Origin of the sequence: Methanoplanus endosymbiosus (assembly GCF_024662215.1) — an archaeon.
Taxonomy (GTDB): domain Archaea; phylum Halobacteriota; class Methanomicrobia; order Methanomicrobiales; family Methanomicrobiaceae; genus Methanoplanus; species Methanoplanus endosymbiosus.
The window spans coordinates 575997-633667 of sequence record NZ_CP096115.1; the positions used below are offsets into that span (position 1 = coordinate 575997).

A 57671-nucleotide genomic window follows, 5' to 3' on the forward strand; every position below is an offset into this window, starting at 1 on the left:
ATTCCACGGCACGCAGCAGAGGTTTTGACACAATATAATATTGAGAAGTACTTAACTATTTGAGTTTAGGCAGAAAACTCCGGGGTCTTATGTGATGAAATTTGCGGAATCTTTAAAGTACTGGAATAGTATAATATCTAATACGTGAATAATATGGCAGAAGGAGAGACACCAAAAACATGGATCTTCATCCGTGACGGTGACATAGTAAAAAACCATTCAATTGAAGGTTTAGCATTTGCCAGAATCATTACAGATGTACAGCGGGTAATAGATAATATCGGTGCTTCAAAATACGGAAAAGAATACAAAAAAGAAGACTTACGCCTGTACTTCAAAGATCTCCATGAAGGTAGTGTAGTCGCACCTATGTACCCAATATCATATCCCACATCACCTGACAACAAAAACCTTTTTACTGAAATAACGGGCATAATGGAACGCCTGATTACAACTCTGAATACAAAGCCGGATTTATTCCGGGAACAGTTAGAATCTGAGATAACATCTCCTCCTGAAAGAATAGGTCTTTTAAAGAGTCTTGCATCACTCTCTTCATCAAATACTCCCGTTGAGATCAAAACCTCAGTTGAAAAACCGCAGAAGGGTCACTTTATTCCGAAACATTACACCAGTTATCTCAATGATCTCCTTATAGACTATGGAGGATATGGTGAAGTATCCGTAAGCGGAGTTATTGTCAGAATAAACGGCGATAAAACATATTATTTTACAATTGAAGCGAAAAACGGTCATAAATATGTATGTTATTTTGACCCGTCTGAGGAGGACACAGTTAAATCACTTTATAAAAAATGGGTTGGGTTCAAAGGAGATATGACAAAAACCCAAAAACAGACGAAGATACATTCTGTTAAAGAACTTACTGAAGTTAAAACAGAAACTCTTCACAATGCTGAAAATTATGTATTCAAAGAACCCATAACATTCGATGTTCACTATGATAATGATGATAAGTTATGGTGTATTGAAAATGAAAGTCTTTCATTATCCGGATATGGAACAAGTTACAATAAAGCCTTAAACTCTTTGACCGATGAAATTGAAGGGCATATATTAAGCTTCACAAATTTTCCGGATGAAAAACACAGTTCTGAATCACTCAGGCTTAAAGAAAGATTGTCTGATTACATTGATTTCAAAGCCGCAAAGAGGATTATTGACGGAAAATATGGTGGTGTCTAAGGTTGTCACTGAAGAAACGTGATTTCTCAAAAGCCGCCACATCAAAAGGATATATCGAAGTTCGGGCCGGAAATCATGTCTTTTACAGGTTCACAGATTCTGAAGGAAAAATCTGTGATCAGGTTCATACCAAGATGAGTCATGGCAGTGCAAAAGACATATCAGACGATCTTCTTGCAAAAATGTACAAACAGATGAAGTTTGATAAAAAAACTGATCTTGAAGAGTACATAAAGTGCACGTTTACTGAAGAAAAATACCGGAATCATCTGAGAAATAAAGGTTATGAGGTGTAAAACCTTATGTGCAGAACTCTCAAAAACCTCTTCTCCCTGTAACGATTTAGCCGGAAATAAATCAGAGCATTTACAACAGGGCATCCCTTCATACAGGGAAATAAAAGACTGGCCTTTCTTCTGTCGGCCCTTGTTCTATACCGGGCACCGGAGTGTTATGTGATCATAAGTCCGGACGAAGAGAAAGACCGTTTTGTCCGTGAAATTGCCAAAGGGAATAAATCACTGGAAGATGTTACTGTGTGGCTCAAAGCCAGCGTGGAAAAAGAATAATTATTCTGCCAGGAGATCAAGTGTCCCCTTATGCCTCTTCATAAGCATTTTAAAGTCGTCCTGGCGTTGTGTTTTCCGGGATTTTTCTTCAGCTTTTAGAACATTTATTTCAGATTCAGGAATAGCTATTATTGTTTTTTTGTTATCCGGATTTACAGATGCTTTTACGGGGGATATAATATTCACTGATGAATGCTGGCGATATGCCCGTGATGCTTTCACAAATCTTCTGTTATATCTTAATTTGATTCCGTAATTCTGCATTAATTATACCTCCCCTTTATTATCACTATTATCTGCTGCATCCTGACCATCTCATATTTGTGCTGCACTGGAATTAATATTTAGATTAGGCATAGAAAGAATATCTGCCGGAAGATTTTTTACCGGGACAGTGACATGAACCATTTGGTCCGGCAAAAATAAAAAAGTCCTTCATTGGTTATCTTTGGCCAGGGCCTTATATGTCCGCCGTGCGGCTTTCATCAGGACCTTGTCTGTATCCTCAAATGAAGGAGTATATCCCTTTTCACTCCATTTAACCCCTTCAGAGATGATTATGCTTTCGGGGGACATCCCGGCAAGAATCCTTTTTCTCTAAGATTTCAGTGATGGGTTTGCAGGTTAATTTTTTTCGGGTCATTATTTCTCCAGAATCTGTATTATTTCCACATCTCTTCTAATTTCTCTTCCAATAAATCGCTGCATCTTAATTTCAGGTTTGCTGAAATTGATCTTCTGCCGCGTTTTTATTGTTAGCCTGTACTTTTATAGTGGCTAATCATCGGCTGAGATTTCACCCGCCCACAGGCACCTTCATAAGAATAGCAACAACCCCGCCGGCCCCGGCAACTCCGTAAAGGTTATATTTTTGTATGTGCCATACACACATATTAGTGCAATTACTCTGTAGATTACAGGTGTATTTTAGGTTATGGGAATACTTTTTTTTAAACTAAAAAAACCTGAACATCTTAATAATGCAGGAAATAAAACGGAGATTACCAAATGGAAAAAATGAGAAAAATTCAGGCAATACTCTTTGCAATCGGCGAAAATCCGCACATTGGCAAGACTGTTCTGATGAAATACATTTTTTTCACAGACCTCATTTACTACAACCAGCGTGGCAGTTTCCTCTTTAACAGCAGTCAGTATATAAGGCTCCCAAACGGTCCCGTTGACAGTGAAGCACTTGCCATATCAACCGAATCAAACCAGTATTTTGCCGTGGAAATAAAGAATACAAGATACAGGGCCCGCTCTAAAACTTATCTTACATGGAACTTCCGGGCAAAACAGCCCTGTGACCTCTCATATTTCACACCATATGAGAGAAAACTGATGAAGATGGTTCTCATAGCCCTAAAGAACCATCAGGCACGTCAGGTAAGTGACCTTACCCACAGACTCAGACTCTGGAAAGAGTTCTCAGACGGAGATGCAATTCCGGTGGAATACTTCTCCCTGACAGAATCTGAAATAGCACTCCTGGAAAGTCATGGTCTGTATATTGATGGTTTCCAGCGAAAATTCTGCGGGAAAGTAATTCCGGTATCAAAGGAAAATGCGGATGCGATTCATCCTTTAAACCCTGAAAGAATTGCTTCGGTAGAAGAAATCCTTGACAATCTGATTAAAGAGTATCCCCTGCCGGTTCTTGATGCCTTTTATGATGCATATCTGGCATGGGATGATGCCTTTAGAAGAGCACTCCGGATAAATCCGGATATTGCGTCGGAACTTACAGAAAAAGGCTGTGATGCAGTATGCTATGTTTCGGCCTCTGTTTCAACGGGCGATGAGAACAACGAAGAACTTAACAGGTACTGTGAGATGATGGAGGATGACTTTAACCGGACTTCTGATGAACTTCTAAGCAGTCATTCTTACAGGGAAAAAGAATTAAAAAACTCTCTTTTGGAGCAGACTATGGGTATCTCCCGCTCAATGGCTACCAGTCTGCCACCATCAGGGAGGAGGTAATCTGCCTTATTTTCATGACAGCAATGTCATAATCGGCTATTATTTTCACTTAGCAGATGTCTGGGGGAAGGCTGCAGCTATTGTTCTTGAGGATTCAGAACAGAATTATACAGGTACTTTTGTATGGGGGGAATGTTTTGGTATCGAAAACGGCGGGAAATGTGCAACTATAAAGAAGAAGATTGTACGTGAATTTCGCCGGGCAATTGCTGCACTTAAGAGAAATCCGTCAGTCAGTTCTCTAAATACACAAGCCATAACTGAAAAATGGAGAATTGCCGATATTATCTCTGGAATCTGCAGTGAGTCAGACTATGATCCGGTTGCTGTGTCTAAAATAATTTCTGAACTCAAAGATGATTATGAGAATGAATGTCTAAACAGATTTTCCCGCTTAAGTGATCGTAATTTCCTTAATCTCCACAGAAGGCGGACAGATTATTCAGAGTTATATGATGGCTTAACCGGTTTTATTGATGATCCGGATGACATCGAGGTTGTCCTCGATGCACATGATCTTGGTTTATCTGTGCCGGAAATTGTATTATGGACAGGTGATAAGGCTCACATCGCAATAAATCGTGAAAAAATTGTAAAACTTACAGATATTTCAGATGTCAGGTATCTTAGGGAGACAGCGGATTTATAAGTGATATTGAGCTACTAACTATGACCGAAAGTGCTTTTATGGCTGTTTTGGTTGATGGGTTAAATGATTGTTTCAGAGAGTATTCTGCCTACCGCCAGGCACTTTCATCAGGATAGCAACAACCCCGCCGGCCCCGGCCCCGATTCCGGCAGACAACTGCTGCCCTTTCTTACCGTTGCCAACCGCTTCAGATTTCCACCCTTCAAGACTCCTTGTCCGGTTCTAAAATATCACAACTCTTACTTTTCAATCCTCCTCTTCTGGCGTCTCGCACATCCATTTAACGTCCCGGTTTATTTTTGATAATCATATCGCGGGTGGTCTTCTCCGGCATTTTGATATTTTCACTTATGCGCTAAGAATCCCCAAAATTTTCCGGATTAAAAACCCATAAAGCTTAACATATGCCTGTGCAATATTAAGAAAAGTATAATTCCGGGTGTATCCTATGAACTCCAATTGCCACTCTGAACGGGCAGATGATAATAAGCAGATAAACAGGGATAAAACTAAACTTCAGAGGATAGTTGCAGCACTGAATAAAAATTACCCGTTTTTTGAGCAGAAATACAATATAAAAGAGATCAGCATAATCGGGTTATATGCCAGAGGTGAACAGACTAAGGAAAGCGATCTTGACATAATGGTTGATTTTAAAGAACCAATCGGATGGGAAGTTGTGGACCTCAGGGATGATCTTGAAAAACTGCTTGGGATTAAAGTTGATCTTGTCTTAAAATCCGGAGTTATGCAGAGAAAACGGCTCTATTCCGGAATTTTAGAGGATGCGGTATATGTCAAAGCGTGATATAAGACTCATCTTTGAAGACATCATTGAAGCATCCGATAGAATAGCAGATTATATCGGTGATTGTTCCAGGGAAGAATTTGAAACTGATCAAAAAACAATTGATGCGGTTGTCAGAAACATTGAGATTATCGGAGAAGCCATAGCCAATATTCCACCGGAAACGGCAGTGGTGTAAGCGACAGTAACGGGGTCTATGGTGACAATACCAAAGGAGATTATAGTGATGATAAATGTGGTGGAAGCACCAGATTTATATCAGACACATTTTTAATATTGTATATGTAATACCTGTATATCATGACAACAAAAGCTGTAAACCTCTCTGAAGAAGCATATAACAGACTGAACAAACTAAAATTAAATGAGAAGGAAAGTTTATCAAACGTAATATTAAGGGTTACTCCGCGTTTTAAGTCCTCTGATGAAGCTATTGAAGCATATGAAAAGAAACGTAAAGGGGATTACATTTCTGATGAGGAGGCAGAAAGAATCCTCAGTCTTGGGAAAAACGAATGATAATCTTTGATACCACCATATTGCTGGATTTAATGAAAAGCAGCAATAATCCCAATTATCAAAAAGCTGTTAAATTCCTGAAGTCTGTTATAGACAGCGGAGAAGGTTACTGCACAACCTTTTTAAATGTCTGTGAAATAAGACGGGGAGCATATTCATCTGATGAAAAGGAAAAAGAGCTGAAATTAATTGAATCTTTACTATACATCATTCCGGTTATTGAATATTATAATGATCTGTTCTATGATACTTACAGTTTGATATACTCAGGTCTTGTGAAAAATCAGAGTCGCATTGGCGATTTTGATGAACTTATTGCATCAATTGCAGTTTCACAGAATGCAAGACTTGTAACAAGAAATAAAGAGCATTTTGAAAGAATCAAAGAGATTGATGAATTCAGGGACTTTGAAGTGATTTCATACTAAATTACATCCCAGTGCAGAAAAATCTGACAGCTCACATCAAAAACAACTATTTTTCATGACATCCGGAGAATGGCTTTACAGCACGATACATAAAACCCCATGCAGGATAACTGTGGAAGAAAATCCTCCTTTGAGCTGATCCTTCTGAAGGATAAGCTGCTGAATGATGACCAGACACTTCTGCTCAAAGAGACCGGCATTAACCTGTCAGAGAATGAAGCACGGGTTTTTGCTTATGCCTGCCGGAATTTCCGGATAACACTTACTGATGTCCGTGCGGTTACGGGGAAGATGTGGCATGAGTGCAGAGGCATTACTGATAATCTGATTAAGCTTGGTCTGATAGATAAAGTTGCAGACTCTATCTTTGAACCTTCAAAGAATCTTGTTGACTCCGGGACTGTTGGAAGGATTAAAGCTGCACTGTGTGAGGCAGAAAGAGCTGCCGGTGAAGGAACAGGAAATCTTTCTGAAGAAGATAAAGCAGGAACAAAAACTAAGACCGGAACAGAAACTGGAAAAACTACAAATACTGATGATTCAGAAGCAAAAATCCCTGAGAAATTAACAGACACAGAATATAAAGTTCTTATTGCATGTAAAACACCACGTACAACTAAGGAATTAAATGAAATTACAGATATTAAAAGCCGGAGTTACTTAAGAGAGAAAATCATTGTTCCCTTAATAGAATCAGGACTCCTTAAAAAGACCATTCCGGATAAATCAAAATCACCAGATCAAAAATATGTAACAACAAAGGAAGGTCTGAATTATCTTATGACAGATAATTGAAAAATATAAATATTCTCTTCTTCATATTTCCACTTATTGATTTCAATAAGTTGGAAATTATCACTACTTACATGGTAACTTGACCACTACTTGACCACTACTTGACCACTACTTGACCACTACTTGTATGGTAACTTGTATGGTAACTTGTATGGTAACTTGTATGGTAACTTGCATGGTAACTTGCATGGTAACTTGCATGAACCATCATATCATCCAATTTACTTCCCACGATAATTCGGATTAAAGCAGAATTACCAAATACCACATCATCCTTATGGAATTCCGGCAAAAAATTAAAAAGCTTATTATGCCCCTGTACCAAATCTGAAAACAGGAGAACAGTCATATGTCCGGCTCAGATATTCGTTTTGTCCAGCGGTTTAATAATTATAAAAAAGCATTCTCAAATCTGAAAGGTGCTGTGGAACTCTCAAAAACACGGGAACTTTCAGATCTTGAAAAGCAGGGCCTGATCCAGGCTTTTGAATTCACCCATGAGCTTGCATGGAAGACTATGAAGGATTTTTTGGAGTATTATGGTACTGTTGCTTCAGTATATGGATCACGGGATGCAACCAGGGAATCATTTAAGATCGGCCTGATTAATAACGGGGATGTCTGGATGGATATGATTGTAAGCCGGAATAAAACAGTGCATACATATGACGAGGACGAGATGAATGCAATCTACAGGAAAATTGTAGATGATTACACTCCGGAATTTACATACCTGAAGGAAAGAATTCTTAAGGAGATTGAGAAAACTGAAGAGACTGAATCGGTTGGAGAAGCCAGATAAACCGGAGATGCTAAAGGGTTGGAGATACTGAGAAATTATGAGTTATTACCAGAACAGGATTGATTGTTTATGATTTTCGGGCTTAATGAAGAGACGATCTCACGCATTAATTCTGTTTTTTCAGAATTTTCCGGGATTGAGAAGGTCATTATATATGGTTCAAGAGCAAAGGGGAATTTCAGGGAAGGTTCGGATATTGATCTCACTATCTGCGGAAAAGATCTCAGCAGAGACTTAATCTATGAACTGAACAGAAGGATTGATTCACTGAATCTGCCCTACTCTTTTGACATTTCAATATTTAATGACCTGAAAAATGAGGAGCTTATAGAGCACATCAACAGGGCCGGCAAAATATTCTATTCTCATTCATCTGACCCGGAAAGTTCAGCACCAAATAATAAAAAACCAGATAATCCGGATAATTTAATATCTACTAAATAATGGATTAAAATTTCAGACAATTGAAAGAATACACTAAGGCAGGGTGTTATCAGAAAGGAGATCAAAGAGAGATTCTCAGTGATGATTTCATCTCATGGATTATGGAAGCACAACTGCACTCAGTTCCGGAAGGAAAAGCCACACTATCAACATTAAGTAATGATCCTGCTTTATTTGCGTTCAAAAGAAAGGATCTCAATGGGGCTGTCATTGACCGGAATAATGACCGGCTTGAGGTGCTCCGGAATGGAGTTTCGGGGGAGATTGTGATGATAAAAAGAAGTTATTCAGATTGATTCCAGATCAATAACCTTCAGTCCCGGAGATTTTTCCTGCATAATCTGAACAATGTCCGGGTGGCATGTGAAGAACAATATCTGATTTGTCTTTGAAAGTTTGAGTATTGCATCACAGCAGTTCCTCTTCCTCTCCGGATCAAAGTTCACTAAAATATCGTCAAAAATCACAGGCAGGGGTTCATTATTTTTACCATACACCGATATGTGCCCGAATCGTATGGCAAGATAAAGCTGCTCTGCAGTGCCTCTGCTAAGTGAATATGTATCAATCCTGTTTCCGTCATCAGCTTCAATCAAAATATCATCAGAGGATACCGGCTTTATAATCTTTTGATACTTTCCGTCTGTGATACTCCTGAAATAGTCCTGAGCAAGCCTGTAAACTTCAGGCTGTCTCTCATTTTCATATTTCTGTACAGCTTCATTTAAGATCTGCTGTGCAATTACATATTTTGCCCATCTTCTTGAGTCATCAAAGATCTCCTCGCGGAGTGCTTCATTATCCATTAAAAGCAGGGAGTAATCATCCTCTTTTTCAAGACCGGAAAGAATACTGTTTATTTCTCCGGATTTGACCTTCAGTGATTCAATCTCTTCCTGAATGTCCGACATTTCTGAATTCAGTTCACTAATTTCATTATTAACTTCTGAAATATCAGATGATTCAAGTGTGGATAAAAATTCATCGTATTTGCTGATATTTCCGGATGCTTTTTTTAACCGGAGTTCATAATCTGCAGCTTCTTTTTTAAGTTCTTCAGATCTCACCCATATATTATGGTTTTCTCTGAATTGAACTTCATTCTCAGAAGAACCACTTTTAAGCAGCTCTGTTTTATCATTTTCAGCCTTCTGCAGTCTGGCAGAATATTCAGCTGTTATTTTCCTGTGTCTTTCTTCAAGTTCTCTTAGATTTTTCAGGTATTTTGAGATATTTTCGTTCTCTTCAAGGGCATTTCCGAGAACATAAACTCCCTTTTCAACCGAATGCTGTGACTGTATGCCACATGCGTTAAGGACTACAGCCAGTTTACTCTCAAACTCTGACAAAGACTCTTTCAGCTTAGAGATCCTGCCTTCATTCTTACTGATTGAATTATGGATATTGCGTGCTTCTTTCACTAAAGAGAAGAGATCAAGAGCAGATTCCGGAGTTATATTCAGGTCAAGCCTAACAGATTTTAACCACTCCTGCCATTTGCCTTTTACTTCACTAAGATTTGATTCAGCCTGAGATTTCCTCCTCACGGTCTCCTCCAAAACCTCATTCTGCCTCTTTAAAGAACCATTTAACTGATCAATCTCTCTGCATATCCTTTCATATTCTGCAATACGGGTCTCCATTGAGTGATATTCCTGTTTTCGGCCGGCTATAGCGGAAGAATCCGGGATCATGGAAAAACCGCAAATCCGGGATTTATCTGTGAGTTCTTTCTCAGATTTCTCCAGTAAATTCTCTTTCTCCACCCTTAGTCTGGAAAGTTCAGAGTTCTTCTCATCCGGATTTTCAGAGTCATTAAAGAGATTTCTTTCATTCTGGTCATTTGTCCTCTTAATACCAAAGTAAAGAACAACTGCTGAAACTCCGAGGATTAAAAATATTACAACTCCTGTTTGTGTCAGATTCCCGGCTATCCCTGCAATAAGACCTATAATTCCGGCAACAACCAACAGAGCAGCGGGCCATAGCGGAATTTTATTGTTAATAAGTCTCTTTTTGTTCTCATAATCGGTTTTTGCCTGTGCCTCTTTTTCTCTTAGGTCATCCAGTACATATTTCTCCTGTTTCAGTTCAGAAATATGAGCTGAAAGACTCTCAAGAACAGAGAGTTTACTTACAAGTTCATCCTTTGGTATCAGACTCTTAATGTCAGAAAGACCTGCTTTAAGGCTGCTTACCTTATCTTCAGTCCCGCTTATAGCCTCCCCACAACTGAGTATTTCCCTCTCAATATCACGGATTTCACTATTCTTTTCAGAAAATTCATCCCTGAATTTTTCAATATTGGATTTTGCAGACTGTGAAGTATCAAAAGTAAGGAGGTCATCTGTTGTCCATGTATTGCTGATAACTTTAATACGGGACTTAAGTTCATCCGATAAACCGGTATTCTCTGAATTAAGGTCACTTACAGAATTTTTATCTGACTTATATTTCTCAAGTCCCTTCTCAAGGATCCGGATTTCATCCTTATTTAAGATAACATCTTCATCAATACTGATTTTTGAAATATTTTCTTCTGTACTGTTTAATTCCCTGTTTTCATCATCGAGGTCTGACTGTAAATCAGAAATTTTCTCATTCAGGCGTTCAAGTTTATCTACACCTTTCTCCGGAAATGAAGCTAATTCGGGCAGAGCAGATAATTCATCTTTGGCATTTTTAAGTCCTACCCAGTCCTCCCAGGCAGCTTTAATTCTTTCTTTTCCGCTCAATCTGGATTTTAGGCTCCTGATATTCGTCTTTTTGTCCAGAATATCCCTTTCAGTTTCTTCTTTTGTAATTTTGAGTTCTTCATATCTGCTCTGTGTATCTGAATATCTCTTCAGTTCAGACTGATTCTCTGTTATTTTCTTAATCTTCTTTGAAATCTCAGGGCCGCCCCTCGCTCCGGAATAATAAAGTTCCCGCTTCTTTTTATTCAGTTCATCTACCACATCCGAAATCGGGACTTTTGTCATCCCGGCTCCGGCACTCATCAGCTGACTCTGAATTTTTTCACCGGACAGTGTTTCGAGTTTCTGAAGTTCATCAAGTCCAAAAGCAAACACATTTTCAAAGAGGTTCTGATCAGCAGACCCGATTATCCGGTTTAAACCGGCATCTGTTTTGGAACCATCAGGCAGAGTCACACTGAAATTTCTGTTGCCGGACAATCTGGTTAAGTCATACTCCTTTCCCTCACTGGTGCTGACAGAGAGCCTCCCGCCAAGGGTACCCCCATTTAAGGGCTGATATTGATTGGTTGTGCCTGATTTTTTCGGAAATCCAAAGATTATCCTCCGGATAAATGCAAGAATTGTAGATTTTCCTGCCTCATTTGGTCCTTTAACCAGTGTAAGTCCGGGAGATATGTCATTTATCTGCTTTTTGTGAAAGAGTCCGAATCCGTCGATAAACATTCTGTTTATTTTCATTTTGAATCGCCTCCAACAAACCTGTCAAGCAGATATGTACGGGCCTCTTTTACAAGTGCCTCCATTTCATCATCTGAAAGGTTTTCAATAAACTTTTTACCTTTATTGCTTTTAAACAGGTCATCAAGTTTCAGACGGACTGATTGCAGTTTATCCTCATCCTTTAGTAATGAATCTGAGATCTGAACAATATCACCAACAATATCTTCCCTTTCAGCGACCTTTCCCAAATCAATTTCAGGCTCAGTATTGTCAATGATCTTCTCCAGATATACAAAATTGCTGTTCTCCTCTTCTTCATCCCTGAAGTGCCGGATAATATCGTCAGTTACACCATCTCCGGACAGCAGTGAATGAACGGGACTTCTTCCTGTCAGTGTCAGCCTTAAAAATGTTGGTTTATCTCCGGAATTTCGCCTGATCTTCTGAATTACATTCTCTATTTCTTTGATGAGGTCATTTTCATCAGGTATTCTGCTTACGTTTACAGAGATCTTTTCCCATTTTATCTCCGCTGTTTCAATGAACTCAGTCTGAGTTATTCCACCGTTACTAACCGTTACAATATAACATCCACGTGCTCCGGATTCTCCCATGTCCCTGCCCTGAGGATTTCCGGGATACACAATCGCAGGTCCGGATTTCTGAATAATCTGTGGTTTGTGGATATGACCAAGTGCCCAGTAGTCATAATTTTTATCTGTGAGGTCCTTTACAGAACATGGAGAATAAGGCTCATGACCTGTATCTGTTCCCAGATTACAGTGAAGCATACCGATTGTAAAAGGCCATGAATTATCCTTTTCCGGATAATATTTTGTCAGATTTACAATCGTTTTAGACTGTTTATAGCTTATACCAACAATTGCAGCTTTTTTCTTCCCGCCGGATTCATAAAAGTGGCACTCGGGGTTATTTCCGGACATTATGTTAACATTGGAGGGCCAGTCAATCTTTGCTGACCATCCGCTTAACGGGTCATGATTACCAAAGGCGAGATATACAGAAATATCATGTTCTGATAATTTTGCAAGTCTTCTCCGGAATTCCAGCTGTTCATAGATTCTTCTGTCAGCACTATCGTATATATCTCCGGAGATTAACAGGAAATCCACTTTATTATCTATGCAGTGACTGACGATATTATCAAATGCAGTAAAGGTTGCTTTTGACAGTTTTTTTGCCAGGTCCTGATTCATACCGGAAATACCACAGAATTTACTTCCAAGGTGCAGGTCTGCCGTATGAATAAATTTCAGAACGTCCGGACTATTGGATACTGAAGTATTAGTTTTAGATGTCATAAAAATCCCCAATTATCAATAATAATGAGTATATTCTAAATAAAATAAGTTTGTAACTATTCGCCCTATCAATTCTTGAACTCTGTATGGATTTCCCTGAAATAACCTTTTAAGAGCCCCAAATACAGATTTGCCGCATTTTCTGACTGTTGAAATATAACTTCTAATTCTGCAGAACCTTTCTGCACCGGCAATAGATCTAAAGGTACCCGATATTTTCTGTTGTACTTTCATCATGCGTACATCTCTCTCTGCAAGGTTGTTTGTAAATGGGACTAAGGAATTGTACATGAACCGCAGTATATCTTCTTCATAATCTCTGAGCCTAACAAGTAAGTTGAAAGGTTTTGAATTTTTTACTCGCCCTCTTTGCCCGGCTTTTTTTTCAGCAGGAGGTGGATTTTCTTTGAATCCAGATTCAATTATTTTCATATATTTAATTCGGAATTTTTCAAGCTCTAAAGGATCCTTTTTATCCTCAATGAAAATATAATGGTAAATTTGCTTATAAAGATCAATCATATCCTTTGCCCAATTTTGTTTGTATCCTTCCCAAACTCCGTTTAATTCTCTCATTATATGGGCATTGCAATAAGAATGTGTACAATTATATTTTGAATAACCAACCCAAAAATCATGTACTAATACACCATCATACTGTGGAAGTACTCCCATTTCATCAGTTGCAACAGATCCTCTTTTAGGATGTACTGCGTACAATGTCAGGTGTTCATTTCCAATTGAATGAAGCCACCATCTTTCTCCTATAACTCTAAGCCCAGTTTCATCAGCATTTAATACAGAGGATTTAATCAATTCCTCTCTTAAATCATATTCAAACTTATTAAGAGTTGTATGAGCGTTTTTTTCAAATGCAATTATTGTGGCTGGGCTTATGCTGATACAGTGTTGATCAATGAAATATGTCTTTTCTTTCTCATACGATGTGAATATCTGATTTTTAATGTATAGCGCATTCGTTTTTAAATTATCTCCATACTGGACAGTTTGATTAACATTTTCCGGGAAAGGACCCACTATTCTACGCCCGCATTTTGGACAATACTTAACTTCTGCCCTAAATTCGGTTATGCGGGGATCCACAGGTGGAGTGTCAAAAACTTGCCGACGAATATATTTTTCAGATTCCACATCGCTGAGATCATTCCCACAAGGACATGTGTTAACCTCATAATAGTTTCAAAAAAATTAATGTGTCGACCAGCGAATGATTCTAAAGTAAAAGAAAATTTATTCCAAATTATAACTTAAAAAACGTTAATTTGAGGGGAAATAATTTGCAGATCTACGTGAATTCTATTGTTTATAACAAGTCTATCTCAGATGGACCAGGTATCAGATCAGTTGTATATTTACAAGGATGTACCAGACATTGTCAAGGATGTCATAATAAAAGTACATGGGCCACAAATTGTGGTCTTAAATATGATGTAGCTAAACTTGCACAAGAGCTTAAGGAAAATACTTTAAATCAAAAAATTACAATTTCTGGGGGAGAACCCTTATTTCAAAAGAAAGCTGTTATATCTTTAATTAAAGAACTCAAAGAATGTAATCTTTGTCTTTATACAAGTCACAATTACGACGAAGTTCCGATTGAGATATTGCCTTATTTAAATTATCTTAAAGTTGGTAAATATGAACAGAAATTCCGATGTACCACTATTCCCTACATTGGATCAACCAACCAAAAATTCATAGAACTTAATAAGGAGGACTAATTTTGGGAGAAAATAATGAGAATGCATCAGATAGGAAAAGTTATGTGGGTTCTCTTTTCAATCTTGGAACAAATTTTGCAAAAAAAGAAACTTTGGATAATCTCCCAAAAGATTGGAGTGAACTCCATGTTAATGGACAAATTTACATCCATGATTTAAATGCTTATGGAAGAACATATAATTGTCTTAATTTCGACCTTCTGAAGAAATTTCCTTTTGAGCAATTAAATATATATAATGATACTCAGAAAATTTTGGAAACATTCAGGTATTTTAGAGATATTATTACAAAAATAGGTAATGAACAGTCTGGAGGTATGGGATTTCCAAATTTTGATGAAGAAATTTCAATTATTTTTAATAGGCTTCATATTGAAGCCAATGACAAAAATCTGGAACTTCTTGCAGCATCAATATTTTCTTTTATATTATGGATAAATGGGGTGCATGAAAGATGTGGCCAGACAAGTTATTATGTAACATTAAACCTTGGTTTAGCTACTGATTTTATTGGACAAAAAGTTACAGGATATGCGCTAGATGCCTTTCGAAGATCTGGTGCAAAAGTATTCAAACCAAATATTGTATTTAAAGTAAAAGAAGGTATCAATCTAAAAAAATCAGACCCTAATTACTTTCTTTTTGAACTGGCTTTGTCGACAACATGTGAAAAAATGATACCCACTTATATCTTATGTGATTCTGAATCAAATAAAAATATAAACCCTAAAAATCTTTCAGTGATGGGCTGTCGAACACGTGTTGTTCACAACATTTTTGGTGAATCTACCGGGATTGGCAGAGGTAATATTGCAAACATTACTATTAATCTTCCAAAAATCGCATTAGAGGTAAATACTGCTTATCCTTCAGTCGAAACAGAACAAAAAGTATCATTATTTATTGAAAAGTGGAAAAAAGTTGCTTCTTTAGTAGTAGATATTCTGATGGACAGATATAAAAAACTCATTCAAATGGATAAAAGCTACTTTCCAACAAATACGGCTTATGACTTATGGATAAATGATTTTTCTACTGCTCCAACACTTGAAGAAATTTTTCGTAATGGAACCCAAGCACTTGGATTTATTGGATTGTCCGAAACCATTGAGATACTTTCTGGTTCACGTTATTATGAAACAGATTATGGAACAGAGATTGCAATGAAAATTGTAAGTGAAATGCGTGCATATACTGACAATTTGATAGAAGTTCATAATCTTAATTTCTCATTACTAGCAACTGCAGGGGAACAAATTTCGGGAGTCCTTCCTGAAAAGGATAGTATGAATTATTGTCATCCTGTCCTTGAGAAAGAGTTCTATACAAACTCTTTCCATGTAAATGTTGATTCTGGTCTTACACCTTTTGAAAAAATTGAAAAAGAAGGTCCATTTCATACCTTATGTAATGGAGGATGTATTTCTTACGTAGAATTTCAGTCAGCTCCTATCTCCAATACTGAGGCTCTCTACGAGTTAGTCTGCCATGGCATTACCTGTGGTGTTCATTACCTAGGATTTAATTTCCCTATTGATTTGTGTAATAAATGCGGAGAAAAAGGAGTTTTTGACATTTGTGATTCTTGTGGAAGTGATGATATAACTCGCATCCGTAGAGTATCTGGATATCTGGAAGTATTAGATTATTTCACCACAGGAAAGAAAAATGAAGTAAAAAAACGTCGACCAAATACATAGTTCATGTTTAAATAATCACTGGAGATAAATCAATGGAAAATAGACCAAAATTGCATATATCGATTGAAGGTATGGATGGCGTAGGTAAAAGTACTACATCAAAAATGCTAGCAGAAAAACTAGATCTAATCCTTGTTGAAAAACCTCTCCATTATCTTCTAGAGAATGAGGGCAGTATAGAAAATTACCTTAAAATTCGTGATTATGTAAATAAGCAGGAAGATCGTGTTTTTACTTCATGGTTTTACGGACTTGGAAATGTATATCTTTATCATAAATTTAAAGGACAAAAAATTATTACTGACAGACATTTGCTCTCTAATTATTGCTGGAGCGGCACTACTGAAAGTGAGATAGTGTTTGATGCACTGGTAAATGCTCTTGGCCAACCGGATTTTACATTTGTTCTAAAAGCAGACGAAAAAGTTGTTAGGAAAAGACTTATTGAAAGAAATATAGAGGATCCAGATCTTCCAAAAATAAATTTTATTCCTGAAGCTTATAAGAAGATGGAAGCGTTCTTAAAGAAATATCATATGAAATCTGCAATAATCAATACTACCTCACTTAACCAGGATGAAGTGTGTGAAATCATTATTAAAAAACTTAAATCTGAAGGTCTGGTATAAATGGCTAATGAAAAAATTGTCTGTGATACACTTTTTATTGATATGAAATATGTTATTTTGTATCATAAACTTGGGTTTGAAGAGACATCTCCAGATATATTTGAAAAAAGTTTCAATGACGGCAATATCGTCATTTTTTCAGAAAATCAAAATTTTTATTATAAAAATAAATATTATCCCCTTCTTGATCACAAAGATTTTGTAATTCTGGAATGCCTCAACCGATTATTAGAAATAGGTTATTCCTCAGATGAGATTTATCTTAATAGTAATTACTATGATATTGAATTAATTCAAAATGAAATACCTCTGCTAAACATCATTTGTGAACAATGGGGAGATGATTTTAAAGGAAAAATTGATTCATTTCAAAATTTAAAAGAGATTCCTTGTGTAATTTATACATCTAAATTATCAGGTGGTCTAATTGATGTGATCAGTTCCATCTTTTATAGAAATAATATCTATAATCATGGAATTTTTGAAGATGGATGTGTCCCATTCAATTTTAAAGAATCAGATTTATGGAATTCAATTCAGATAAATGAATACCCTCCTGATTTTGAAGTAGAAAATGATGTCCTTCTCAAATATTCTGGAAACGATGAAAATGTTATAATTCCTGCTGGAATTATAAAAATAGAATCAGGGGCATTCTGGAATTGTACCTTTATTTCTACTGTATATATACCTGAGACTGTTCATTCAATTGGCGGAGATGCATTTGTATATTGTACAAACTTATTGAAAATAAACTTGCCTTCAAGTCTAAATGAAATCGGGGATGACCCATTTGCAGGGTGCCTTTCAATAAGAATTGAAAATGATAGTGATGCCTTTATACTTGAAAATGGCGTTCTATTTGATCGTGAAAAAAAGAGACTGATCCATTATAATTCAAACAATATAAGTAAAGATTACACCATTCCAAACACTGTTGAATGGATTGGTAAACATAGCTTTTATAAATGCAACTATCTTGAAAAAGTGGTGATCTCAGAGAATGTTAATTTTATGGGGAACAATCCTTTCTCAGATTGCGAAAATCTGATTCTAGAGAATCACAGCCCACACTTTGTTTATGAAAATGGCGCTCTCCTTAATCATGACAAAACTTTGCTTATGCATTATTCTAAGGGACTAAAAAAAGAGAAATATATAATTCCTGATACTGTTCGTACTATCGGCCGAAATTCTTTTTGGAATTGTATTAATTTGAGGAAAGTGGTCATTCCAGAAAGTGTTCGACAATTGGGATATAATCCATTTTCTCATTGTACAAACCTAGAACTGGAAAATCATAGCCAATTTTATGCAGAAAATAATGGAATTCTTTACGATAGAGATTACAAAGAACTTGTGTGTTGCACAAATATTACTGCACAGAAAGGTGTAATTATTCCAGATGGTCTTCTTAGTATCGGGAGAAATTCATTCAGTGGTTGCGAAAGTCTTGAAAAAATTATTATTCCTGATTCGGTAAAAACCATAGCAAGAGGTGCATTTAGTGATTGTACTAAATTAAAGGATGTTACACTGCCAAAAAATCTTGAGAGTATAGGAGAATGGGCATTTAGCTACTGTGAAAATTTAAAGTCTATTGAAATAACTTCTTCGACAAAAACTGCAATTAACTCTTTTCGTGGAACTGATGTGGAGATTATCATAAAATGAATTTTTCACATATATCTGACTATGGCAAGCCTAATGCCAACAATATTTTAATTGAAGGAGAAAACCTCATTGTTTTAAATCAATTATTAGAAGAGTATGAAAAGAATATTGATGTAATCATTATTGATCCACCATATAATACTGATATTCATTATATCGGTTATAAGGACACTGCCTTTATCGGAGGGTGGGGAAAATTTATGAAAAACAGACTTTCAATTGCAAAGGAATTTTTATCAGAAACTGGCGTTATGTTTATAAATATTGATGAAAATGAACTTGTAACTCTTTTAAATATATGTTATGGATTATTTGGTTTAAATAATGTGAACTTATTAGTCTGGCCTAAGGTGGACGTTCGTTTCGATAAAAACCGAATTGAAAAATCAATAAAAAACATACGCTCAGCTCATGAGTATATTATACTTTGTTATAATAATAAAGAAAAGACTCATTTTAAAAATACATCTGAAGATAAGCCTCTTGAATCTGTTATATTTGGACTTGGAACAACATCCTCAGCAAAGGATGAAATTGCAGAACTTCTTGGAGATCGAACAAAGTTCTCTACACCAAAACCTGTTGCTCTTATAAAAGAATTGATTCATGTGTCTTCAAATAAATCATCAATAATTCTTGATTTTTTTGCAGGAAGCGGCACAACGGGTCACGCTGTAATGGATCTTAATAATGAAGACGGAGGATTTAGAAAATTCATCCTTATAACCAATAATGAAAGTAATATTTGTAAATCTGTAACATGTCCACGCCTAAAGAATTGCATTAAGATTAACAAATATTCAGATGGATTTTCATTTTTTAAGGCCGAATACTGATATTTTTATGACCCATAATTTTTAATGAGATAATTTAAAGTTTCAATTGCTCCTTCAAAAGTTTTAACTTCAATTACAGGAGCATGAATTCCCATTTTATTTACTTTTTCCATAACATAATCAAAATCAATACAACCATGTCCTACGGGATCATGGGTGTCTGTTAATCCATCATTATCATGAAGATGTATTTCACTTTCCGCACCCTTGGGGAAATCAGCAGGAAAATTATTGAGTAATATCCGAAGAAGTCAGGATTTTAATTAAATTATCAAAGTTATATGTGGTTGGTATCATATCCATAATGTGAGGTAATGTGATAATGGATAATAATTTGTACTTATAAATTCAAAATATAGAATACATTATGTCAAATGGTATCTTCAAAGAATTAGAATCCGTAATAACTCCTGATCGGATAGATAATTCTCCGGATAAAGACATAATATATTTGCTCATCTCAGCCTTTGAGGAACTATCTGCAAAATACGATAAATTATATGAAGAGCATCTTCAACTCAGAGATGATTACAATCATCTAATTGGTGAACAGGGTAGGCCGGAAGCCGCAAAAAAAGGAAAAAGAAAAGGGGGTTCTGGCAATAAAAATCATTCTACTGAGGAGGAACGCTCAAAAAAAGAGAAATCAGATCAAAATAATCCAAATAAAGGCAGAGGAAAACGTAATCATAAAATCGAAATCCATGAAGAAAAGATCTGGTACTCTGACAAAAATAAACTTCCGAAAGATGCAGTTTTTAAAGGCTTTTCTGAATTAATCATACAGGACATTGAAATTCGTCCGAGAAATACAAAGTTTTTACTTGAAAAATATTATTCCCCTTCAGAAGGAAGATATCTCTTAACTGATCGACCTCAAGGATATGGTGGAGAATTTGGTCCTGGAATAAAGGCACTTATTATTGAATGCAAAGCAATTTGTGGAATGAGTGAAAATGGAATTAGAGCCTTTTTAAATAACCATGGTATCTTTATAGCCCAATCTACAATCTCAAGGAAATTAACTGAAAAGAATGAGGTTTTAGATAAAGAATCGGAAGATATACTAAAAGAAGGAATAAAGTCCTCCGATTACCTCCAGACAGATACAACTGGAGCTAATGTAAATGGCACTCAATATAATACACATATCTTTTCAAACCATAATTTCACAGCATTTAGAACTTCTCCAAAAAAGGATAGAATTAGCATAGTTAAGCACATTATGGAAGTTTTAGAACCCAAGTACCTATTCAATGAGTTTGCCTTTGAACATTTATCCAATCTTAGAACCGCAAAAAAATGGATCAAAAAACTTAGAGAAAATATTTACAACTCTTGCTTTAGTGAATTTGAATTAGAAAATAGTTTGGTTGAGTTATTTGGTCAAGAAGGGTTTAAAACGCTTAAAAAGCGAGTTACTGAGGCTGGATTGATTGCTTATTACAGATCACAGAAAGATTACCCAGTTCCAAAAATTCTTCTTACAGATGATGCACCCCAATACGACAATATCACTGAAGAACACCAGTTATGTTGGGTTCATGAAGCCAGACACTATAAAAAATTAAAACCTAAAACTGCTGTAATGAGAAAAGTCCATGAAGATTTCATGGATCGGTTTTGGGCATTTTACAGAGAGATGAGAGCATATAAAGACAATCCATCTCCAGAGTGGGCATTAAAAATTAGAAAGGACTTTGATGAGTTATTTAACAGCGAGACTGAATATAAAGAGTTGAACCTAAGAATTGAGAAGACACACCGGAATAAAGACTTCTTACTCACATTCTTAGATCACCCTCACGTCCCTCTTCATAATAATGATGCTGAGCTTGGAGCACGAGCACAGGTCAGACATCGTGATATAAGCTTATTTACAAGAAATGAGAAAGGAACAAATGTTGTAGACAGAAATTTAACAATTGTTAAAACTGCTAAGAAGTTGGACATAAATCCCTTTGATCATATAGCCGGTTTGATCATAAATGGTCATAGACAAAAATCACTTGCTGAGATAATAGCATGCAAAAACCAGAAAGCAACCTTGGATGATCTTAAAATAGAGGGTAAAAATTCAGTTGCTGCAAAAGAGGACCTTTCAAATGTACCGGTAGGTCAACACAGATACATTTCATCCAACTTATAAAAATTCATTTTTAACCTATTTCTCCGATTTTGGATATGATACTGTGGTTGGAATAATTGTTTTTCATTTTTCCTAAGCTTTTTGTATATTCCGGATAGATCTGAACAGTAAGTCCGCCAAAAATGAACACCTTGTCCGGCGAAACTGGACAGTGAGTCCGTCCAAAATGAACACCCATTCCACAGAACCTGAACAGTTTACATCCATGATACAGAGTAGCCTGAATATTATGTTAGGCAGTGTAATCCATACCAGTTGACGAGGTATCCCTGATCGTAAAAGTATCTCCTTACAGGAAAAATAAGAACATTAGAATTACTTCCAGACATAACAATTTCAGCAGAATTAGCCTCTGAATGTTCTCCTTGCAAGACGGGATGAGGTAAAATGGCTTGCAGGATGAGATGCGGCCGATGTGATAGGATGGTTACTGGGGTTGGCCACTGAGAATTATACTTGATGGGTGAAATGTGGCATGACAAAAAGTGTTCAGTCCCGCCGGAAGAACTGTTCAAAAATTTCGGAACTACTGTTCAACGCCAGCGGACTTACTGTACAAGGGAGAACGGAACTGGTGTGTGCGACAAGAAAAGCTGTAACATAGATTGCGTAAGCTATCCTCTTCGTTTGGGATATCTCTACCGCAGCATGCATTTTTGGTAACAGATTTGTGTGAAGCCTGTGGAACAACGTGGAGAAAATCAGGAGTCTAACCTGATCAATCTGCCAGAGAAAGGATGCCATGGAGAAGCAAACGCTGAATCATCGTATGGGTCGTTATCCGTGACAAGCGAAATTTAGGCTGCTGCGCTTGAACCAAAATGGTATGGAATCAGGTTATGTTGAAAACACCAACGATATAACAAACGAACAGACGGTTCCCGGCTTAGAGATGGCTCCTAAAGCATCTATATTATCTATGTTACGGAACTTGGAAACCCGTATATACTCCCAATTAGGGTATGAAAGTCGTGAGACTAACAAAAGGTATAGACGGAATAGGATGTCCCAAGAAGCGAATGCCTGCCTGTGATGGGTTGGATAGAGGTTGTTACCTCGACTTGAAAGGGTGCAGACGTGGGACAGGTATTCCTAAGCAATGAAGGAAGGTAAACTTATGAAAGTATGTCATTCAACGACGCATAATTGCGAGAAGCATACTGACAGGGATCTTGCCCGGCAATGGAACTCCATTGACTGGGACAAAACAAGAGACACTGTTAACCGGCTACAGATCCGGATTGCAAAGGCAACAAAAGAAGAAAATTGGAATTTGGTAAAACGTCTTTCTTACCTGTTAACTCATTCAAGGTCAGCAAAACTAGTGGCCGTACGAATTGTTACACAGAATAGAGGTAAGCGTACACCCGGCATAGACGGAGAAATCTGGAACTCAGCATCTGCAAAGATGCAGGCAGTTCTGAGCCTCACAGACAAAAACTACTGTGCAAAACCATTACGACGTATTTATATCCCTAAACCTGGTAAGAATACAAAGCGACCTATCTCAATTCCATCCATGTATGATCGGGCAATGCAGGCCCTCTATGGGCTGGCCTTACAGCCAATCGCAGAAACAACAGCAGACCCACGTTCATTTGGATTTAGACTTTTTAGATCAGCACAGGATGCATCAGAATATGCATTTACGTGCTTAGGAAGAAAGACATCATCCACATGGATTCTGGAAGGAGACATCCGGGGATGCTTTGATAATATCAACCATGAATGGCTTAAGGAACATATACCTATGGATCAATCAATCCTTAAACAGTTCCTAAAATCGGGATTTGTCTTTGATAATTCTCTTTTTCCGACAGACAAAGGTACTCCGCAGGGAGGTATTGTGTCTCCAATTCTTGCGAATATGACACTCGATGGAATTGAACATATTCTTGATGAACAATTCCAAAATATGAAAGTTCACTTTATTCGCTATGCAGATGACTTTCTGGTCACTGCACCTACAGAGGAAATCGCAAAAGAAGCAAAGGAGATAATAAAAGAATTCCTCGCAATAAGAGGCCTGGAATTATCGGAAGAGAAAACGTTGATTACTCATATCAACAATGGCTTTGACTTTTTGGGGTACAATTTCCGGAAATATAAAGGAAAACTCCTCATTAAACCATCGGAGAAATCAATCAAGTCAATTACTGATAAAATTAGGACTAAAGTTAAAAAAGCCCGAGCATGGTCTCAGGAGGAATTGATAAAGGTATTAAATCCAACCATACGAGGTTGGGTAAATTATCATCGTCATAATGCAGCCAAGGAAACTTTCCAGAAATTAGATCACTATCTCTGGACAGTAACCTGGAAATGGGGTAAACGTCGACACACTAACAAAGGTCGCAAATGGGTAGCAAGTAAATATTGGCATGTGGAAGGCAAAAGAAAATGGGTTTTCAAAACAGAAGAGAATACGTTAATACAATTCTCTGAAGCTCCCATCCGTAGACACTCTTACCCAAAACTTAATGCTAATCCTTATCTTGACAGGAAATATTTTCTCAAAAGAAAGGACAGGATGAGAAGACAAACACCATGGTTCCAAACAAAATTATCTTATTTTGCTCTGTCGCCCGTTAATGGGTAGTGGAATGCGTGAGCGTACTGCGGTGAAAGTCGCACGGTGCGTTCTTGGAAAACGGGGTGGGGGTAATCCCGCCCTGTTATTCGACAAGTACTGTTCATTTTGGCCGGACTGGGTGTTCAGTGTCAAAGGAATCAATGTTCAAATGAGGCGGAATATACATGTGTGCATTCATCAATTTTTTAATCTGAATAACCGCTCATCTGCAATGAATAATTATGATGCAAATAGTTATTCAGAACGCATTAATGTATCAGTGAAAAAAACAGAGCGATTTATTTTATATTGCCGGACAATATAGCAGTACCACTTGAACTAAATGAAATAGATAAGCTGAAATTTTTTGGTGATACAGTTTCAGTACTCCATCATTATAGAATTATTTTCTGTGAGGTACTGAAACATTTTCTTTCATTTTGCTGTAAGACCAGTAATAATTCTGAAAAATCCTCTGATTTTGACATCCGCCAACCCCAGATTGTTTATACCCAGGTGTTTGATTTTTGGGGCACATACGCAATATTGCCGATTAGGAAATGCCTGAATAAATGCCCCCAGCACATAGACATACCAAAGGTTCTTGAAATCATTGTGGAAGAACTCGAAATTGACATAGAGCAGAGAACTGCCAGGGCAAAGGAGATATTCAGGCAGACATAACTGATGAAATCATCTGCCTTACAAAAAGACAGCAGGGAACACTGCTTCAGGTCCTTTAGCAACAGCGAATGCCCGTAAATGACTACCTCATAACCTTCTTTGCAGAGTAAAAACCGGTAGCCATGTTCATCCCCGTACTTTTGGTGCATTGCTAAATTCCGCTTCGGAAATACGACCAATATCCCTTAAAGGGGTTTTGGACCCAGCCTTATTTATTCCCCCGTCCCCATTGTATCATCAAGCCAGTCGAACTTGGTGCCAAAAGACTGGGCAAAGGCTCCTAACTGGCAGTGCGAACCGGCCCCGTAATCATCAGAAAATATCACAAATTCCTTTTCACAGGTTAGGTGGTCATAGAGTTCTCTTGCCTGTGCTCCATCCGGGTCAAAGTGATCGGACGAACCGGCACAGACCAGAGTTGGGCAGCGTATCTTTTCAGCAGTTCCAACGAGTGAAAAATCCATCCATTCCGCCCAGAACAATGCCGGCGAACTGACATTAAAGACAAACATCCCGTTTTCATTCATCCACCGGGTTCCGGTATTTTCTGCCATGGCACTTCTGATAGCATCATTGAACTCAGCCGGATCAGTCTGCAGCCATTCCCTAAGGTCCTCCTTTGTCATGTTCAGATCCGCTCCTCCGTCTTTCTGCAGGTTTTGCATGAGGTTCTCTCCGACATCGTAAGTTCCTGCATCTGCGATTAAAGCCGAAATCCGGTGCTCATAGGCGGCACCACGGGGAGCAAGATAGCCACCAAGGGAAATTCCCCAGAGTGCAATCCGGTCCTCATCGACATCAGGCCGGCTCACAGCATAGTCAACAACTGGTGTAATTACATTCTCCCAGTCGGCACGAAACGGAATATTTTGGACCCTTATTACTTCCCCCTGACCCGGACCCTCGAATGTCAGGACATTGTATCCACGCTTTATCCCCTCCATTGCATATGGATGAAGCTCTTCCTGGTAACCATCAAATCCGGTCTGTATGATAAGAAGCGGTCTAATTGTACCGGAATTATCCGCCATATAGAAATAACCCGGCAGAGTTGTATTTCCGTATGGGATGTCAATAATTTCATGCGGGACAGCATCAAGAGCAAGTGCATCGCGGAATGTTTCCCGGCTCTTTTCCCATGTCTCTATGATGCGGGGGTCGGTTGAGTTGCCATGCAGGAAGAACTCGGCTGTGCGGTAATATGTTGCAGCACGGAAATACGCCTCCATAGCTGTATGCTTATGTCCGGCTGCAAGGCTCTCATCACCCGCAGCTTTAAAGGTCTCTGCGGTCTTTTTCCATTCACTGTACCAGCTCTCAAAGTCTCCTTCTTTGATCCGGGACGCAGTGGCAAGGCACTCACCTACATCAGCCTCTCCTGAATATGAAGATCCGACTGTCCTCATGAGCTGGAAAGCAAACTCCTGATCGGCAAAAACAAGGATAGAGCTTTCAGTTGTATTATCAGCAGGCGAAACCGGCGATTGCTTAACATTATCGGTGCAGCCTGCAGAGACAGTGATGATAATTGTAATCAGAAGAATGATCGTAATGATATGGGTTTTTCCGGTTTTCATAGCTGACTATGGAAAGATAGCATAACAATGATAATAACAGTTACGATAATTCCGGAACTAAATAAACTGACTCTGTAATAGAATAACACTATTAAATGGCCTTCTGATTTAAATTCCTTTAATCCGGAGTTTTTTTAATATTTGTCTGGATCATATGGGACTTTGCGCTTTATTTAGGCATTATGCTGCCTGTAGAGGCTTCATATGACTCATTGTGGCTTTTTATGCCAATATGTGATTTGTGTAATCCCCGTTATTACCGGGTTTTTTTGTCCAATTGCCGTTTAAGTCCTGTTTTCCTGATTATACCGGGTTTGGCTGACAGATAAAGTGCAAAAAGAACCTTGATACCCGGAGTAACCCGTTTTCCCTGAAGTGTTGGAATTTTAGAAAGGTGAGATTTTTAAAGGTCATTTTGAGCTTATTTTCTCCAGATGAGGGCTTTGTGTGACGTTGGATGCGGGAGCTTAAAAAAGCTGAAATCCAGTCTTTATTTTGAATAATTCCTGATTATTGGGGTTTATTGTGGGTGCTGTAATTGTGTATTTTATCCTGAGGATGTTTTGTATGGGCCAGTCCTGAAAAAGGCAATACAGGCTTTCTGTGTGGATTGGTTTTTCCTGAGTTCAGGCTCCCCATATTGGGAACTTATTAATAAGATAAATACAAAGGAGAAAATATGGCCGATTAGGGTCCTGATAATAAAACAGCAATTTGGATTGGAGGAATGAGATATGAAAAAAACAGAAGATAGAAGGAAATATTATGGCAGATTCTGGTTGCCGGGATTTATAGCTATTATCTTTTTACTTGTATTGTGCTGCACAATGTCTGTTTCAGGGGCATCATGGACAGCAGATTCCGGTTATATCACTGAGGAATCCGGGTGGCCGGATAAAGTATTCGCACCTTATGTTGATACTACACTGTGGTGTCAGAAGGAAGGCGGGTACTATAACCTGAAGACCGCATATCTTTCAACCGGACAGAAACACTATACCCTTGCATTTATTGTAAGTGATGGAAATGCCAATCCGACATGGGGCGGATATAGCAGTCTTGGAATGGATTCAGACCATTTTGTAGATAAAATAAATTACATCCGTTCGGTAGGCGGCGATGTTGCAATATCTTTTGGTGGATCAACCGGAGTAGAGATTGCAGTGAACAACACTGACATTGATACGCTTACATCAAAATACCAGCAGGTAATTGACAAATATAACCCAACATGGATTGATTTTGATATTGAAGGATTTGCACTTGAAGACAGACCTTCAGTAGGAAGAAGAAGCTTAGCAATAAAAAGACTACAGGACAATAATCCCGGACTTAAAATCGGGTTCTGTCTTCCTGTTATACCTACAGGACTGAATGCCTTTGGCCTCAATGTAATCGACAATGCTACCGAAAATGGCGTAGAAATTGATATAGTGAATCTTATGGTTATGGATTACTATGTTTCATCTGTTGAGGGAAAAATGGGAGATGCTGCAATTTCAGCAACACAGGGAACTTATAACCAGCTAACAGAGCGAAACATCTCTGCAACGCTGGGCATGACACCAATGATAGGACAGAATGATGCTGACCGGGAAATATTTACTATTGCTAATGCAAACCAGGTCAAAGACTGGGCAGAAACAAAAGACTGGGTCACAATGCTTGGTATGTGGTCTCTTAACAGGGACAATGACGGAAGCGATGGACAGGAAAGATATCAGTGGTCACAACTGGACCAGGAAAATTTTGAGTTTACTGATATATTCAAAGGTTTCACGACCGGATTTACATCTGCACAACTACTGATCCCGGACATCAGCATTCCTGCAAATTCCACATATGTGATTCCTGTTAAGGTATCCGGGATTACCAATGCAGAGAAAGTAGCATGTTCATTAAAATGGAATTCCTCAGTCATCACGGTTAGCGGAGTTAAGGCAAATAATTCAGTATTTCTTGGCTCTTTAGTCACACTGAACCTTAAAGAGGACCAGGCCGACCTTGTTCTTACCAATACCGGTTCAATGACAGATACAGAACCGGAAGCATTGTTTGACATCTCAATAATACCAAGAGGAAACAACAAAGATTCGTCCAGCATATCTGTATTTAATTCGACATGGACTGATAAGGATCTGATAGAACACAATCTCGAATGCACCGGAGGTAATATCAGTATTTTCGGGGTTAAAGGTGATTTCAATGGCAACGGAGCTGTCGATATTGGCGATGTTTCAAGAGTATCATATATGGTTGCCGAACTAACGCCCGTGAATCTGGCCGCAGACTTTAATGGTAATGGATATGTTGATGTAGGAGATGCTGCTATAATTGCATGGTATTATATTGGAAAGGAGAGCAGCCTTTAATCCATTCTTTTTTTTATTCAGAACAGTTCCATTTATAGACAACACTATGAACTACGTCATGCTATCGCAATCATGCTTCCTGTGAGATTAATGAAAATATCCGCACCTGTTTTTCGCAAATTACCATCAAATTGCTGATATCCGGTTCACATGGCATTCTGTGATAGGAAAAGGACCATTATATTGACAGCACTATTTCTTTCTATATTGTTTCCACAATCACATTCCGTATTACGCTTAAAAAAAGGCATATCGTGTAATTTACCACACACAACATGCTTTGGAAAATGGTATTTTCAGGATAATTCTATCCTGTCCTGATTGTTTCGTGTTTTTCTACAGATATTTGTCAAACCAGTCGAGGCTTTCCTGCCAGTAATCCATGCGATGTTTCGGTTCGGAGATAACATGCCCTTCTCTCGGATACGTGACCATCCGGGTCGGGACACCCTGCAGAGCGAGTGCTGTATACATCTCCTGTGCCTGTGAGGGAGGAATTCTGGTATCCGCTTCCCCATGGATAAACAGAACCGGTGTTGTGACATTCTTTACTGAACCGATTGCTGAATGGGATTTTATGCACTCATAATCTCCCCAGACATTTGTATTCAGATAGTCAGGAATGAGTTGTTCCGCATCGGTTGTAAGTGTAAAACTGATGAGATCGGACAATCCGGCGTATGATACAGCTGCTTTGAACCGGTCCGTCTGTGTTACCGTCCAGTCGGTCATATAGCCTCCATAACTATGCCCCATAATTCCCAGTCTGTTGGGATCAGCAATTCCTTCTTCAACAAGGTAGTCCACACCGCTCATCATATCTTCGTAATCCATTCCGCCCCAGTCTTCGACATTTGCCTCCCGGAAATCAATACCACGCCCGGATGATCCACGGATGTTTGACCGGAGCACAGCATACCCCTCTGAAGAAGCAACCGGGATCGGAAGTTCATTGGTGTAGTAATTATCGTAGGAAGTTCCTGCCGGACCACCGTGAACGAATACGATAAGTGGACATTTCTGCCCATTTATGTAATTAAAGGGGTAGGTCAGAACTCCTTCTATATTCAGACCATCGGAGGATTCCCAGCTGATAATCTCTGTTTCTGCAACCGGGAGACTGCGGATGTCATCATTGACCTCTGTCACCTGCACGGGGGAGAATGAATCAGCAGTTGTGATGTACCCCTCATCAGGAGATGTTGCATTCTCCCACGAGAACCCAATCATTTGTGCGTTGTGATCCAATTGAGAAGACCAAAGAACTCCATCAGGAGGCCCGAAATATTCCGGTTCGCTCCCGTCGACAGGCAGCATGCCGATTATGACTTGCTCATCCTGGCATTCCATGAACCACAGAAATGACTGATCAGCTGACCATCCGAATAGAATAGGATTGTTGTCATATGTCGGTGCAAGCCGGATAGTATTTTCTCCGTTTAACTCAGTAATATAGGCAGAATTGTTGAAAAAAATCGATTTTCCGACAGTGCATGCAGTAAATGCAACATACTTCCCATCCGGAGAAAAGACGGGATTTGTTTTTGATGCTATGGCGGTGGTGAGTGGTCTGATACTTCCGTCTGAAAGCCTGACAACTGAGATGTCCTGGGTACCAAAATCTTTAAACTCTGCGGTCTTCTGGTGTGAAAATGCGATCGAACTCCCGTCCGGTGCCCAGCTGAAATCCATGACACTACAGTCACCGCCGGCAATCTTCACCGGTTCTGCTCCGTGCTCTGCCGGAATGGTCCACAGGGATATCATCGGCGGGTTTTCGCCCGCAACAGTACGGTCGTTTTTCTCCTCTTCCCGTTTTATCTGCTCTTCTGTTGGAGGTTTTGGCATCGTAAATGCGATGGTATCTCCCTGTGGAGACTAGGCGAAACTGATTACGGGGGTTTCTGTATTGGTGACCTGTGTGGCTTCTCCTCCTCCGGAAGGAACTACCCAGATATTGTTTGTCCCGGAGGAATCTGAGAGAAATGCAATTTTAGTCTCATCCGGAGACCACCGGGGTGATGATGTGGAAACTTCTCCTGCCAGAAGGAGCCGGGGTTTACTTCCATCAAGGCGTTTTTCGTAGGCCTGTGAGTGCATCTCACTTTTTGTATCGTTTATCAGGGGTTTTATTACGGTATAGATTACCTTTGTTCCGTCAGATGAGGGGCAGACGTCGGTAACCATTGCGATCTCCATCATATCTTCAACCGTCCATTCTTCCCCGGAGCCGGTCTGTGATGCACAGACAGACTGAGCGAGCATACTACACAGAAGAACGAGAACCAGAACAGGAATACTAAATTTTACCGGATGTTTACAATTCAATCCCATTTTACATCAGAGAGTAATTGCATATCAGGTTCCATAAATGTATCCTCTTCCTGAAAAAAATGATGGTACCAGGACCGTTCTCCGGCATCCTGATATCCCGGGTTTCATTTCAGATATTTGTCAAACCAGTCGAGGCTTTCCTGCCAGTAATCCATGCGATGTTTCGGTTCGGAGATAACATGCCCTTCTCTCGGATACGTGACCATCCGGGTCGGGACACCCTGCAGAGCGAGTGCTGTATACATCTCCTGTGCCTGTGAGGGAGGAATTCTGGTATCCGCTTCCCCATGGATAAACAGAACCGGTGTTGTGACATTCTTTACTGAACCGATTGCTGAATGGGATTTTATGCACTCATAATCTCCCCAGACATTTGTATTCAGATAGTCAGGAATGAGTTGTTCCGCATCGGTTGTAAGTGTAAAACTGATGAGATCGGACAATCCGGCGTATGATACAGCTGCTTTGAACCGGTCCGTCTGTGTTACCGTCCAGTCGGTCATATAGCCTCCATAACTGTGCCCCATAATTCCCAGTCTGTCCGGATCAGCAATTCCCTCGTCGATAAGATAATCCACACCGTTCATGACATCATTGAAGTCCATTCCACCCCAGTCTTCGACATTTGCCATGCGGAAATCAATACCACGCCCGGATGATCCACGGATGTTTGGCCGGAGAACAGCATACCCCTCTGAGGAAAGGATCGGGAGTGGAAATACATCGGAATAGTAGGTCTCATAGAAAGTGTCCACCGGACCACCATGAATATTTACAATAAGCGGATATTTCTGCCCATTTTCGTAATGAAGAGGGTATGTCAGAACACCTTCAATCCTCAGACCATCAGAGGATTCCCAGCTGATAATCTCAGTTTCTGCAACCGGGAGACTGCGGACACAATCATTGATCTCTGTCACCTTAATTGGGGAGAATGAATCAGCAGGTGTGATGTACCCCTCATCCGGAGATGTTGCATTCTCCCACGAGAATCCAATCATGTGTGCATTGGTATCCAGTATAGAAGACAAGACATTCCCATCAGGTGGACCAAAATATTCCGGTTCGCTCCCGTCGACGGGCAGCATGCCAATTTTCTTCTGCTCGCCGCGATTCTCGGTGAACCACAGAAAAGACTGGTCGGCTGACCAGCCGAAGAGCGTAGGAAAATTATCATATGTCGGTGCAAGTCTGACGGCATTGTCTCCATCAACCTCTGCAATATAGACCGAGTAGTTAGAAAAAGTCGTTGATCCAACGGGGCCGGCAATACATGCAACAGACGTTCCATCCGGAGAAAAGAGAGGATTTCCTTTTGGTCCTATAGCGGTGGTGAGTGGGCTGATACTCCCGTCTGACAGTCTGACAACTGAGATGTCCATAGTGTCCAAATCACTAATCTCTGCGGTCTTCTGGTGTGAAAACGCAATCGAACTCCCGTCCGGGGCCCAGCTGAAATCCGTGACACTGCAGTCACCGCCGGCAACCTTCACCGGTTCTGCTCCGGGCTCTGCCGGAATGGTCCACAGGGTTATCATCGGCGGGTTTTCGCCCGCAACAGTACGGTCGTTTTTCTCCTCTTCCCGTTTTATCTGCTCTTCTGTTGGAGGTTTTGGCATCGTAAATGCGATGGTATCTCCCTGTGGAGACCAGGCGAAACTGATTACGGGGGTTTCTGTATTGGTGACCTGTGTGGCTTCTCCTCCTCCGGAAGGAACTACCCAGATATTGTTTGTCCCGGAGGAATCTGAGAGAAATGCAATTTTAGTCTCATCCGGAGACCACCGGGGTGATGATGTGGAAACTTCTCCTGCCAGAAGGAGCCGGGGTTTACTTCCATCAAGGCGTTTTTCGTAGGCCTGTGAGTGCATCTCACTTTTTGTATCGTTTATCAGGGGTTTTATTACGGTATAGATTACCTTTGTTCCGTCAGATGAGGGGCAGACATCATTTACCGTTGCGATCTCCATCATATCCTCAATCGTCCATTCTTCCTCAGCGCCGGTCTGCGATGCGAAAACCGGGTGAATGACCATACAACACAGAAGAACGAGAACCAGAACAGGAACACTCAATTTTACCTGATGTTTACAATTCAATCCCATTTTACATCAGAGAGTAATTGCATATCAGGTTCCATAAATGTATCTCCGTCCTGAAAATATGATTGTATCAGGACCGTTCTCTGCGGTCTGGAGAGTACGGAGAGTCCGGCGTTTTGAGAGACATCTGTCAAAACTCCGGATCCCCCCGATGATGGACGTTTTCACATTTTTGCCTGAGTTGCCGGGGAGGTTTTTTCCGGAGTATTGTGCTCTTCTTCCTCACAGCCGGAAAAAGAACAGGTTCCAGAAGTTCGCCCACCATATCATCATGAAGATTCCGGCAGGAACTGCAGCACTGTCTGCGGCACAGGCCGGATTACATGCAGGAGTGCAGAGGATTAAAATTAGAGAAAATGTGATGGTGCAGGTTTTCCGTGGTGACACCGCCTGCGGTCATTTTCAGACATAATGCTTTTTAATAGATACAATATATTATCATTCATGAACATGAAGTTTCTTGGACTGATTCCTGCCCTTATGATTACCCTGTTGCTTGCGATTGCCTGTGCCGGGTGTATGGAGTCATCCGATGGCCAGATGAAAGAAACCCCTGCACCCGCTTCTTCAGCAGACGACATCTTTTTGCAGGCGGAGACAGCGATGGCAGGAGGCAACTACCGCACCGCTGCTTCCCTCTATGAAGATGCATTCGCTCTCTATCAGGAGAAAGGCGACAGTGATCATGCCCTTCCCGCACGAAACGGCATGTTTCGTGCTATGAGGGCGACTGAAGGGTTTCCATACAACCGGACCACTGCAGAAGCGGTGATGCGTGAGACGACCCCCACACTTACCGTGGATGAAACAGACACCTGGCTTGATGAACGTGCACAGACGATCACCTCAGACGGGGAGACCCTCTACTTCGAGGATGTGGCACAGAATTACTTCTATGCGGACAGTGAGAAGCTGTCATTGTCAGATAATAGGTATGATTTCAGATATGCTACCCGCTACGCAATTCCTGCGGATGGGACTTCTGCCGGTAACAGCACCACTCCGTATGTAAACCCCGTCCGGTACACCGGCACTGAAGCGCTTGACCTCCCGGCAGATGTCCTGCCAGAAACTGGAGTTATATCCATCTGGTATCCCCTCCCACTGGAGACTGCATCGCAGCGGGACGTTGTTGTGACAAATATTTCCCATAAAGAGTATATCATCACCGGGCCGGTGACAGAAGGAGAAATTGCATATGTCTACTATGAGATCCCTGCCAATGAAATCGGGGAGAACCTCACCATCACTATAGATATTGCATTTACCTCATACGAACGGAAATTTGAAGTTGACCCGGCAAAAATCGGGACATATGATACAACTGACCCTGAATATATCCTCTATACTTCCTCCGGACGGAATATTGCAGTAACAGATGAAATTCGTGACCTCGCCATGGCGATCGTTGGCAATGAAACGAATCCATATCTTCAGGCGCAGGCACTATGCCTGTACGTCATCGACACCTATCCTTACAATCATGTCCCCCATATTTCCCTCGACACAGTCGTTCCCAAAGTGCCGGAGTCATCCTACATGCTTAAAACCGGCCATGGAGACTGTGGGACACAGGGTATGCTCTTCTCTGCACTCTGCCGGTCCCTTGGCATTCCCGCACGTTCAACAGGTGGGTACACAATGACTTCAGGTGCGATTCCCAGTTGTCACTTCTGGGCTGAATATTATATTGAAGACTACGGCTGGATCCCCTGTGACATAACGTTTGCAAAGAGCGTTGATAAATTTGACATTGGAGAAGATGACCGTGAAACCTTTAGGACATATTACACAAATGGTCTCGATCCAACAAGAATTATAATCCAGAAAGATGTTGATGCACCGATGGACCCCTCCATCCCCGCAGATGCTGTCGTATTCAGGGCTGCCCTGCAGTCTCCGGCAATCATATGTGATACTGCAGAAGATGATCTTGATCTCATCGCAGAGGACCACTTCAGTATAACGCTGAATGAAGAGTATTAGAGAATCACTCATCTCATTTTTTTGTAGTGTCTGTCTTAGTTGGTATATTCAGCCATTACCGCCAAAAAGCCCATTCAAAAAGTTTGCCTGCTTTGGCAGGGTTGAAGTCCTCCGGCCGGAATTCCCCGAATACGGCCGTTTTCACATTTTTGCCTGAGTTATAAGAAAGAAGTTTCCGGAGTATTGTGTTCTTTTTCTTCACAGCCGGAAGAAGAACAGGTTCCAGAAGTTCGCCCACCATATCATCATGAAAAGTCCGGCAATCACAATGGTGTAATGCACCCGATGACACCGTGTCCACCAGGAATTCTTCCAGACCGGTACCAGAAAGAGTGCACTTATGACCGAGAGGACTGATGCAATAACCGGGACCATAAGTGCTGCTGTGAGTGCAAAAGGTGTTGTCCGGTTGTATTGGTATGCCTCAAGAAGAGCTGTATCTCCCATGACCGCCGGGAGGATGATAAGGACGAAAGACAGGAAGATAAGGGCCGCAGCACCGGTGATCAGTCTGGCATAGCAGGGTAGATTTGCCAGATTTTCCTGTTTGGAGTTCTCCGGTTCTTTGCTCTCATCGTCTGTATCTTTTGTGGTGTAAACCCGTCTGCATACAACCTGCAGGGGCCAGAAAAGCACCGTCAGGAGAATGAGAATACCTGCATTTTTCACACCATCCGTGAACGGTTCTGTCGCATACCAGGGCACCCGTTCGAAGGCTCCACACGGGTCATTCTCATAACAGAGGAGGTCTACCGCCCCCTTCTCATTTTCATGAAAGACTATATCACCTGCAATGGTATCTGTCCCGTCAGCCTGTACAAAAACGCCCGGTTCGGTTTCTGTATATGCAGTGAGCTGCATTCCGCCTCCACTAATCTGGATAATTCCATCCCCTTCTGCTTTGACCTGCATCTGCTGCGGGGGAGTCTTAAAGAACTCAAACGTCCGGTAGTTTTGCCGGGTCGACTGGTAGGTGCCGGCAAATTTTTCAGCAGATGACGAAGAAAAACCTGCACCTGCTGGTTCTGCGGTCTCCTGTCCGGGATAAAAGTGGTCCACAAACGCCATCAGAAGGTCGTTTCTCGCACTGCTGCCCCCTGCGCAGTTGTATGAGACGAAGAATCCTGCCTGTCTCTCCGGGATTATGACCAGGAGACTGTGGAAAGTAAGCGTATCGCCGCTGTGGGTGATAATCCGCTCGTCCCCGATGTGGCACCCAAGGAACCCAAGACACATACTACCCACCCGGGGGTCGTTTGCAAACGCCGGTGCATGCATCAGGCGTGCAGTATCCTCTCCGAGGATTTCTGCTCCGTTGAGGGTGCCCTCTTTCATGTGCATTCCAATGAATTTCGCCATATCAGTCGCCGGTGCGCTGATGGTACCCGCAGGATCAACCACAACAACTATGTCAGGGACTACCATATTTTTCCCCCCGGTATACTGGTAGCCGGATGCCGTGTCCGTGTCTTTCTCCGGTGCTTTGGGATAGGAGACGATGGTATCTTTCATCCCGAGCGGGGTGAGAATATTCTCCTGCACATATTCCGCGTACGGAACATCAGTCACGTCCTCAAGAATCACTCCCGCAAGTGTGGCACCGTAGTTTGAGTAGGAGGTAACGGTCCCCGGCGGATGGACGAGGGTTGGGATGTTCTCTTCACAGTATGTCCGGTATGAGTAGAGATCTTCGCGTTCTTCAACCTCCATGTGGACATCAGTATCCTCAAACCCGGCAGAATGCGTCATCAGGTGACGCATCGTCACCGGCTGTCCGGGGTATGTCTCCGGGATGGAGAAGTCTTTCAGATAGGTGTTGACATCCTCATCGAGGTCGATTGTACCCTTTTCCACCTGCTGCATAATAGCGGTCCAGGTAAAGAGTTTCGTGAGGGAACCGATGTGAAAGAGGGTCTTTTCCGGGTCAACCGGAGTTTCTGTCTCAATATCAGCATATCCATAACCTTTGGCATAGACAAGGTCACCGTCTGAGACAACCGAGACCGTTGCACCGGGGATATTATATTTGGCCATCCCTGCCGGAGCTTCGATGTCGAAGAATGCTGCGACGTCATCCGGGTTGGAGACATCCGGCAGAACGGGAGTAAGAGAAGTATTTTCAGCGTTGTCACCCGCAGCACCATCTGCGGCAAATGCCGGTGTGCAGAGGACAAACATACTACACAGAAGAACAAGAATAAGAAGACAGAATTTCACCTGATGTTTACAATTCAATCCCATTTTACATCAGAGAGTCATTGCACAGAAGGTTGCATAAATGTATCTCCGGCCTGAAAAAAATGATTGTATCAGGACCTTTCTCTGGTTTCCGGAGAGTCCGGCGTTTTTACAGATATTTGTCAAACCAGTCGAGGCTTTCCTGCCGGAAATCCATGAGATGTTTCGGTTTGGATATGACATGGTCTTTCATTTCAATAAACAGAAATATTTATGGTTTGTTATTTCATATACGCATCAGGTTCATTTATCCTGTGGATGAACTCCCCTGACAATAATTCTCCAATCACCATCGAAAAGATGCTGGCCCACCATTGTCCGACTGCACCGAGGGAAATATCTTGAAAAAAAGAATATTGTTAGCAGTTGTGTTGCTATGTGGACTATCTGTCTCTCTTTCTGCATGTTCCGCAGACTTTTCAGATATTGTAAATAATGAATCAGTTTTTATTTATGACAATGGGTCTGATCTGACAGAATTGCCAATGGTAAACAGTATGCCGGAAACAATCCCGGACTCAGATGTAAATATCACAACAGAACTAACTGCGACTCTACTCCACACTGAGGACCCCGTTGTCCACCCGGCACTCTGGAATGTTTCATATATTAACGGAAATTTCAGCAATATATCTGCAATTCCTGATATTGGCAAAGGAGATACTATCCGTATCTGGGGTGATAACGGCCATGTCTATGAAGGGGGAGTAACTATCTCATCTCCGTACGTCTGTATCAGACGCTGGGAGGGGTCACCGGAGCTTCCTCTGATCACCAACACCTCCGGCATTGCCCCTGCAATAAATATCACCAACACCGCCGGCAACATAACCTTGCAGGGCCTGAATATCTCAGGAAACACCTATACAGGTGATGGATCTGCGGTTCTGGCCAGGGGTTCTTCTGATGATCCCCTTCAGGGCTTAACTTTTACCGACTGTACTTTCACATGGAATCTGGACACCTGTGGCAGTCCGGTGCATATTTCATATGTAAATGGCACAGAAATCACCGGAACAACATTTGAGAGCAACACTGGACTGCATGGTGGCGGTATAGAATACCATCATTCAGATAATGCCAATATAGACAACACAACTTTTGAGAACAACACAGCAATATACTTTGGCGGCAGTGCGTATTTCTATAACTCTGATAATGCTGATATAGACTGCACAACTTTTGATAATAACACGGCAATGTTTGGTGGCGGAATAATGCTCTGGAAAAGCAGGCTAACAATTGAAAGCACTAACATCAGCAGCAATACTGCCGGCTTGGGAATTAGTATATTTACTGATAATAGCAACACACCACTAATTGAAAACATTAACATCGACCGCAGCAATGCCGGTCTGGGCAGTAGTATTTTTGTTGACAATACCAACATACTACCAATTGAAAACATCAACAACAGTACCATCGGTTTTGGTGGTGGTATGTTTGTCGAAGACAGCACACTAACAATTGAAAACACTAACATCAACAGTAACAATGCAGCATTTGGCGGAGGCATGCTTATCGACATAAGCACTCTCTCCATTGAAAACACTAACATCAACAGCAACAATGGCAGTCTGGGTGGTGGTATGTTTGTCGAAGACAGCACACTCACCATTGAAAACAATAACATCGAAAACAACAATGGCTGTCTGGGTGCCGGTATGCTTATCGAAAAAACCACATTGACAATTGAAAACACTATTGTTAACAACAACAATGGAGGTTTGGGTGGTGGTATATTTTTTGAAAACTGTGCAGCAAAAATTGAAAGCACTACCATAAACAACAACACTGCCGGTTGGGGTGGCGGTATGGTTACCGACAGAAGCACACTAACGGTTGAAAACATTACTGTAAACAGCAACACTGCCGGTGTGGGTGGTGGTATGTTTATCGAAGACAACACAATAACAATTAAAAACGCTGCCATAAACAGCAACAATGCCACCTGGGGTGGCGGTGTACTTACCGACAGAAGCACACTAACAGTTGAAAACATTACCGTTAACAGCAACAATGCTGCTTTAGGTGGCGGTATGTTTATCGAAAACAACACAATAACAATTAAAAACACTGCCATCAACGGCAACACTGCCACCCGGGGTGGCGGTATGCTGATAGATAACAGCATGCTAATAATTGAAAACATCACAATAAGCAACAACACAGCAACACAGGAAGACAAAGTGGACAGGAGTCTGGCAACACTTAAAATAACTGCTCCCGACTACAATATCACCACTACATACGGCAATGGTGTATATGTAAATGAGAGCATCCTGACATTAATAAAAGAACTCTTCCCAGAAGGTTTGGGTGGAGGTATACTAAATTATAACAGTACAATAACAATTCAGAACACCGCTATAAACAACAACACAGCCACAAAAGGAGGTGGGATAGACACCGAAAAGAGTCTGCTGATACTTAAAAATAACACGATTAGTAACAACACTGCCACCACATACGGCGGTGGAATCTATGTAAATGAGAGTGCACTTACATTTTCAAATAATTTTTTCTGCAATGATGAAAACATCTATGCCGGAATAACGGGATGTGCCTGGAATACTACCTTAAATAAGACCTTCTGCCTTTGTGAAAATATTGCCGGAGGCCCGTATTCCGCCGGAAATGTCTGGGCAAAACCAGATGGCACAGGGTTCTCAGAGACACATTCAGACCCGGATTTTGACGGAATATGTGACGAGACATATGTAATATCTGACAGCACCGGCACAATAGCAGGAACTGACTACCTGCCGCTGTATTATAATAACTCACGGGGGACAGTCCTGGCATCATCTACTCCACAGAATGCCTGTGTTCTTCTAAGCAGCACTTCATATAATCATACAACACCTGCCGGATATTATCTTCCGCCCGGAAAATACTCTGTTGTACTGACCCTGGCAGGATATTTCAACAGCCCGGTGTTCACTACAGAGGTAACCTCCGGATGCAAAAAACAGATCAGCTACACACTTAATGACACGCCTGTTTTCAGACATACCGGTACAGGCCCATCCCCGCTTACATTTGTGGCAAACTCCACGAAGACAGCAGCAGATGTTTCGGAATGGACCTGGCATATTACAAACCCAAATGGCTCTGTGACTGAAAAGACCGGCAGAGACCTTTCAGCGGTCTTAACAGCAACCGGTGATTATGCTGTCTGCTTAAATGCAGACTGGGCAGACAAAACCACCTGGTCAGAGACGGTAAAAATCTCTGTTTTAGATGCCGTGCCGGACACCAAAGGATTTAAAGAGACTTCAGTAAAAATTAACGGAACGACCGTAGAGAAAAACACTGACGGAACGCAGACAATATATATCAATGAGAGTTCTGCCGGCACTGTGACAAATACCCCTGACTCAGTTCAGATACAGAAGACTGACGGAACAAATATTAAGATTGTCACCACCGGAGTAACTTCATCAGGCGGCAACCTCTCCGGTACTGTGCAGTCTGTGACCATAACTCCCCCGGCACTCAATGCGGTTATAAGTGAAACTGTCGGGAACGTATCGGTTGATTTTGCTATGACAATGGATGCCTATGATGAAGATGCTGCGGTCACCACTGAAATTTCAGCCGGATGTGCTGCTGACGTTAGAAATGCCTTCAGTCTTACCTGCCCGGACATGGAACAGATCGCTTACACCGTCTACTTCACCAAATCAGGATTTGATAATGAATCAGCCATCAGTGAAACGGTGCTGAACTTCTCAGTAAAGACATCCTGGGTATCAGCAATTGGAGGTAATGACTATATCCGTATTCTTCGCTGGAAGGATGACGGAACTGCTGTTGAAATCATCCCGGAGTTTGCCGGCATTTCCGGTGATAATTCAGTATTCCAGGTAACAACCAATGGATTTTCAGTGTATGCTATAGCATCGGTGAGAGTTCCCGCACCGTCAGGGAGTGGTTCTTTGGGTTTTGGAGGAACATCTCATGCAGGTGTCGGTGCTGCATATGATCTGATAGCCGGTGAAGTGACAGTCCTGAAACTGAAGAATACGGCAGTGACTGAGGTTGCCATTCTTCCGGCAGTAAACATACGTGAACTGATGATCACAGTAGAGCAAAAATCCGGGCCGGAAAATGACATGAAACCTCTGAATGGTGATGTTTACCAGTATGATCTGGTAACTCTGTATAAAGCAGATGCCGCCGGTATTGCTGAGATAACCTATACATTTGAGATCCCAAAAGACTGGCTTTCAGAACGAAATGGTCTGCCGGTGATGTGGCATTATAATATGACCTCCGGAAACTGGACTGAATACTCTGCAGAATTTACCGGGAATAACGCAAAATCAGTTATTTCTAAGGTATCCTGTCCGGGAACCGGATGGATTGCTCCGGGATGCGTGAGCAGTAATATTTCGGATGCTGAAGAGATGATAACGGATGAGCCGGCAGGTACGGCCGGAGATGACATCCTCCTATCTGATGATTCCACGGCAATATCTACCCCCTCTAAAGAAACAGTGCCTGCATCTGACGGATTAATTATATCTCTGGGATTTGTGGGGTTACTTATCTTTCTTGGAGTTGTAACAATAATCTTAAGAAAACGCTGAAGGGAACCGATATCTCAAAGTAATTCACTTTAAATAATTATGGAGTCTTTCGTTGAGTATCACTGCCGGCGGAGACAAATAATTCTGACGTCCGGAAATATGTAATATATCCCAGTGGCAGCATTAACTGATGTTAATGCCGGATACTATACCGGAAAACAAAAACCGGCAGGGCCTACAGCCACAGGGAAAATCTGTAGTTCAGGATGATTTCAAAACATTTTTGGATGTCGCTGACACATGCAGAAACATATGAAAGTCTGGTACCTTCCTCTGGTACTGGTTCTGATAGTTGCAGTGCCAGTCGCAGGGGTTCTTCTCTTACACCGGCTGATGCCGGAAATGACAGTCAGCTGACCAAAGTAGGCGTCTTTGAGGACGGAACACGGTATGAGGCAGGCCCGTACCACGTCGTCGTTCTCTCCGGTACCTACCGCGAGATGGGCAGGCAGTATGGCGCCCTGATGACAGATGAACTTAATTCCGAATATGAGATGCTCCGGTCCCGTTTCACCGCAAACGGCTACACAGAAACGGAAGTTTATGAGTCAGCCAGAGAAACGACCTCCCTGCAGGCAAAGCGGATAAAGGAGATCCGGGCCGGCATCGCGGAGACGTCCGGCCTCACCCCTGAAGCGGTTGACATCCTTTACGTTTTTTACGTTGTGATGCCGGTCTCCTTAGGATTTTCCGGCGAGAAAACCGGATGCTCATTCCTTGCCGCCTGGGACAACTACACAACAGACGGTTCGGTGGTTCTCTCCCGGAACTGGGACCTTAATGAAGAATTCCTGGCCTTTAAGCCATACTACACCCTTGCGGTCTACAACCCGACTGACGGGAGCAACGGTGTTGCAACGTTCGGACCGGCAGGAGGATTGCCGGAGACCCTGATGAACAGCGCAGGGCTTTTCATCGCTGAGGACAACGGGGGATCTTCCGGCAGTTCCCTGGAGGTCGCCGGCAGGCCCATGATCGTCGGCGAGTTCTTCCGGATGATGCTTGACTATTCCACCATAGAGGAGCTTGATGCCGTAATCATGTCTACCCTGACAAATTCTGCATTTATCGTGAATGCGGCCGGACCGGATATGGTTTACTCATATGAAGAGAGTATCTGGGACATCAAGCGCCGCGAGGGAGAGGGTGTGATTGCGGCCGCAAACCATTTTGTTGACCCGTCATGGCGATTGGACACAACAGGGATTGACAACTCGGTCACACGCTACAACAACCTGCTCAACCTCGCCGAAGAGAACAAGGGGTCAATCGATGCAGAGCGGATGATGGCCATCCGTGATGTCCTGTATGAAGATGGCGGTGCAACCTTCGAGCATTATACGGTTGAACTCAATGGCATGACAGGAACAGGCTCGACGGTGTACAGGGTTGTCTATGTCCCTGAAACACGGACGTTCTGTATGAAGGTCATCGACGAGGACTGGCAGCAGGTCGAACTTGCACCGCTCTTCTCGGTCTGAACCAGAACATTAAGGAAGATATCTTTGAAAAACAGAGATATGTCCGGTACACCGGACATCTTCTATGCAACTTATTTTATTTCTATTTCTCCTGTATCGGCCACCTAAGACTGGCATACCAGCCTCAGAATTTTGTTCCCTGCTTAAAAACCCATAAGTCACAGATAAAGAGAAGGCGAAGGGATAAATCAGCGATGATAAAATAGTAATTCTTCAATGAGGGGAAACTTTTAACGTTTAACCCATACATTTTTTTCTATGAATATCCGGTCCATCGCTACCATCCTTATTGTAGCTATATTAATCATCTGTGCTATTGTCCTTATAACCGGCACTGGTACGTTATCCGGTACAGATTCCAAAACTGCATCCGGTAATACACCGGGTGAAACCTCCGGCACTGGTTTAGAGGGTGTATCCGGCAGTACTTCGGGCAGTAATAACAATATGCCCGGAAATGTGCTTCAAAGTGGAAATACCGGTATGCAGGAGCCTCAGATACTCCCGGCATCTTACGACTTACGTGATGTAAACGGAAAATGCTATATAACTCCGGTTAAAACACAGACAGGCACACTCCCTGACGGACAGCCGGACACCAGCAAAGCGGTCGGCACATGCTGGGCCTTTTCTGCCTGTGCGGCACTTGAGAGTAGTCTTCTTAAACAGGGAATTGTCTCTGGTCCCGACTCGCCCGCTGCAAATCTCTCAGTATGGCACATGGGGAACTGGAACGGATACAACCATCCGGTATATATCTATAACAATGCCTATATGCCAAACAGCACACTCTCAATTGGCTATACGGAAACAGAACCTGTGATAAGGGGCTGGGGCGGAGATCACAGGTACGCAACCGATTATCTCATCAGCGGCAAAGGTCCGGTGCTCAACCACTACGCACCGTTCCCGCTCGATGACATGCAGGAGAAAAAGGAACTCACTAAACCCCCTGAGAAACTTCCTGTCTCTTACATGCTCCGCGAAACCGTTGACCTGTCCCGCCCGGAGTATGCCACTGACGGGGATTTCCGGAAGGCAGTCAAAGAAGCGGTGATAAAATACGGTGCCCTTGTCTCTTTCATGTACACCCACCCTTCTATATATCCGGGGTTTGAAGAGACTCCTATCTTCAACCGCACTTCAGGAGACTATTACTTCAACGGGACAGGAGACGGGATCTTACCTGCAAGCTTAAACCATGCCGTCACGATTACAGGATGGGATGATAACAGAGTTATTCCGGGAGCATCCGAACCGGGGGCCTGGCTCATTAAAAACAGTGCCGGAACAAATTTTGGTAATGACGGGTATATCTGGATATCCTATGCTGATGAAATGTTTTTGAAAGGCTATTGCATGGCTGTTGCATTCATCGCCGACAGTGGTGAAGGTTATGACACCACCCATCACTATGAAACACACGCCGGAGCACTCTCCGATACTGCCACAGAACCCTATGAGATCTCATGGGATTATCTGTCAGATGGTTTTGCCGCCGAAAATAAGGACTCGTGGGCATGTGCCCGTTTCACCGCTGAGGAAGATGCAGACCTTGGAGCGGTTGGGTTTATGACCCTCAATAAAAATGAGACAGTCATGATAGATGTCTATGGCGGGTGGGATGAATCAGATAATCAGCCGGATACTGACAGGCTCCTTCTCTCAGACAATACTGAAATACCTGAGAAGGGTTATCATCTCATCGATCTGAGCCGGCAGGTCTCGTTAAAGAAGGGCGAAGAGTTCATTATAGCACTCGGATTTAAGGCAAAGGGAGATACAGCAGAAATAACCGAGCCGCTTGTTTATGTCACTGATGATGCACCACAAACAGGAAAAACATTCAGGCTGACACCTGGAATAGTGAACGAAAAGGACAGATGGGAAGATTACGCAGGCTTACACAACGGAAGTATCTTTTATGTGCAGGGGTTTATGGCTTCTCCGGATTAACCGGCATCCCATTTTCCTTTTATCTGCCTCTACGTAACCTCCCAAAAAATATAATTGCCTTTTCAGGCCCCTGCAATAACAGAGTCAAGGGTTATTGTGAACTGAAGGTCCTTTCCCACAAGTGGTTTGTTTGTATCAATAGTTACTGAATCTTCAGTGATATTTGTAAAGAGATAACTATAATATTTCCCTCCCGGAGGAAGATATTCTATCATAGGGCAGGGATAACCCGGAATGAGTGATACTGTCACATTTGCCTTGTCCATGCTGCTTACTAAATCCATACCCTCACTTAACGGAACTGTCCTGACAAGACTTTCGTTTTTTTCTCCGTATGCCTCGTCCGGAATTAAAACGACAGTCTTTGTCTGACCCGGAGACATACCTCTGATTGCCCTGTCAAATCCGGGGATCACAGCCCTGGTTCCAAGTGTAAAATTAAGGGGCGAACCGTTCATATTCGACTCAAATACGGCACCACCCGGAAAAGAGAGAGAATAGTATACACTGACCTCATCACCTGCTTTTGCAGGGGCATTGTTATCCGTTGCATAACTCCCCCGCAAGCGATAGCCCTGCAATGAACACTCCAACCAGAATAAGAGCTATGATTACTGTTCTTTAGCTCATTCTAAATCATAAATCACAGATTGAGACTAATATCCTAAAATTACCCGTACTTTATTCCAAAAAGACCATATCATTTCCAATTTGAGTGACAGAACAGGAATATTCCTTACTTCATCATAGATAATTGACTTGACCATAATACACCATATATCCCCCCAATTACAAAAATAGCACCAATTATAATAATATCTGATCCAATTTGATCATTTGCCTTTTGAAATGAGCGGAAGTGGAGTTGTAAAATCATTAGAATCAAAAAAGGGATTGCGTAATTAGATTAATCACGCCCCGACCGGGATTCGAACCCAGGTCGAAAGCTCCGGAAGCTTCCAGGATATCCACTACCCTATCGGGGCATAACACTGGTTAAAATGTCTAACAACTATTGGTTCTGAACACAGATAAAAATATCAGATATGATCCGGAAAATTCCGGCCATACATATCACTGTAATCTATAATATCCCAGCAGGAATAACCCTGTTCCCGTCCGAAAAACCCAGTTTCTGCCTGAGTAACTCTGTTATCTCTTCTGATTATACAATGCCCAGATTTTACATGCACCTTCATGGCTGACCATACACGGGCCGACAGGATTTTGCGGTGTGCAGGCTTTGCCAAAGAGTTTGCAGTCGGTTGGATCGGCAACTCCCCTTAACACCTTATCACAGATACAGGCTGAATGCTTCTCAACATGCTTTATTTCTACATCAAACTTCTTTAATGCGTCATATTTCTCAAATTCAGGCTTTAGTTTAAGGCCGGAATCCGGAATGACAGGAAAGCCCCTCCAGTCCACATCGTGTGATTCAAATACCCGGTATATCATATCCATGGCCTTCTTATTACCTTCTCTTGATACAGCACGCGGATAGGCGTTTTCAACCTCGCCTCTTCCTTCCTTCACCTGCTTTACAAGCATATACAGGCCGAGTAAAATGTCATCCGCTTCAAAGCCTGCAACAACCTGAGGCACTTTAAACTCTTCATACTCTTCATATCCGGCCACGACACAGACATGTCCGGGGAGCATGAATCCGTCAATCTGTGCCTCACCCTGCTCAAGAAGGTATTTCATTGCCGGAGGAACAAACCTGTGGCAGCATACAATACTGAAATTGTCCGGCGGGTCTGTCAGCAGCGTGGCAGCAACTGTCGGTGCGGTTGTCTCAAATCCTACGGAGATGAAGACTACTTCTTTGTCTGTCTTCTCCGCAATTTCAACCGCCTTATGAACGCCCTGCACAACGCGGACATCGCCGTCTATATTATCAAGTGAACCCTTAGTGCCGGGCACTCTCATCAGATCGCCGTAGGTTGCTATGATGCAGCCCTTTTCAGCCATCTCTATTGCAGCATCGATCTCACCCTGCGGTGTAATACAGACCGGGCAACCCGGCCCCATTACAATCTTTAAATCTTCCGGAAGAATACTTCTCAGGCCGGATTTTGCTATTGCAGCCTCATGTGTGCCGCAGATATGCATGAATGTATATTTCCGGTCAACAATATCATCAAGTGCTTTTTTAATATCCTTTCCATCAGCCATAGTTAAAAAGCATTTAAATTTAATATGATATATTCATATTCAAAAAGTTTCAGATTTGTTCTGTTATGAAATATCTGCCGGCATTTACAGGTCAGGAATCTCTTCAGATGTCAGTCCGTGTTTTTGTGAGATATATCCGGGAGTTTTACGCCCTTATATTCAGAAGGCAGATGCAGTGATGACAGAGATTATTTTGGCCGGATTTTGCCATTATTTAAGGTTTATAACAGATTTGGCAGGTCATAATAATTTTAACCGGAAAAAAACTCATTTATCTCTTCTTTATCCTCAATTACAGCGTCAACAAAGGTTCTCAGCTGCATGAGAAGTGCCGGATTGATCCCTCCTCCGGTGGCCATAAAAATTCCCTTTGAATTTTTAAGCCTTATTTTATTAACTATAAAATGCAGAAACCGGGTGATCTTATCTGAGGATGTATATATCAGCATTGAAGTGACAGAATCAAACAGAAAAACGATTCTGTCATTTTCGATATTGCCCAGTATTTTGGTGATTGCAATGCCGATCTCAGTGAGGTTTTCAGGGGTGCTGATGTACTGAACTGAATCTGAATTTCCGGGGTTTGATCCAAGGGCGTATCTGGTTATCAGATCTATAAAATATACATTTTTCATCTCAACGCCTTTTAATTCATACTCTTTAGTTAATATGGAAGCAGGCAGGTTGGATGTAATTATTACGACATTATAATTATTTTTGGCCAGAACTGAAGTTAATGCTATATTCTCCTCTTTTAAGTCCATGGCATCGGATAATATCAGAACAAGGCTATTATCACTAAAACTCCTGCTCATATTTGAGACTAATTATCAAAATATTCTTTGTATTCTGCCGGAATTTCATCATAACTGCCGATTATAGTCTGTGTCAGTTCCCTGAGATTGTGGGTAATCTGTTCTGTATTTTTGATCTGAACCTGAAGGTGTATCAGAAGATCTTCTTTGCTGAGGTTGTCTTTTTTGAGCAGTTCTACAAGGTTTATCAGGTTTATTCTCACAAGTTCCGAGGGGTTTCTCAGGCGCATAACTGCTTCTGAGATGTATTTGATCATTGTGTCAAACATCCTCTTTTCCAGGGTTATGTCGGTTGCAATTACGGATGCCCCTTTGATATTGCCGTATTCATCATATATTGGGTAATTGCTTATGAGTACATTGAGTTTCTGACCGGATTTTGTAACCCTGACAACCTCAATAATATCCATCGTTTCTCCTGAGAATACTTTGTTCAGTTCTTTTTCAAAAAATTTCATTCTGTCAGGAGGCACTATTACTGATACATTTTTTCCGGTCATTTCGTCTTCTTTAAAACCGTACATCCTTTCAGCACCTTTATTCCAGGATATGACAGAATAGTCCTGTGAAATCACTATAATTGCATCGTTGGAGTGATTAATAATCTGTGACAGGTACTCATGTTCGGCTTTGTACTTCTTTCTATCAGTAAAATCCTTTACAGCAAAAATAATCCGGGTTTCACCACCAATCCGGATGCAGGACGCGTTAATATTTAAAAATAATTGTTTATTTTCTTTATTTGTGCCTTTTAATTTAATATTTGTGATTTTTCCGGGATTTTCAGTAATATCTCTGATAAATTCAGATTCTCCGGATTGTTCGCTCCTGGATCCGTCATTTATCAGATTTACTGCATTTAACTCTGAAAATTCTTCAGAATTATAACCAAATATTTTTTCTGCATTTTCATTATGATAAATGATTCTGCCGGATGTACTGATTATTATCAGTCCGTCCGGAAAAACTGAGATTATCTCTTTTAGTGTCTCAGAATTAAATCCGGCCAATCCGTTTGATTTTTCATTATCAGACATATTTTCACACCATTAACAATTTTCCCAGATAAAGCAACTGACATTTTAGATAAAATATCACATTCATTTATTTTGATTTTAAATGATTAAATAATATTTCTGTTTAATCCCACAGGGGAACAGTTATTGTATATCAGTTAAATATTAATCATTATTGGATTTTCATGGTAATAAAAGAGGTAACCACAGAGAAACACGCATTTATAGATGTAAATAAATGTGTATTGTGTGGTTCATGTCAGGAAAAATGTCCGGAGTCTGCAATTGTGTATGATTCTGAAAATGACTGCTTTGTTGTGTTAAAGGGAAGATGTATTGGTTGTGGAATCTGCATAAAATGCTGCCCTTACGGCATTCCTGAACTGAGAGATATAATATAATTATTTGTGATTAATATGATGCTTGGAATATCAACCCACTGCCTGATGGAAATGCCGCTGGAAAATGCCCTTTCAGCACTGGATAAAGTCTGTGACGTTGTTGAAATTATGAATGATGGTATGCATCATATTGAAAATCCTGACATTCCTCTGCTTTTTGATTATAAATATTTTATGCACGCGCCTTCCAGGAGTGTGAATATCGCATCTCATCTCGAACCGATAAGAAAGGGCAGTGTAAAGGTCATATCTGATACTATTGAAATTGCGGCACACATCAATGCCCACGGTGTTGTTTTTCATCCGGGATATTTTGCCTGGGAGAGAGATCGCGATGTTGCAGCATTTCAGCTTCAGAAATCACTTCTTGAATTAAAGGCGTTGTCTGACGAATATTCAGTTCCTGTGTTTGCCGAAAATATGACCAACTGGCCGTATTTTTTTCTCAGAACTCCCGGTGATCTTCCCCTGATAACGGATTTTGGATTTGTTCTTGATGTAGGGCATGCAAATCTGAATTCCTGTCTGGATAAATTTTTGCAGGCAAAGATTTCACACTTTCATCTTCATGATAATTACGGTGCTGATGACGATCATTTTGCGATTGGAAGAGGAAATATTGATTTTGAGCCGGTTTATGATGCCATCCGGAAGAATGACTGCTCGGCAATAATTGAGGTTGGATCGTTTGAGGGGGCAAATAGAAGTTATAGTCTTGTTAAGGAAAAACTTGGGATTTGAGGCCAGGTCTGTACTCCGGAGGAATGATGGCCTGTATTCTTCTCTTTTGGCTTTATGCGGGATGAAGCACTATTGAGTCATTTCACTCATAATTTTCGTTTATCTGAAGTATTTCCCGGAAGAAATATATGCCGCCGGGATCAACGCCTTTCTCTATGACAGAAGAATCTGCCTATGCAAAAAAGGGTGACACCGTAAGAATTCATTACACCGGAAAACTTGAAGACGGCACTGTATTTGATTCATCAAAAGGAAAAGAGCCTATTGAGTTTGTTATCGGTGGCGGGATGGTAATTTCCGGCTTTGAAAACGGAGTGTTAGGCATGAAACCCGGAGAAGAGAAGACCAATGAGATTCCGGTTGAGGAAGGATATGGGGAGAGGAATGAGCAGCTGGTCCTGGAGATTGCAAGGAGTTCACTTCCGGAAGAGTGTGTGCCGGAACTGGGCATGCAGCTGCATATTCAGCAGTCGGAAGGAGCTGTTCTTCCGGTTGTGATCACAGATATTACTGAAGAAAATGTTACTATTGATGCAAATCATCCTCTTGCAGGGCTTCCTCTTACATTTGATATAGAGCTTGTTGAGATTGTATCTGAAGAATAATCTTTCAACCTGAAATTTTTTTTAAACAGTTTTATGGAATATTTATCTGTTTCATTCATCATCTGAGAATGGGAAGAGAGCCTGTTCATTGGATGCACGATTATGTTATTTTGCTGCGTGTCTGCTCTCTGCACCGGATAAATCCGGTGATTGGCGCCCAAATGTTGTCATCTTATTTAAATAATTCCGGTTTTGGACGGCGGGATATCGACAGGATTTTATAGCCTGTACGACGACATTATGATGCAGTTTTGATTGCCTCAGTGGTTCGGCCGGCATAGCATGTCTTTCGTTAAGTATTACTTCAGTCTGACCGTGTCCACAGTGTTTAATTGCAATATAAAAGCGCCTTTGTGGCATAGAGGCATTGCGCGTCCTTGGTAAGGACGAGGTCGCGGGTTCAAATCCCGCCAAAGGCTTGTTTTTCGTTTTATATCATTTTAACAAATTCTGGATACGCAGATTTATATCTTTAGCTTATTTTAGGTTATGACCCGTTATATCAGATTTATCCCGGTTAATATCCGGAATCTGTGAGCCGGCGTATCCCCAAATAAAATATTATTTCTGTGCATCAAACGGTTGCCGTATAGTTATTCTGCATTGTGCTGCCTGTGCCATTAATATAATTGTTAATCTCTGGCAAATATGATGTCTGGCTGTGAATATGTGGGACTCTGGTAAAATAGCATTAAATATTGAAATTATGGTCTTGTGATATGGCTGCAAAAGATGATCTCGCGGTATTATTCGATGAAATATGCCGGAATATGAAGAAAAACAGTATTGCTGTGGATAGCTTAAAGAGGATCAGCTATGGCATACAGTTTAAAATGAATATAAACGGTAGTCCGGAGAATATGAGAATTTATCAGAATGGCAAAGGAATTATAAAATACGATTATTCTCAGATCAAAAGAAAGGAATACCTGCCAATGGTAAGAGAAATTATCGAGGAGAGCAATGAACCCGGCTCTTTTACAGGGAAGATGAGGGGGAATATCCAGTCAAATTTTGATAAGTTCGCAGATGCCGGTAACAATTCTGCACATATTAATTCATCAGGAGAACTCCGTATTGCAGGATCTGGTTTGAATCAACGTGAGCGTAACAGTGGCAGAGGTGAATACGACCTTGGTTATCCGGTTATAGGTACAGATGAATCCGGAAAAGGAGATTACTTTGGTCCTCTTGTCACTGCCGGAGTTCTTGTGGATGAAATTTCTGCACTTCAGCTGAAATTTCTTGGTGTTAAAGACAGCAAGGAGATGAATGATTCCGACATTAAATTAATCTCCGGAAAGATACGTGAAGTCTGTAAGGGCAGATATGCTGTTACTGAAGTTATGCCGGAGAAGTATAATGAATTGTATTCTCGGTTCAGAGCAAAGAATGAAAACTTAAATGATCTGCTTGCATGTTGTCATGCCGAGGTTATCGAGGATATCTTATCCGGAAATATATGCAGAAAGGCCCTCGTTGATAAATTTGCGGATGACAGGGTTATTCTGGATAAACTACGCGGTAAGGGAAAGGAGATTGAGATCGTTCAGCTGAACAGGGCTGAGCAGAACATTGCAGTTGCAGCAGCATCCATTCTTGCAAGATCGGTATTTGTTGAAGGCATGGAGAGACTCTCTGAGGAGTACAGTATCATGCTGCCAAAGGGTGCATCGCCGGCTGTAATTGCTGCCGGAAAAAAATTTGTTTTCAGATATGGAAAATCAGATCTGAAAAAAGTAGCCAAAGTTCATTTTAAGACTACAGGACAGATTGTCTCATAGGTAGTATTATCCGGCTATTTACTCATCATTGTCGTTCCGCATTCCGGGCACTTAGTCTCCCTGCATGGAACTCCCCTTATTTTGTCTGTTTCATAACCACAGTCCGGACAGATACATTTTGTCGGTGCATCTCCCCTTCTCTGCCTTCCATACTGCTGATTTTTATCGACCATTTAAGTTACCTCTCTTCTGGATTGATTTTTGATAGGATATATTTTTTGGTGATTAAATGCAGTAACTCATGATATTTTCAGGCCAGGACCACTATAACTCTGAATTTTATTATAATCCTCAGAAATTATCGGATAATGTCAAACTGATTCCGGCACTGGCATATAATAAATAAGTCAGTGAGCTGCTGAAAATTGTAAATGTAAATAGTAAATATTTACTGCTTCAAGTTTAAAATCACAGCTATGAATGATAAATCAAAGAAAGCCATAGAGGAATTTCTAAGCAGCAGAGATGATATAAGTGCTGAAATACTTGAAGAGTCAAAGGAGTTCTTTGGCAGAGTTCCCTTTATCCTTGATATACTTAAGGAAAGACCTAAATCTTTTGTTTTCAACACGCTTGGTGATTTTGAGACCTTAAGACCAAAGAGCCTTGATGATGCCACAGCAGAACTTATTTGTGTTGCATCCGCAACCGCACTCGGTGCAACCGCCTGCCTTAAAGTCCATATCGGTGCTGCACTGAAAGCCGGTGCAACAATGGATCAGGTGCTTGATGCAATTATGATTCCGGCTGCACTTGGAAGAACATCAATTCTTGCACCATCCTTAAGAGTTTTTAAAGAGTGCAGGGATAACGAAATGTATGAATAATTGTCGGTGAAGTTTTCCGGAAAGGAAATGGCATCCGGGACTGTTAAGGGATGAATTCCGGGATGGGAGGAGATATTTTGAATACAGTTATAAAGCCGGAAAGTCTGCCGGATCAAATTATCCTGTATGTGGCATATGTATTGCTGCATGCCCGTGGACACAGAAATATATCAGAAAATCCATGAATAACTGTGATAGTTGCTTAAGGGGATGAAGCAGGAAGCATATGATCTTTAGCTCATATGTAGTTCACTTTGCTTCTCTCCAGTTTCTCTGAGGCACGGTTATCTCAAAACGGACACCATTTCCTACAGTTCCATTTTCAGTTATGGTGATTTCAGTGATATCAAAGATTTCCCTGGAAAGGAAGAGGCCAAGGCCGGTATTTTCACCAAATCCCTGGTTAAATATCTCATCTTTGATGTCTTCAGGAATTCCTCTGCCATCGTCTTCAACAATTATTTTACCTTTTCCTGAATTATCTGTGAAACATGAGACCTGTATTTCAGTAATTTCTCCGCCATGCCTGAATGAATTTTCAAAGAGGTTATAAAATATCTTTTCAAGCATGATGTCTGCCAGAACTTCAAAATTATCTCTGCATGACGTGAATGTAATGCCCTCATAATCAAGAAGGCTGAATGATTTGCAGGAGACTTCCCTGACATTCTGCCATACAGGTTCTTTAAGGCCCAGACTCTGGTAATCTTTGGCAAACTCAATCTGGGCCTGAATTTTTTCTACTGCTGAGAATATTATATCCAGATTTTCGGATGCTGTACTGTGTTCTTTACATTCATCCCTTAACAGTTCAAGGAAAAGGGTTACTCCGGTAATCTGGTTTAATATATCATGCCTTGTTATTCCGGACAGGAGGTTTAACTTTTTGTTTGCGGTCTTCAGTGCTTCCTGGTAACTTTTTCTCTCCGTAATGTCCATTATTATGCCGATAATTCTTAATGGTCTGCCATTCTCCCATTTAACGATCTTACCTATCGCATGCACCCAGATGAGATGCCTGTCCTTTGTAAGGTTGCGGAATTCGGCCTCGTAATAGTCACTCTTTTTATTGAGGTGCTTCTTAAATGATCTATTGAGTATTTCCATATCTTCCGGAAAGATATTCCTTCTCATCAGTTCAGGATCGCTTTTTATCTCTTCGGCTGTATATCCGTATATTTTTGAATACTGGTCATTAATCTCTATATTTCCGGTTGAATAATTCCAGTCCCAGACTCCAAGCTTTGTGCTTTTAAGAGCAATATCAAACCTTTCTTCTGATTCGGCAAGTTTTATCTCAGCATTTTTGAGATTAGTGACATCATTGAAGGTTATTACAATCTCATTGGATGACAGTTTATAGATGTAATGATCCCTCCAGCCCGGAATGTTGGTGCTGCTGTAGTATCTTGCAGGTATTCTCAGTGGTTTTTCTGATTGAAATACCATATTTATCTCCGGGATTAGGTGCATAAATGAATATTCTTTCTTTAAATCTGTTATCAGTTTTCCTTTAATTTCTTCCGGAATAAAACCCTCAATCTCTCCTGCTGAGAAATTTGTCTGATCTATTATATACTCTGATTTTTTTTCTTCCGGTTTTAATATACAGACTCCGCTGCTCATATTGTTTAGCAGTTCACGAAATCTGGAGTCACTTTTTGATACTGTGGTCAATAATTCAGCTTCTTTTCCGGCAAGGATCGCCACAACAAGAGATATTCCTATGAATACACAGAATCTGATCAGTGCATGTATAAACAGTTCATTGCTGTATGTTGTGTAACTGAGTACAAAGAGGAGGTAAATGAAGCTTAGAAATAATGAATAGACTAAACCTTTTCTTAAATACCAGTATGATGAGAGTATTATTGGTATGTAATAGAGGTGCGGAAATACTGCAAAGAGATTTTCATTTAAGGATATGAAACTAACTAAAATACAAAGAGCGGATGAAATTATTATTGTTGTTATTTTAAGTATTTCAATCAGATTTTTCATATATCTGCCCGCCATTTATAGTTAGTATTTACACTGGATTACTGTTATTTTATTGATTTATCTGCGTGGGTTATTATGTGGGATGCTTCTTTTAAAATTATTTTTTCCATTGCAAGTTTTACTGCGGCATTTGATCCCGGTATGCAGAATACTGCTTTTTTATCAATAATTCCTGCGGTTGCCCTTGAGAGTATGGCTCTTGTACCTACATCGTCAAAACTTTTAAGCCGGAAATATTCTCCGAATCCGTCCAGTTTTTTCTGAAAGTGTGGTTCTATAGCTTCTATTGTGCAGTCATCCGGAGTTATACCTGTTCCTCCGTTAAATACAATGAAATTAGAGGATTCAAGTGCTTTTTTGAGTGATTTTATGATCTCTTCTTCAATGTCCGGGACTATATCATAGTAGTTCACGTCTATACTATGAAGTTTAAAGAGTTCACAGATTATTTTTCCACTTGTGTCAGTATCTTTGTTTCTGGTTGTTGAAACAGTGATCACACCTGCATTTATTGCAACATTGGAAATATGTGATGAGTCCATGGTACAGATATTGGTTTTTAGTTATAATTACTTTTTTAGTTGATGGCAGGACATTATGAATATCATTTATGAGAATCATTTAATTTGTATTTTTTATCATTGTAGGGATTTAGTGCCTTATTTGTTTTTATTTGCAAATTATTCCGGACATTCATTTTTTTAAAATATGAATAATTTTAAGTATTATGTTGTGTATATGTGGGATGTAAACGGATTGTTAATATGATTAGTTCTGAAATGCCACTGAATAAAAAGATACTTATTGCGGAAGATGAGGCAATTGTTGCTATGGGGATACAGGATACCCTGAAATCTTTTGGTTATGGCATTTCCGGGATTGTACAGAGTGGTGAAGAAGTTTTCAGACATCTTGCTGAAGAAAAACCTGATCTTTTAATTATGGACATTAATCTTAAGGGCAATCTTAATGGCATTGAAACGGCTGAAAAGATCAAATCTGATTTTGACATCCCGGTTATTTTTCTGACAGCCTATTCAAAAGATGAAATTTTAAGGAAATTTTCCAAGCATGAACCCTTCAGACATCTCAATAAGCCATGCAGGCCATCTGATCTATTTGATGAGGTTGAATCTGCTATAGCAGATTCCGGCTGAATGACATACCCTCATGACTGAAGTCGTGGGCTTCCTGCCTGCTGTCTCTGTAGTTTTCCTATGGATTATTTCCGGAAGTCCGTTTTTTTCTGACTCTTAATGTATAATCTTTTTATATCTGGGTGACATAAAAAAAGATAACATGGATGGTCGGGGTTTTTACTTAGTTATTATTTTAACGATATTTTCAGTTATGATTACATGCGGCTGTACCGAACTTCCGGAAGAGATTGAGGAGACTTTTCTGGCCCCTCCTCCAACAGGCACAATTACTCCGCCTCCGACTCCCGCAGAATATATTCCTGTGTATGTGAATTACTCAACGCCAGTTCCAACTCCCATTCCTGAGGCCAGGCCGACTTACACCAATCCTCCGGAAGATATGGGAGTTAAGATAAATTATTCTCTGATCTATGATTCTACCCATCATTTCAAAGGGGACGTTATATCTTTTGACTATGATCTCATTTATCCGCCCATGATAATTGAATATGATGCAACAACAGTAGGAATCTCTGATACAAAGAGTGGCAAAAGTCAGTTTGGAGATAAGGACAGTTATTCCGTGACTA

The 57671-nt window shown here is 40.9% G+C and carries 50 protein-coding genes and 2 tRNA genes (1 of these 52 only partly in view); 34 read left to right on the forward strand and 18 right to left on the reverse strand.

Annotated elements, in window-relative coordinates; all coding sequences use genetic code 11:
• Positions 1–153: 153 nt before the first annotated feature.
• Together L6E24_RS02375 and L6E24_RS02380 are read left to right on the forward strand one after the other, a co-directional pair.
• Positions 154–1206 (forward strand): hypothetical protein, encoded by a 1053-nt coding sequence (locus L6E24_RS02375; RefSeq protein WP_257743130.1) that lies wholly within the window; start codon positions 154–156, stop codon positions 1204–1206.
• A gap of 2 nt (positions 1207–1208) precedes the next feature.
• Positions 1209–1502 (forward strand): hypothetical protein, encoded by a 294-nt coding sequence (locus L6E24_RS02380; protein WP_257743131.1) that lies wholly within the window; start codon positions 1209–1211, stop codon positions 1500–1502.
• A 273-nt stretch (positions 1503–1775) separates the two neighbouring features.
• Here L6E24_RS02380 and L6E24_RS02385 read toward each other — a convergent pair whose 3' ends face one another.
• A complete protein-coding gene (locus L6E24_RS02385; RefSeq protein ID WP_257743132.1) occupies positions 1776–2039 on the reverse strand; it encodes a hypothetical protein in 264 nt (87 codons plus the stop codon).
• Positions 2040–2210: 171 nt separating this feature from the next.
• A complete protein-coding gene (locus tag L6E24_RS02390) occupies positions 2211–2351 on the reverse strand; it encodes a hypothetical protein (RefSeq protein ID WP_257743133.1) in 141 nt (46 codons plus the stop codon).
• Positions 2352–2783: 432 nt separating this feature from the next.
• On the opposite strand from L6E24_RS02390, the gene L6E24_RS02395 reads away from it, so the two are divergent.
• The 10 genes from L6E24_RS02395 (at position 2784) to L6E24_RS02440 (ending at position 8502) form a co-directional block, all read left to right on the forward strand.
• Positions 2784–3761, forward strand: coding sequence for a type II toxin-antitoxin system antitoxin SocA domain-containing protein (locus tag L6E24_RS02395; RefSeq protein ID WP_257743134.1), 978 nt, complete (start codon positions 2784–2786; stop codon positions 3759–3761).
• A gap of 328 nt (positions 3762–4089) precedes the next feature.
• Entirely contained in the window at positions 4090–4410 is a 321-nt protein-coding gene (locus tag L6E24_RS02400; RefSeq protein ID WP_257743135.1) for a hypothetical protein, read from the forward strand.
• Positions 4411–4858: 448 nt separating this feature from the next.
• Positions 4859–5218 carry a nucleotidyltransferase family protein gene (locus L6E24_RS02405; RefSeq protein WP_257743136.1) on the forward strand — a complete coding sequence of 120 codons (360 nt, stop codon included), beginning with the start codon at positions 4859–4861 and terminating at the stop codon, positions 5216–5218.
• The gene (locus L6E24_RS02410; protein WP_257743137.1) at positions 5205–5396 is read left to right on the forward strand and encodes a HepT-like ribonuclease domain-containing protein; all 192 of its coding nucleotides are present in this window, start codon (positions 5205–5207) and stop codon (positions 5394–5396) included. Before L6E24_RS02405 ends, L6E24_RS02410 begins: the two co-directional genes overlap by 14 nt.
• 122 nt (positions 5397–5518) lie before the next feature.
• Entirely contained in the window at positions 5519–5737 is a 219-nt protein-coding gene (locus tag L6E24_RS02415; RefSeq protein ID WP_257743138.1) for an antitoxin VapB family protein, read from the forward strand.
• A 32-nt stretch (positions 5738–5769) separates the two neighbouring features.
• Positions 5770–6165, forward strand: coding sequence for a type II toxin-antitoxin system VapC family toxin (locus tag L6E24_RS02420; protein ID WP_257743139.1), 396 nt, complete (start codon positions 5770–5772; stop codon positions 6163–6165).
• A 99-nt stretch (positions 6166–6264) separates the two neighbouring features.
• Positions 6265–6960, forward strand: a complete 696-nt coding sequence (locus L6E24_RS02425; RefSeq protein WP_257743140.1) for a Fic family protein — start codon at positions 6265–6267, stop codon at positions 6958–6960.
• 349 nt (positions 6961–7309) lie between these two features.
• A complete protein-coding gene (locus L6E24_RS02430) occupies positions 7310–7762 on the forward strand; it encodes a nucleotidyltransferase substrate binding protein (RefSeq protein WP_257743141.1) in 453 nt (150 codons plus the stop codon).
• 69 nt (positions 7763–7831) lie between these two features.
• The gene (locus L6E24_RS02435) at positions 7832–8206 is read left to right on the forward strand and encodes a nucleotidyltransferase domain-containing protein (RefSeq protein WP_257743142.1); all 375 of its coding nucleotides are present in this window, start codon (positions 7832–7834) and stop codon (positions 8204–8206) included.
• A gap of 20 nt (positions 8207–8226) precedes the next feature.
• The gene (locus L6E24_RS02440) at positions 8227–8502 is read left to right on the forward strand and encodes a hypothetical protein (protein ID WP_257743143.1); all 276 of its coding nucleotides are present in this window, start codon (positions 8227–8229) and stop codon (positions 8500–8502) included.
• On the opposite strand, the gene L6E24_RS02445 is transcribed toward L6E24_RS02440, so the two are convergent.
• From L6E24_RS02445 to tnpC, 3 genes are read right to left on the reverse strand one after another with little or no spacing between them, the layout of a single operon-like run.
• On the reverse strand, positions 8494–11643 hold the full coding sequence (locus L6E24_RS02445) for an ATP-binding protein (RefSeq protein ID WP_257743144.1): 3150 nt from the start codon (positions 11641–11643) through the stop codon (positions 8494–8496). The genes L6E24_RS02440 and L6E24_RS02445 overlap by 9 nt on opposite strands.
• Positions 11640–12947, reverse strand: coding sequence for a metallophosphoesterase family protein (locus tag L6E24_RS02450; RefSeq protein WP_257743145.1), 1308 nt, complete (start codon positions 12945–12947; stop codon positions 11640–11642). The genes L6E24_RS02445 and L6E24_RS02450 overlap by 4 nt, the downstream gene beginning before the upstream one ends.
• 15 nt (positions 12948–12962) lie before the next feature.
• Positions 12963–14099 (reverse strand): IS66 family transposase, encoded by a 1137-nt coding sequence (tnpC, locus tag L6E24_RS02455; RefSeq protein WP_257743146.1) that lies wholly within the window; start codon positions 14097–14099, stop codon positions 12963–12965.
• Positions 14100–14257: 158 nt separating this feature from the next.
• On the opposite strand from tnpC, the gene L6E24_RS14735 reads away from it, so the two are divergent.
• The 8 genes from L6E24_RS14735 to L6E24_RS02490 all read left to right on the forward strand — a co-directional run bounded on the left by L6E24_RS14735 (position 14258) and on the right by L6E24_RS02490 (position 24933).
• The gene (locus L6E24_RS14735; protein ID WP_373021284.1) at positions 14258–14689 is read left to right on the forward strand and encodes a 4Fe-4S cluster-binding domain-containing protein; all 432 of its coding nucleotides are present in this window, start codon (positions 14258–14260) and stop codon (positions 14687–14689) included.
• A gap of 2 nt (positions 14690–14691) precedes the next feature.
• Positions 14692–16389: an anaerobic ribonucleoside-triphosphate reductase gene (gene nrdD, locus L6E24_RS02460; protein ID WP_257743147.1), complete on the forward strand. Its 1698-nt coding sequence runs from the start codon at positions 14692–14694 to the stop codon at positions 16387–16389.
• Positions 16390–16421: 32 nt separating this feature from the next.
• A complete protein-coding gene (locus tag L6E24_RS02465) occupies positions 16422–17018 on the forward strand; it encodes a nucleoside/nucleotide kinase family protein (protein WP_257743148.1) in 597 nt (198 codons plus the stop codon).
• Positions 17019–18692, forward strand: coding sequence for a leucine-rich repeat domain-containing protein (locus L6E24_RS02470; protein ID WP_257743149.1), 1674 nt, complete (start codon positions 17019–17021; stop codon positions 18690–18692). It abuts the gene before it with no gap.
• Positions 18689–19528: a DNA methyltransferase gene (locus L6E24_RS02475; RefSeq protein WP_257743150.1), complete on the forward strand. Its 840-nt coding sequence runs from the start codon at positions 18689–18691 to the stop codon at positions 19526–19528. The genes L6E24_RS02470 and L6E24_RS02475 overlap by 4 nt, the downstream gene beginning before the upstream one ends.
• Before the next feature lie 367 nt (positions 19529–19895).
• A complete protein-coding gene (locus L6E24_RS02480) occupies positions 19896–21677 on the forward strand; it encodes an IS66 family transposase (RefSeq protein WP_257741442.1) in 1782 nt (593 codons plus the stop codon).
• Between the two features lie 1099 nt (positions 21678–22776).
• Positions 22777–24276 (forward strand): group II intron reverse transcriptase/maturase, encoded by a 1500-nt coding sequence (gene ltrA / locus L6E24_RS02485; protein WP_257743151.1) that lies wholly within the window; start codon positions 22777–22779, stop codon positions 24274–24276.
• Between the two features lie 489 nt (positions 24277–24765).
• Positions 24766–24933, forward strand: coding sequence for a hypothetical protein (locus tag L6E24_RS02490; protein ID WP_257743152.1), 168 nt, complete (start codon positions 24766–24768; stop codon positions 24931–24933).
• Positions 24934–25145: 212 nt separating this feature from the next.
• Here the strand turns inward: L6E24_RS02490 and L6E24_RS02495 are convergent, their stop codons facing one another.
• Positions 25146–26510, reverse strand: a complete 1365-nt coding sequence (locus L6E24_RS02495; protein WP_257743153.1) for an alpha/beta hydrolase family protein — start codon at positions 26508–26510, stop codon at positions 25146–25148.
• 734 nt (positions 26511–27244) lie between these two features.
• On the opposite strand from L6E24_RS02495, the gene L6E24_RS02500 reads away from it, so the two are divergent.
• Entirely contained in the window at positions 27245–28882 is a 1638-nt protein-coding gene (locus L6E24_RS02500; protein WP_257743154.1) for a hypothetical protein, read from the forward strand.
• Positions 28883–29218: 336 nt separating this feature from the next.
• Here the strand turns inward: L6E24_RS02500 and L6E24_RS02505 are convergent, their stop codons facing one another.
• From L6E24_RS02505 to L6E24_RS02515, 3 genes are all read right to left on the reverse strand, one after another.
• Entirely contained in the window at positions 29219–30730 is a 1512-nt protein-coding gene (locus L6E24_RS02505; RefSeq protein WP_257743155.1) for a S9 family peptidase, read from the reverse strand.
• A 30-nt stretch (positions 30731–30760) separates the two neighbouring features.
• On the reverse strand, positions 30761–31216 hold the full coding sequence (locus L6E24_RS02510; RefSeq protein WP_257743156.1) for a TolB family protein: 456 nt from the start codon (positions 31214–31216) through the stop codon (positions 30761–30763).
• A 104-nt stretch (positions 31217–31320) separates the two neighbouring features.
• On the reverse strand, positions 31321–33291 hold the full coding sequence (locus L6E24_RS02515) for a S9 family peptidase (protein ID WP_257743157.1): 1971 nt from the start codon (positions 33289–33291) through the stop codon (positions 31321–31323).
• Positions 33292–33358: 67 nt separating this feature from the next.
• Between L6E24_RS02515 and L6E24_RS02520 the strand changes: the two genes are divergently transcribed.
• The gene (locus tag L6E24_RS02520) at positions 33359–33730 is read left to right on the forward strand and encodes a hypothetical protein (protein ID WP_257743158.1); all 372 of its coding nucleotides are present in this window, start codon (positions 33359–33361) and stop codon (positions 33728–33730) included.
• A gap of 38 nt (positions 33731–33768) precedes the next feature.
• Positions 33769–35304, forward strand: coding sequence for a transglutaminase domain-containing protein (locus L6E24_RS02525; RefSeq protein ID WP_257743159.1), 1536 nt, complete (start codon positions 33769–33771; stop codon positions 35302–35304).
• Positions 35305–35502: 198 nt separating this feature from the next.
• Here L6E24_RS02525 and L6E24_RS02530 read toward each other — a convergent pair whose 3' ends face one another.
• Positions 35503–37482 (reverse strand): serine hydrolase domain-containing protein, encoded by a 1980-nt coding sequence (locus L6E24_RS02530; RefSeq protein WP_257743160.1) that lies wholly within the window; start codon positions 37480–37482, stop codon positions 35503–35505.
• A 545-nt stretch (positions 37483–38027) separates the two neighbouring features.
• Between L6E24_RS02530 and L6E24_RS02535 the strand changes: the two genes are divergently transcribed.
• The 3 genes from L6E24_RS02535 (at position 38028) to L6E24_RS02545 (ending at position 45574) form a co-directional block, all read left to right on the forward strand.
• Positions 38028–42137, forward strand: coding sequence for a NosD domain-containing protein (locus tag L6E24_RS02535; protein ID WP_257743161.1), 4110 nt, complete (start codon positions 38028–38030; stop codon positions 42135–42137).
• 206 nt (positions 42138–42343) lie between these two features.
• Positions 42344–43618, forward strand: coding sequence for a C45 family autoproteolytic acyltransferase/hydrolase (locus tag L6E24_RS02540; RefSeq protein WP_257743162.1), 1275 nt, complete (start codon positions 42344–42346; stop codon positions 43616–43618).
• Between the two features lie 258 nt (positions 43619–43876).
• Positions 43877–45574 carry a C1 family peptidase gene (locus L6E24_RS02545; protein WP_257743163.1) on the forward strand — a complete coding sequence of 566 codons (1698 nt, stop codon included), beginning with the start codon at positions 43877–43879 and terminating at the stop codon, positions 45572–45574.
• 62 nt (positions 45575–45636) lie between these two features.
• On the opposite strand, the gene L6E24_RS02550 is transcribed toward L6E24_RS02545, so the two are convergent.
• The 5 genes from L6E24_RS02550 to L6E24_RS02570 all read right to left on the reverse strand — a co-directional run bounded on the left by L6E24_RS02550 (position 45637) and on the right by L6E24_RS02570 (position 49604).
• On the reverse strand, positions 45637–46155 hold the full coding sequence (locus L6E24_RS02550) for an FKBP-type peptidyl-prolyl cis-trans isomerase (protein WP_257743164.1): 519 nt from the start codon (positions 46153–46155) through the stop codon (positions 45637–45639).
• Between the two features lie 333 nt (positions 46156–46488).
• Positions 46489–46560 (reverse strand) — tRNA-Arg (locus L6E24_RS02555).
• Positions 46561–46726: 166 nt separating this feature from the next.
• On the reverse strand, positions 46727–47752 hold the full coding sequence (hypD, locus tag L6E24_RS02560; protein WP_257743165.1) for a hydrogenase formation protein HypD: 1026 nt from the start codon (positions 47750–47752) through the stop codon (positions 46727–46729).
• 251 nt (positions 47753–48003) lie between these two features.
• Positions 48004–48567: a DUF7504 family protein gene (locus L6E24_RS02565; RefSeq protein ID WP_257743166.1), complete on the reverse strand. Its 564-nt coding sequence runs from the start codon at positions 48565–48567 to the stop codon at positions 48004–48006.
• A gap of 8 nt (positions 48568–48575) precedes the next feature.
• Positions 48576–49604, reverse strand: coding sequence for a PAS domain-containing protein (locus L6E24_RS02570; protein ID WP_257743167.1), 1029 nt, complete (start codon positions 49602–49604; stop codon positions 48576–48578).
• Between the two features lie 164 nt (positions 49605–49768).
• On the opposite strand from L6E24_RS02570, the gene L6E24_RS02575 reads away from it, so the two are divergent.
• From L6E24_RS02575 to rnhC, 5 genes are all read left to right on the forward strand, one after another.
• Positions 49769–49984 carry a 4Fe-4S binding protein gene (locus L6E24_RS02575; protein ID WP_257743168.1) on the forward strand — a complete coding sequence of 72 codons (216 nt, stop codon included), beginning with the start codon at positions 49769–49771 and terminating at the stop codon, positions 49982–49984.
• A 15-nt stretch (positions 49985–49999) separates the two neighbouring features.
• Positions 50000–50725 (forward strand): sugar phosphate isomerase/epimerase family protein, encoded by a 726-nt coding sequence (locus tag L6E24_RS02580; RefSeq protein WP_257744066.1) that lies wholly within the window; start codon positions 50000–50002, stop codon positions 50723–50725.
• A gap of 155 nt (positions 50726–50880) precedes the next feature.
• Positions 50881–51330 (forward strand): FKBP-type peptidyl-prolyl cis-trans isomerase, encoded by a 450-nt coding sequence (locus L6E24_RS02585; protein ID WP_308219138.1) that lies wholly within the window; start codon positions 50881–50883, stop codon positions 51328–51330.
• 347 nt (positions 51331–51677) lie between these two features.
• Positions 51678–51749: transfer RNA gene (locus tag L6E24_RS02590), tRNA-Thr, on the forward strand.
• Between the two features lie 300 nt (positions 51750–52049).
• Complete coding sequence (rnhC, locus tag L6E24_RS02595) at positions 52050–53114, forward strand: ribonuclease HIII (RefSeq protein ID WP_257743169.1); 1065 nt, start codon at positions 52050–52052, stop codon at positions 53112–53114.
• A gap of 14 nt (positions 53115–53128) precedes the next feature.
• On the opposite strand, the gene L6E24_RS02600 is transcribed toward rnhC, so the two are convergent.
• Complete coding sequence (locus tag L6E24_RS02600; protein WP_257743170.1) at positions 53129–53287, reverse strand: DNA repair protein RadA; 159 nt, start codon at positions 53285–53287, stop codon at positions 53129–53131.
• Positions 53288–53530: 243 nt separating this feature from the next.
• On the opposite strand from L6E24_RS02600, the gene L6E24_RS02605 reads away from it, so the two are divergent.
• Complete coding sequence (locus L6E24_RS02605; protein ID WP_257743171.1) at positions 53531–53941, forward strand: carboxymuconolactone decarboxylase family protein; 411 nt, start codon at positions 53531–53533, stop codon at positions 53939–53941.
• 249 nt (positions 53942–54190) lie between these two features.
• On the opposite strand, the gene L6E24_RS02610 is transcribed toward L6E24_RS02605, so the two are convergent.
• On the reverse strand, positions 54191–55942 hold the full coding sequence (locus L6E24_RS02610; RefSeq protein WP_257743172.1) for a PAS domain-containing protein: 1752 nt from the start codon (positions 55940–55942) through the stop codon (positions 54191–54193).
• A 44-nt stretch (positions 55943–55986) separates the two neighbouring features.
• Complete coding sequence (locus tag L6E24_RS02615) at positions 55987–56484, reverse strand: MogA/MoaB family molybdenum cofactor biosynthesis protein (protein WP_257743173.1); 498 nt, start codon at positions 56482–56484, stop codon at positions 55987–55989.
• A gap of 222 nt (positions 56485–56706) precedes the next feature.
• Between L6E24_RS02615 and L6E24_RS02620 the strand changes: the two genes are divergently transcribed.
• Positions 56707–57099 carry a response regulator gene (locus L6E24_RS02620; RefSeq protein ID WP_257743174.1) on the forward strand — a complete coding sequence of 131 codons (393 nt, stop codon included), beginning with the start codon at positions 56707–56709 and terminating at the stop codon, positions 57097–57099.
• 193 nt (positions 57100–57292) lie between these two features.
• On the forward strand, positions 57293–57671 hold the 5' portion of the coding sequence (locus tag L6E24_RS02625) for a hypothetical protein (protein ID WP_257743175.1). 233 nt of this gene lie beyond the right edge of the window; only the first 379 of its 612 coding nucleotides appear in the window; it begins with the start codon at positions 57293–57295; the stop codon falls past the right edge of the window.

Coding starts and splice junctions, on each gene's coding strand:
- L6E24_RS02375 (WP_257743130.1), top strand. CDS start 154: ATGGCAGAAGGAGAGACACCAAAAACATGGATCTTCATCCGTGACGGT.
- L6E24_RS02385 (WP_257743132.1), bottom strand. CDS start 2,039: ATGCAGAATTACGGAATCAAATTAAGATATAACAGAAGATTTGTGAAA.
- L6E24_RS02390 (WP_257743133.1), bottom strand. CDS start 2,351: ATGTCCCCCGAAAGCATAATCATCTCTGAAGGGGTTAAATGGAGTGAA.
- L6E24_RS02395 (WP_257743134.1), top strand. CDS start 2,784: ATGGAAAAAATGAGAAAAATTCAGGCAATACTCTTTGCAATCGGCGAA.
- L6E24_RS02405 (WP_257743136.1), top strand. CDS start 4,859: ATGAACTCCAATTGCCACTCTGAACGGGCAGATGATAATAAGCAGATA.
- L6E24_RS02410 (WP_257743137.1), top strand. CDS start 5,205: ATGTCAAAGCGTGATATAAGACTCATCTTTGAAGACATCATTGAAGCA.
- L6E24_RS02415 (WP_257743138.1), top strand. CDS start 5,519: ATGACAACAAAAGCTGTAAACCTCTCTGAAGAAGCATATAACAGACTG.
- L6E24_RS02420 (WP_257743139.1), top strand. CDS start 5,770: ATGAAAAGCAGCAATAATCCCAATTATCAAAAAGCTGTTAAATTCCTG.
- L6E24_RS02425 (WP_257743140.1), top strand. CDS start 6,265: ATGCAGGATAACTGTGGAAGAAAATCCTCCTTTGAGCTGATCCTTCTG.
- L6E24_RS02430 (WP_257743141.1), top strand. CDS start 7,310: ATGTCCGGCTCAGATATTCGTTTTGTCCAGCGGTTTAATAATTATAAA.
- L6E24_RS02435 (WP_257743142.1), top strand. CDS start 7,832: ATGATTTTCGGGCTTAATGAAGAGACGATCTCACGCATTAATTCTGTT.
- L6E24_RS02445 (WP_257743144.1), bottom strand. CDS start 11,643: ATGAAAATAAACAGAATGTTTATCGACGGATTCGGACTCTTTCACAAA.
- L6E24_RS02450 (WP_257743145.1), bottom strand. CDS start 12,947: ATGACATCTAAAACTAATACTTCAGTATCCAATAGTCCGGACGTTCTG.
- L6E24_RS02465 (WP_257743148.1), top strand. CDS start 16,422: ATGGAAAATAGACCAAAATTGCATATATCGATTGAAGGTATGGATGGC.
- L6E24_RS02470 (WP_257743149.1), top strand. CDS start 17,019: ATGGCTAATGAAAAAATTGTCTGTGATACACTTTTTATTGATATGAAA.
- L6E24_RS02475 (WP_257743150.1), top strand. CDS start 18,689: ATGAATTTTTCACATATATCTGACTATGGCAAGCCTAATGCCAACAAT.
- L6E24_RS02480 (WP_257741442.1), top strand. CDS start 19,896: ATGTCAAATGGTATCTTCAAAGAATTAGAATCCGTAATAACTCCTGAT.
- ltrA (WP_257743151.1), top strand. CDS start 22,777: ATGAAGGAAGGTAAACTTATGAAAGTATGTCATTCAACGACGCATAAT.
- L6E24_RS02495 (WP_257743153.1), bottom strand. CDS start 26,510: ATGAAAACCGGAAAAACCCATATCATTACGATCATTCTTCTGATTACA.
- L6E24_RS02500 (WP_257743154.1), top strand. CDS start 27,245: ATGAAAAAAACAGAAGATAGAAGGAAATATTATGGCAGATTCTGGTTG.
- L6E24_RS02505 (WP_257743155.1), bottom strand. CDS start 30,730: ATGCCAAAACCTCCAACAGAAGAGCAGATAAAACGGGAAGAGGAGAAA.
- L6E24_RS02510 (WP_257743156.1), bottom strand. CDS start 31,216: ATGGGATTGAATTGTAAACATCCGGTAAAATTTAGTATTCCTGTTCTG.
- L6E24_RS02520 (WP_257743158.1), top strand. CDS start 33,359: ATGTATCTCCGTCCTGAAAATATGATTGTATCAGGACCGTTCTCTGCG.
- L6E24_RS02525 (WP_257743159.1), top strand. CDS start 33,769: ATGAAGTTTCTTGGACTGATTCCTGCCCTTATGATTACCCTGTTGCTT.
- L6E24_RS02530 (WP_257743160.1), bottom strand. CDS start 37,482: ATGTTTGTCCTCTGCACACCGGCATTTGCCGCAGATGGTGCTGCGGGT.
- L6E24_RS02535 (WP_257743161.1), top strand. CDS start 38,028: ATGGTAAACAGTATGCCGGAAACAATCCCGGACTCAGATGTAAATATC.
- L6E24_RS02540 (WP_257743162.1), top strand. CDS start 42,344: ATGATTTCAAAACATTTTTGGATGTCGCTGACACATGCAGAAACATAT.
- L6E24_RS02545 (WP_257743163.1), top strand. CDS start 43,877: ATGAATATCCGGTCCATCGCTACCATCCTTATTGTAGCTATATTAATC.
- hypD (WP_257743165.1), bottom strand. CDS start 47,752: ATGGCTGATGGAAAGGATATTAAAAAAGCACTTGATGATATTGTTGAC.
- L6E24_RS02565 (WP_257743166.1), bottom strand. CDS start 48,567: ATGAGCAGGAGTTTTAGTGATAATAGCCTTGTTCTGATATTATCCGAT.
- L6E24_RS02570 (WP_257743167.1), bottom strand. CDS start 49,604: ATGTCTGATAATGAAAAATCAAACGGATTGGCCGGATTTAATTCTGAG.
- L6E24_RS02575 (WP_257743168.1), top strand. CDS start 49,769: ATGGTAATAAAAGAGGTAACCACAGAGAAACACGCATTTATAGATGTA.
- L6E24_RS02580 (WP_257744066.1), top strand. CDS start 50,000: ATGATGCTTGGAATATCAACCCACTGCCTGATGGAAATGCCGCTGGAA.
- L6E24_RS02585 (WP_308219138.1), top strand. CDS start 50,881: ATGACAGAAGAATCTGCCTATGCAAAAAAGGGTGACACCGTAAGAATT.
- rnhC (WP_257743169.1), top strand. CDS start 52,050: ATGGCTGCAAAAGATGATCTCGCGGTATTATTCGATGAAATATGCCGG.
- L6E24_RS02600 (WP_257743170.1), bottom strand. CDS start 53,287: ATGGTCGATAAAAATCAGCAGTATGGAAGGCAGAGAAGGGGAGATGCA.
- L6E24_RS02605 (WP_257743171.1), top strand. CDS start 53,531: ATGAATGATAAATCAAAGAAAGCCATAGAGGAATTTCTAAGCAGCAGA.
- L6E24_RS02610 (WP_257743172.1), bottom strand. CDS start 55,942: ATGAAAAATCTGATTGAAATACTTAAAATAACAACAATAATAATTTCA.
- L6E24_RS02615 (WP_257743173.1), bottom strand. CDS start 56,484: ATGGACTCATCACATATTTCCAATGTTGCAATAAATGCAGGTGTGATC.
- L6E24_RS02620 (WP_257743174.1), top strand. CDS start 56,707: ATGATTAGTTCTGAAATGCCACTGAATAAAAAGATACTTATTGCGGAA.